The sequence below is a fragment of the Streptomyces sp. NBC_01288 genome (assembly GCF_035982055.1).
Taxonomy (GTDB): Bacteria; Actinomycetota; Actinomycetes; order Streptomycetales; family Streptomycetaceae; genus Streptomyces.
This window is the reverse complement of record NZ_CP108427.1, coordinates 4,525,001-4,581,611: the sequence shown is the minus strand read 5'-3', so window position 1 is coordinate 4,581,611 and position 56,611 is coordinate 4,525,001. Positions and strand designations below refer to the sequence as shown.

53 protein-coding genes (1 of these 53 only partly in view) are annotated in these 56,611 nt (G+C 70.2%); 33 read left to right on the top strand and 20 right to left on the bottom strand.

Translation table 11 applies throughout. From position 1 onward, the window contains the following. Positions 1–578: the start of a PH domain-containing protein gene (locus OG194_RS20290; protein WP_327402233.1), read on the bottom strand. It extends 775 nt beyond the left edge of the window; 578 of the gene's 1,353 nt are visible here — the first part of the coding sequence; the start codon lies at positions 576–578; the stop codon falls past the left edge of the window. Continuing rightward, the gene (locus tag OG194_RS20285) at positions 575–1,075 is read right to left on the bottom strand and encodes a PH domain-containing protein (RefSeq protein WP_327402232.1); all 501 of its coding nucleotides are present in this window, start codon (positions 1,073–1,075) and stop codon (positions 575–577) included. Before OG194_RS20285 ends, OG194_RS20290 begins: the two co-directional genes overlap by 4 nt. A 31-nt stretch (positions 1,076–1,106) precedes the next feature. Here OG194_RS20285 and OG194_RS20280 point away from each other — a divergent pair, with 31 nt between their 5' ends. Beyond that, positions 1,107–2,258 carry an NADH-quinone oxidoreductase subunit D gene (locus OG194_RS20280; RefSeq protein WP_317775326.1) on the top strand — a complete coding sequence of 384 codons (1,152 nt, stop codon included), beginning with the start codon at positions 1,107–1,109 and terminating at the stop codon, positions 2,256–2,258. A 33-nt stretch (positions 2,259–2,291) separates the two neighbouring features. Here the strand turns inward: OG194_RS20280 and OG194_RS20275 are convergent, their stop codons facing one another. After that, positions 2,292–3,308, bottom strand: coding sequence for an SAM-dependent methyltransferase (locus OG194_RS20275; RefSeq protein WP_327402231.1), 1,017 nt, complete (start codon positions 3,306–3,308; stop codon positions 2,292–2,294). Positions 3,309–3,426: 118 nt separating this feature from the next. Between OG194_RS20275 and OG194_RS20270 the strand changes: the two genes are divergently transcribed. Together OG194_RS20270 and OG194_RS20265 are read left to right on the top strand one after the other, a co-directional pair. Continuing rightward, a complete protein-coding gene (locus OG194_RS20270) occupies positions 3,427–4,632 on the top strand; it encodes a sensor histidine kinase (protein WP_327402230.1) in 1,206 nt (401 codons plus the stop codon). 98 nt (positions 4,633–4,730) lie between these two features. Beyond that, positions 4,731–5,402 (top strand): response regulator transcription factor, encoded by a 672-nt coding sequence (locus OG194_RS20265; protein ID WP_327402229.1) that lies wholly within the window; start codon positions 4,731–4,733, stop codon positions 5,400–5,402. 60 nt (positions 5,403–5,462) lie between these two features. On the opposite strand, the gene OG194_RS20260 is transcribed toward OG194_RS20265, so the two are convergent. Further along, on the bottom strand, positions 5,463–6,575 hold the full coding sequence (locus OG194_RS20260) for a DUF5937 family protein (RefSeq protein WP_327402228.1): 1,113 nt from the start codon (positions 6,573–6,575) through the stop codon (positions 5,463–5,465). A gap of 98 nt (positions 6,576–6,673) precedes the next feature. Between OG194_RS20260 and OG194_RS20255 the strand changes: the two genes are divergently transcribed. Then, positions 6,674–6,889 carry a hypothetical protein gene (locus OG194_RS20255; protein ID WP_327402227.1) on the top strand — a complete coding sequence of 72 codons (216 nt, stop codon included), beginning with the start codon at positions 6,674–6,676 and terminating at the stop codon, positions 6,887–6,889. A 402-nt stretch (positions 6,890–7,291) separates the two neighbouring features. On the opposite strand, the gene OG194_RS20250 is transcribed toward OG194_RS20255, so the two are convergent. Then, positions 7,292–8,509, bottom strand: a complete 1,218-nt coding sequence (locus OG194_RS20250) for a threonine aldolase family protein (RefSeq protein WP_327402226.1) — start codon at positions 8,507–8,509, stop codon at positions 7,292–7,294. A gap of 185 nt (positions 8,510–8,694) precedes the next feature. Between OG194_RS20250 and OG194_RS20245 the strand changes: the two genes are divergently transcribed. From OG194_RS20245 to OG194_RS20200, 10 genes are all read left to right on the top strand, one after another. Then, positions 8,695–9,615: a Rossmann-like and DUF2520 domain-containing protein gene (locus tag OG194_RS20245; protein ID WP_327402225.1), complete on the top strand. Its 921-nt coding sequence runs from the start codon at positions 8,695–8,697 to the stop codon at positions 9,613–9,615. Beyond that, positions 9,612–10,619: a pantoate--beta-alanine ligase gene (gene panC / locus OG194_RS20240; protein WP_327402224.1), complete on the top strand. Its 1,008-nt coding sequence runs from the start codon at positions 9,612–9,614 to the stop codon at positions 10,617–10,619. The genes OG194_RS20245 and panC overlap by 4 nt, the downstream gene beginning before the upstream one ends. Beyond that, entirely contained in the window at positions 10,616–12,355 is a 1,740-nt protein-coding gene (locus tag OG194_RS20235; RefSeq protein ID WP_327402223.1) for an L-aspartate oxidase, read from the top strand. The genes panC and OG194_RS20235 overlap by 4 nt, the downstream gene beginning before the upstream one ends. Positions 12,356–12,360: 5 nt before the next feature. Then, on the top strand, positions 12,361–13,338 hold the full coding sequence (gene nadC / locus OG194_RS20230; RefSeq protein ID WP_327402222.1) for a carboxylating nicotinate-nucleotide diphosphorylase: 978 nt from the start codon (positions 12,361–12,363) through the stop codon (positions 13,336–13,338). A 2-nt stretch (positions 13,339–13,340) separates the two neighbouring features. Then, entirely contained in the window at positions 13,341–14,138 is a 798-nt protein-coding gene (locus tag OG194_RS20225) for a type III pantothenate kinase (protein WP_200680630.1), read from the top strand. Between the two features lie 279 nt (positions 14,139–14,417). Beyond that, on the top strand, positions 14,418–15,035 hold the full coding sequence (locus OG194_RS20220; protein ID WP_327407143.1) for a hypothetical protein: 618 nt from the start codon (positions 14,418–14,420) through the stop codon (positions 15,033–15,035). A 48-nt stretch (positions 15,036–15,083) separates the two neighbouring features. After that, positions 15,084–15,263, top strand: coding sequence for a hypothetical protein (locus OG194_RS20215; RefSeq protein WP_033286119.1), 180 nt, complete (start codon positions 15,084–15,086; stop codon positions 15,261–15,263). A gap of 120 nt (positions 15,264–15,383) precedes the next feature. After that, positions 15,384–15,797, top strand: coding sequence for a BlaI/MecI/CopY family transcriptional regulator (locus OG194_RS20210; protein WP_327407142.1), 414 nt, complete (start codon positions 15,384–15,386; stop codon positions 15,795–15,797). Between the two features lie 9 nt (positions 15,798–15,806). Then, the gene (locus tag OG194_RS20205) at positions 15,807–16,340 is read left to right on the top strand and encodes an amino-acid N-acetyltransferase (protein WP_019064250.1); all 534 of its coding nucleotides are present in this window, start codon (positions 15,807–15,809) and stop codon (positions 16,338–16,340) included. Positions 16,341–16,564: 224 nt separating this feature from the next. Next, the gene (locus OG194_RS20200; protein WP_033286117.1) at positions 16,565–16,900 is read left to right on the top strand and encodes a histone-like nucleoid-structuring protein Lsr2; all 336 of its coding nucleotides are present in this window, start codon (positions 16,565–16,567) and stop codon (positions 16,898–16,900) included. Here the strand turns inward: OG194_RS20200 and OG194_RS20195 are convergent. Continuing rightward, on the bottom strand, positions 16,879–17,526 hold the full coding sequence (locus OG194_RS20195) for an SCO3374 family protein (RefSeq protein ID WP_327402221.1): 648 nt from the start codon (positions 17,524–17,526) through the stop codon (positions 16,879–16,881). The two genes, OG194_RS20200 and OG194_RS20195, sit on opposite strands and share 22 nt — an antisense overlap. Positions 17,527–17,968: 442 nt before the next feature. Here OG194_RS20195 and OG194_RS20190 point away from each other — a divergent pair, with 442 nt between their 5' ends. Continuing rightward, positions 17,969–20,497: an ATP-dependent Clp protease ATP-binding subunit gene (locus OG194_RS20190; protein WP_019064247.1), complete on the top strand. Its 2,529-nt coding sequence runs from the start codon at positions 17,969–17,971 to the stop codon at positions 20,495–20,497. Between the two features lie 78 nt (positions 20,498–20,575). Here OG194_RS20190 and OG194_RS20185 read toward each other — a convergent pair whose 3' ends face one another. Further along, on the bottom strand, positions 20,576–23,608 hold the full coding sequence (locus OG194_RS20185) for an NACHT domain-containing protein (protein WP_327402220.1): 3,033 nt from the start codon (positions 23,606–23,608) through the stop codon (positions 20,576–20,578). Between the two features lie 46 nt (positions 23,609–23,654). Next, entirely contained in the window at positions 23,655–24,260 is a 606-nt protein-coding gene (locus tag OG194_RS20180; RefSeq protein ID WP_327402219.1) for an HAD family acid phosphatase, read from the bottom strand. Positions 24,261–24,718: 458 nt separating this feature from the next. On the opposite strand from OG194_RS20180, the gene OG194_RS20175 reads away from it, so the two are divergent. Continuing rightward, a complete protein-coding gene (locus OG194_RS20175) occupies positions 24,719–25,300 on the top strand; it encodes a M23 family metallopeptidase (protein WP_327402218.1) in 582 nt (193 codons plus the stop codon). Positions 25,301–25,323: 23 nt separating this feature from the next. Here OG194_RS20175 and OG194_RS20170 read toward each other — a convergent pair whose 3' ends face one another. Continuing rightward, positions 25,324–25,920 carry a TetR/AcrR family transcriptional regulator gene (locus tag OG194_RS20170; RefSeq protein ID WP_327407141.1) on the bottom strand — a complete coding sequence of 199 codons (597 nt, stop codon included), beginning with the start codon at positions 25,918–25,920 and terminating at the stop codon, positions 25,324–25,326. A gap of 128 nt (positions 25,921–26,048) precedes the next feature. On the opposite strand from OG194_RS20170, the gene OG194_RS20165 reads away from it, so the two are divergent. The 4 genes from OG194_RS20165 (at position 26,049) to OG194_RS20150 (ending at position 29,839) form a co-directional block, all read left to right on the top strand. Continuing rightward, on the top strand, positions 26,049–27,650 hold the full coding sequence (locus OG194_RS20165) for an MDR family MFS transporter (protein ID WP_327402217.1): 1,602 nt from the start codon (positions 26,049–26,051) through the stop codon (positions 27,648–27,650). 409 nt (positions 27,651–28,059) lie between these two features. Continuing rightward, the gene (locus tag OG194_RS20160; protein ID WP_327407140.1) at positions 28,060–28,551 is read left to right on the top strand and encodes a helix-turn-helix transcriptional regulator; all 492 of its coding nucleotides are present in this window, start codon (positions 28,060–28,062) and stop codon (positions 28,549–28,551) included. Beyond that, positions 28,548–28,982: a VOC family protein gene (locus OG194_RS20155; RefSeq protein ID WP_327402216.1), complete on the top strand. Its 435-nt coding sequence runs from the start codon at positions 28,548–28,550 to the stop codon at positions 28,980–28,982. Before OG194_RS20160 ends, OG194_RS20155 begins: the two co-directional genes overlap by 4 nt. Next, the gene (locus OG194_RS20150; RefSeq protein WP_327402215.1) at positions 28,979–29,839 is read left to right on the top strand and encodes a class I SAM-dependent methyltransferase; all 861 of its coding nucleotides are present in this window, start codon (positions 28,979–28,981) and stop codon (positions 29,837–29,839) included. The genes OG194_RS20155 and OG194_RS20150 overlap by 4 nt, the downstream gene beginning before the upstream one ends. A gap of 87 nt (positions 29,840–29,926) precedes the next feature. Here the strand turns inward: OG194_RS20150 and cseC are convergent, their stop codons facing one another. From cseC to OG194_RS20125, 5 genes are all read right to left on the bottom strand, one after another. Beyond that, positions 29,927–31,270, bottom strand: coding sequence for a two-component system sensor histidine kinase CseC (cseC, locus tag OG194_RS20145; protein WP_327402214.1), 1,344 nt, complete (start codon positions 31,268–31,270; stop codon positions 29,927–29,929). A gap of 8 nt (positions 31,271–31,278) precedes the next feature. Continuing rightward, complete coding sequence (gene cseB / locus OG194_RS20140) at positions 31,279–31,986, bottom strand: two-component system response regulator CseB (RefSeq protein ID WP_327402213.1); 708 nt, start codon at positions 31,984–31,986, stop codon at positions 31,279–31,281. Between the two features lie 164 nt (positions 31,987–32,150). Then, entirely contained in the window at positions 32,151–32,840 is a 690-nt protein-coding gene (locus OG194_RS20135; RefSeq protein ID WP_442811599.1) for a hypothetical protein, read from the bottom strand. Continuing rightward, positions 32,828–33,367, bottom strand: a complete 540-nt coding sequence (locus OG194_RS20130) for a SigE family RNA polymerase sigma factor (protein WP_019064956.1) — start codon at positions 33,365–33,367, stop codon at positions 32,828–32,830. Before OG194_RS20130 ends, OG194_RS20135 begins: the two co-directional genes overlap by 13 nt. Before the next feature lie 341 nt (positions 33,368–33,708). Further along, the gene (locus tag OG194_RS20125) at positions 33,709–34,653 is read right to left on the bottom strand and encodes an A/G-specific adenine glycosylase (protein WP_327402212.1); all 945 of its coding nucleotides are present in this window, start codon (positions 34,651–34,653) and stop codon (positions 33,709–33,711) included. Between the two features lie 205 nt (positions 34,654–34,858). On the opposite strand from OG194_RS20125, the gene OG194_RS20120 reads away from it, so the two are divergent. After that, a complete protein-coding gene (locus OG194_RS20120) occupies positions 34,859–35,686 on the top strand; it encodes a hypothetical protein (RefSeq protein ID WP_327402211.1) in 828 nt (275 codons plus the stop codon). A 19-nt stretch (positions 35,687–35,705) separates the two neighbouring features. Here OG194_RS20120 and disA read toward each other — a convergent pair whose 3' ends face one another. Together disA and radA are read right to left on the bottom strand one after the other, a co-directional pair. Beyond that, the gene (disA, locus tag OG194_RS20115) at positions 35,706–36,764 is read right to left on the bottom strand and encodes a DNA integrity scanning diadenylate cyclase DisA (protein WP_327407138.1); all 1,059 of its coding nucleotides are present in this window, start codon (positions 36,762–36,764) and stop codon (positions 35,706–35,708) included. Between the two features lie 136 nt (positions 36,765–36,900). Then, positions 36,901–38,310, bottom strand: a complete 1,410-nt coding sequence (gene radA, locus OG194_RS20110; RefSeq protein ID WP_327402210.1) for a DNA repair protein RadA — start codon at positions 38,308–38,310, stop codon at positions 36,901–36,903. A gap of 198 nt (positions 38,311–38,508) precedes the next feature. Between radA and OG194_RS20105 the strand changes: the two genes are divergently transcribed. Continuing rightward, entirely contained in the window at positions 38,509–40,206 is a 1,698-nt protein-coding gene (locus OG194_RS20105; RefSeq protein WP_327402209.1) for a BACON domain-containing protein, read from the top strand. Positions 40,207–40,216: 10 nt separating this feature from the next. On the opposite strand, the gene OG194_RS20100 is transcribed toward OG194_RS20105, so the two are convergent. Further along, complete coding sequence (locus OG194_RS20100; protein ID WP_327402208.1) at positions 40,217–41,083, bottom strand: hypothetical protein; 867 nt, start codon at positions 41,081–41,083, stop codon at positions 40,217–40,219. An 83-nt stretch (positions 41,084–41,166) separates the two neighbouring features. Between OG194_RS20100 and OG194_RS20095 the strand changes: the two genes are divergently transcribed. The 4 genes from OG194_RS20095 to ilvD all read left to right on the top strand — a co-directional run bounded on the left by OG194_RS20095 (position 41,167) and on the right by ilvD (position 46,102). Next, a complete protein-coding gene (locus tag OG194_RS20095) occupies positions 41,167–42,120 on the top strand; it encodes a Ppx/GppA phosphatase family protein (protein ID WP_327402207.1) in 954 nt (317 codons plus the stop codon). Between the two features lie 578 nt (positions 42,121–42,698). Then, a complete protein-coding gene (locus OG194_RS20090) occupies positions 42,699–43,523 on the top strand; it encodes a sugar phosphate isomerase/epimerase family protein (RefSeq protein ID WP_327402206.1) in 825 nt (274 codons plus the stop codon). Continuing rightward, on the top strand, positions 43,520–44,125 hold the full coding sequence (locus OG194_RS20085; protein ID WP_327402205.1) for a TetR/AcrR family transcriptional regulator: 606 nt from the start codon (positions 43,520–43,522) through the stop codon (positions 44,123–44,125). The genes OG194_RS20090 and OG194_RS20085 overlap by 4 nt, the downstream gene beginning before the upstream one ends. Positions 44,126–44,248: 123 nt before the next feature. Continuing rightward, positions 44,249–46,102: a dihydroxy-acid dehydratase gene (gene ilvD / locus OG194_RS20080; RefSeq protein WP_327402204.1), complete on the top strand. Its 1,854-nt coding sequence runs from the start codon at positions 44,249–44,251 to the stop codon at positions 46,100–46,102. 94 nt (positions 46,103–46,196) lie between these two features. Here the strand turns inward: ilvD and OG194_RS20075 are convergent, their stop codons facing one another. After that, entirely contained in the window at positions 46,197–48,284 is a 2,088-nt protein-coding gene (locus OG194_RS20075; RefSeq protein ID WP_327402203.1) for a serine/threonine-protein kinase, read from the bottom strand. Positions 48,285–48,466: 182 nt separating this feature from the next. Here OG194_RS20075 and OG194_RS20070 point away from each other — a divergent pair, with 182 nt between their 5' ends. From OG194_RS20070 to OG194_RS20055, 4 genes are all read left to right on the top strand, one after another. Next, a complete protein-coding gene (locus OG194_RS20070; protein WP_327402202.1) occupies positions 48,467–48,778 on the top strand; it encodes an SH3 domain-containing protein in 312 nt (103 codons plus the stop codon). 28 nt (positions 48,779–48,806) lie between these two features. Then, on the top strand, positions 48,807–49,154 hold the full coding sequence (locus OG194_RS20065; RefSeq protein WP_442811597.1) for an SH3 domain-containing protein: 348 nt from the start codon (positions 48,807–48,809) through the stop codon (positions 49,152–49,154). Positions 49,155–49,200: 46 nt separating this feature from the next. Continuing rightward, positions 49,201–49,743 (top strand): EamA/RhaT family transporter, encoded by a 543-nt coding sequence (locus tag OG194_RS20060; protein ID WP_327402201.1) that lies wholly within the window; start codon positions 49,201–49,203, stop codon positions 49,741–49,743. 200 nt (positions 49,744–49,943) lie between these two features. After that, positions 49,944–50,726 carry a class I SAM-dependent methyltransferase gene (locus OG194_RS20055; RefSeq protein ID WP_327402200.1) on the top strand — a complete coding sequence of 261 codons (783 nt, stop codon included), beginning with the start codon at positions 49,944–49,946 and terminating at the stop codon, positions 50,724–50,726. 337 nt (positions 50,727–51,063) lie between these two features. Here the strand turns inward: OG194_RS20055 and OG194_RS20050 are convergent, their stop codons facing one another. Continuing rightward, positions 51,064–52,551: a SulP family inorganic anion transporter gene (locus OG194_RS20050; protein ID WP_327402199.1), complete on the bottom strand. Its 1,488-nt coding sequence runs from the start codon at positions 52,549–52,551 to the stop codon at positions 51,064–51,066. A gap of 303 nt (positions 52,552–52,854) precedes the next feature. On the opposite strand from OG194_RS20050, the gene OG194_RS20045 reads away from it, so the two are divergent. The 3 genes from OG194_RS20045 (at position 52,855) to proC (ending at position 55,366) form a co-directional block, all read left to right on the top strand. Beyond that, positions 52,855–53,676 carry an ABC transporter ATP-binding protein gene (locus OG194_RS20045; RefSeq protein ID WP_327402198.1) on the top strand — a complete coding sequence of 274 codons (822 nt, stop codon included), beginning with the start codon at positions 52,855–52,857 and terminating at the stop codon, positions 53,674–53,676. Beyond that, a complete protein-coding gene (locus OG194_RS20040) occupies positions 53,673–54,476 on the top strand; it encodes an ABC transporter permease (protein ID WP_327402197.1) in 804 nt (267 codons plus the stop codon). The genes OG194_RS20045 and OG194_RS20040 overlap by 4 nt, the downstream gene beginning before the upstream one ends. 80 nt (positions 54,477–54,556) lie before the next feature. After that, complete coding sequence (gene proC / locus OG194_RS20035) at positions 54,557–55,366, top strand: pyrroline-5-carboxylate reductase (protein ID WP_033287344.1); 810 nt, start codon at positions 54,557–54,559, stop codon at positions 55,364–55,366. A 46-nt stretch (positions 55,367–55,412) separates the two neighbouring features. Here proC and trpS read toward each other — a convergent pair whose 3' ends face one another. After that, on the bottom strand, positions 55,413–56,408 hold the full coding sequence (gene trpS / locus OG194_RS20030) for a tryptophan--tRNA ligase (protein WP_327402196.1): 996 nt from the start codon (positions 56,406–56,408) through the stop codon (positions 55,413–55,415). Between the last annotated feature and the right edge of the window lie 203 nt (positions 56,409–56,611).

The following is a 56,611-nucleotide window of genomic DNA, read 5'->3' as shown; positions in this document are numbered from 1 at the left end:
ACCCCGGCCGGCACGTGCAGCAGCTGCCGCGCGGGCGCCTCGCCGACCTCGTGCGCCGTCTCGGGCGCGAACCCGGCCGCCCGCGCGAGGAGTTCGGCCCGCAGCGCCCGCGCCTCGCCCTCGCCCAGGAAGGCGAGTTCGTCCTTCTTGTCGGTCCCCACGACGTCCAGCTTCAGCTTGGCGACGCCCGCCACGCGCGCGAGGAGAGGCTGCGTCACGTCGATCGCCTGGATGCGCTCCAGCCGGATGTGCGCGGTGCGCCGGAACAACAGGCCGGTACGGATGCGCAGTTCGGTGTCCGTCACCGCGAAGTGCGTGAACCACCAGGTCAGGAAGCCGTACAGGGCGGCGGCCGGGACGAACACCGCGAGCCCGATGAGCAGCGTGACCGTGGTCAGCCGGGTCAGCTGTTCCTGCGCCTGGTTGGGGTCGTGCACCGCCCACCCGATGATGACGGCGACCGGTGCCCACGCCCGGCGCAACGGCGTCACCGGATGCAACCGCCGCTCCACGAGCGGCACTTGCTCCCGGACGGCCTCGGTGCCGGGTACGTCCTTGTCGGCGCCCGGCGTCGTCACAGCCCCGCCGATCGGGCCTCGCCCAGCTCGGTGAGCCGGTCGCGCAGCCGCTCGGCCTCGGCCGGCACCAGCCCCGGGATGGTCGCGTCGGTCGCCGCGGCCGCCGTGTGCAACTGCACGCTGGCCAGCCCGAAGTGCCGCTCCACGGGCCCCGAGGTCACCTCCACGAGCTGCATCCGCCCGTACGGCACGATCGTCTCGTGGTGCCACAGCACACCCCGGCTGATCAGCAGGTCGTCGGCGCGCTCGGCGTACTTCCAGGAGCGCCAGTTGCGGCCCAGGAGTACCCAGCCCCACGCCATCAGGGCGAGCGGCAGCAGCGCGAACGCAGCCCAGCCGGAGCCGACGAACAGCCCCAGCGGCACACCCAGGGCCGCGGCCAGCAGCCCCAGCCACACCACCAGCAACAGCCGTCGCATCTTCAGCAGCCCCGGCGGCAGCCCGGTCCACACCGGCTCGCGCGCCGCGCCGTCCTGGGCGGCAGTCCCCGTTTCCATGCCGCAAGCGTACGTACGAGAGACTGTGTCCATGACTCCCACGACGGAGACCATGGTCGGGATCGGTGGCGCCGCGGAGAGCACCGACATGGTGCTCAACATCGGCCCCCAGCACCCCTCCACCCACGGTGTGCTGCGCCTGCGGCTCGTCCTGGACGGCGAGCGCATCCAGCACGCGGAGCCGGTGATCGGCTATATGCACCGCGGCGCCGAGAAGCTCTTCGAAGCGCGCGACTACCGCCAGATCATCATGCTCGCCAACCGCCACGACTGGCTGTCGGCCTTCTCGAACGAACTCGGCGTGGTCCTCGCGGTGGAGCGCATGCTCGGCATGGAGGTCCCCCCGCGCGCGGTCTGGACCCGCACGCTGCTCGCCGAGCTGAACCGGGTGCTCAACCACCTGATGTTCCTGGGGTCGTACCCCCTCGAACTCGGCGGCATCACCCCGGTGTTCTACGCGTTCCGGGAGCGCGAGGTGCTCCAGAACGTCATGGAGGAGGTCTCCGGCGGGCGCATGCACTACATGTTCAACCGTGTCGGCGGCCTCAAGGAGGACGTCCCGTTGGGCTGGACGGCACGCGCGCGTGAGGCCGTCGCCGCGGTGCGCTCCCGGATGGACCGCTTCGACGACCTGGTGCTCGGCAACGAGATCTTCCGGGGCCGCACGCGCGGGGTGGGCGAGCTGTCGGCGGAGGCCGTGCACGCGTACGGCGTGAGCGGGCCCATCGCGCGCGCCTCGGGCGTCGACTTCGACCTGCGGCGCGACGAGCCGTACCTCGCGTACGGCGAACTCCAGGACACCCTGAAGGTCGTCACGCGCCAGGAGGGCGACTGTCTCGCGCGCTTCGAGGTGCTCCTGGAGCAGACCCACAACGCGCTCGACCTCGCGGACGCCTGCCTCGACCGGCTCGCCGAACTGGAGCCCGGCCCGATCAACCAGCGGCTCCCGAAGGTCCTGAAGGCACCCGAGGGGCACACGTACGCGTGGACCGAGAACCCGCTCGGGATCAACGGCTACTACCTCGTCAGCAAGGGCGAGAAGACCCCGTACCGGCTGAAGCTGCGCTCGGCGTCGTACAACAACATCCAGGCGCTCGCCGTACTGCTGCCGGGGACGCTGGTGGCGGACATGGTGGCGATCCTGGGGTCGTTGTTCTTCGTGGTCGGGGACATCGACAAGTAGCTGCGCATAGGGCCAAGTGGGGCGCGCAGGTGGTCAGTTGGGCAGCGGGTCCGGAATTCCAACCGACTGCACGAGCCAGCCGAAGTCGCCGAGGCCGCACGGAGCGGTGAGTTCGGCGGCTTCTCCGGCGCTCGCGAGCGCTCGGACGTAGGCCGTCGGGTCGGTGGAGGCCAGCGTGAGCGGGGGGCGTGCGCCTGTGACGCCGAGGGCGTGCAGGGCGGCGCGTTGGGTGAGCAGGCGTGCGCCGGGGAGCGCGCCTGTTGAAGCGGCGGCCGTCGCGCAGGCGTCCAGGGCCACGTGCGCCGTGATGTCGCACGAGCCGTCCGGTACGGGTGCCGTCTCGCGGCCCTCGCGGAAGCCGGTGAGCGTGCCGAACGGGGGGCGGGTGTCCCGGGTGTGCGCGTAGTCGACGGCGATCGCCAGACCCCGGTCGACGGTGGCGACGGCGGACGCCCAGGCCGTGTCCCTGGGGAGGCCGATCTCGGCGCGCAGCCCCTCCTCTGGCGCCTGCGGCCACCACCGGGCGAGCCACTCGGCCTCCGCGCCGGAGAGGGGCTCCCCGAGCCGCTCGGTGCCGTCCTCCCGTACGAGCACGAGCCGCGGTACGCCGACGGGGTCCACCTCGGCCACCTCCACGGGGACGTTGTCCAGCCACTCGTTGGCGAACAGCAGCCCGTTGATCCCCTTCGGGGGCTCGGTCAGCCACTCGACGCGGGGATCGAGTCCTTCGGGGTGGTCGATGATCTCGACGGCGTACGCACGCACGCGTGCGGCCACTTCGGCGGGCAGCGCGGCGAGCACGCCGGTCACCAGTTCACCGCGGCCCGCGGCCAGGTCCACGAAGTCCAGCGCGGCCGGCTTGTCGAGGGCCTCGTCCACCCGGCACAGCAGCCGCGCCACGGCGCCCGCGAAGAGCGCCGACGCGTGCACGGACGTACGGAAGTGTCCGGCGGGCCCCTCGGGCCTGCGGTAGAAGCCCTCGGGCCCGTACAGGGCCTCCTCGGCCGCTGTCCGCCAGCCGCGCCACCGGCCCGTGGTGTCTTCCGTCACGTGGTCAGACTAAGTGCAGAGGACAACGGGGCCTCCACCTTGGGGAGTACGCGGGACGTATACGGATCGATCCTCCGGTTGACCCCGGCACACTGCACGCATCCCTACGCTGGGTTACGTGCAGCGCCTCTACGACTTCCTCCGCAGACACCCGACATGGGTCGACACCTTCTGGGCTGTCTTCCTGCTGGGGCTGAGCGGCGTGAGCATCGCGAGTACCAGCTACGCGTCGGGCCGGCACGGGACGGCCGCCGGGGCGATCGGGGCGTCCGCCGTGATGTGTGTGGCGATCGCGCTGCGCCGCCGCTGGCCGGAGAAGATGCTCGTCCTGGCCGGCGCGACGGGCCTCGCGCAACTGGTCCTCGACGTCGAGCCCGTGGTGGCCGACTTCGCCATGCTGGTGATCGTCTACACGGTCGCCGCGGTCGGTGCCCGCTGGGCCTCCCGCTTCGCCCTGGCCGCCGGTCTGTCCGCGGCGACCCTGGCGCAGATCCGCTGGCCGCAGGAGCACACCAGTTCCGCCGGGCTGGTCGCGCTGGCGATCTTCCAGACGGTGCCGTTCGCGCTGGCCTGGGTGCTCGGCGACTCGATGCGCACGCGGCGCGCGTACTTCGCGCAGCTGGAGGAGCGCGCCGCGCGGCTGGAGAAGGAGCGCGAGGCGCAGGCGAAGGTCGCGGTCGCCGCCGAGCGCGCCCGCATCGCACGCGAGCTGCACGACGTGGTCGCGCACAACGTGTCGGTCATGGTGGTCCAGGCCGACGGCGCCGCCTATGTCCTCGACTCCGCGCCGGACCAGGCGAAGAAGGCCCTGGAGACGATCTCCTCCACCGGCCGCCAGGCCCTCGCCGAGATGCGCCGTCTACTGGGCGTGCTGCGCACCGGCGAGCACAAGGAGGCCGGCGAGTACGTCCCGCAGCCGGACGTCGAGCAGATCGACGACCTGGTCGAGCAGTGCCGTACGTCCGGACTGCCCGTCGACTTCAAGGTCGAGGGCACCCCGCGCCCGCTGCCCAGTGGCGTCGAGCTGACGGCGTACCGGATCGTCCAGGAGGCGCTCACCAACACCCGCAAGCACGGCGGCCCGAACACGGGCGCCAGCGTGCGGCTGGTCTACTTCGACGACGGACTCGGGCTGCTCGTCGAGGACGACGGCAAGGGCGCCCCGCACGAGCTGTACGAGGAGGGCGGCGCGGACGGCCAGGGGCATGGTCTGATCGGTATGCGTGAGCGGGTGGGCATGGTCGGGGGCACGCTCGACGCGGGACCGCGACCGGGCGGCGGCTTCCGTATCAGCGCGCTGCTGCCGCTGAAACCCGCGCACTGACCTGTCGTACGCCGCGCAGTGACACCTGTAACGAATTGTTGAACGACCTGTTGAACCACTTGTTGAACGATCCTGTTGACGGAACGGAAGAGGACCCGATGGCGATCCGCGTGATGCTCGTCGACGACCAGGTGCTGCTGCGCACCGGGTTCCGGATGGTGCTCGCCGCCCAGCCGGACATGGAGGTCGTCGCCGAGGCGGGCGACGGCGTCGAGGCCCTTCAGGTGCTTGCCGCGACCGCGGTCGACGTGGTGCTGATGGACGTCCGTATGCCGAAGCTGGACGGGGTGGAGACCACCCGCCGCATCTGCCAGGGCGAGAACCCGCCGAAGGTGTTGATCCTGACCACCTTCGACCTCGACGAGTACGCCTTCTCCGGGCTGAAGGCCGGCGCCTCCGGATTCATGCTCAAGGACGTGCCGCCCGGCGAACTCCTCACCGCGATCCGCTCCGTGCACAGCGGTGACGCCGTGGTGGCGCCCTCGACGACCCGGCGCCTCCTGGACCGCTTCGCCCCGATGCTGCCCGCCACCGGCAAGGAGCCCCGGCACAAGGAGCTGGAGCGCCTCACCGAGCGCGAGCGCGAGGTCATGATCCTCGTCGCCCAGGGCCTGTCCAACGGCGAGATCGCGGCCCGTCTGGTGCTGTCCGAGGCGACCGTGAAGACCCATGTGGGCCGCATCCTGACCAAACTCGGCCTGCGGGACCGGGTGCAGGTGGTCGTCCTGGCCTACGAGACGGGGCTGGTACGGGCGGGCGGCCACGGCTGACGCCCGAGGAGACCGCCGACGGTCTACGGCGACACGGGGCCGCTGTCCGGCCGGTGCCGCCTACCTGAGGATGCCCTCCAGGAAGTCGCTGCCCAGGCGGGCCACCATCGTGACGTCCAGCTGGTGCAGGACGTAACGGCCGCGGCGGCGGGTGGTGATCAGGCCGGCCTTCTTCAGGACGCCGAGGTGGCGGGATATCTCGGGGGCGGTCATGCCGTGCACCTGGGTCAGCTCGCTGGTGGTGAACGCGCTGCGGGCCAGGCTGCGGCACAGGCGCATGCGGACCGGGTGGGACAGGGCGGTCATCCGCAGGGTCAGCTGCTCCAGGGAGGTCGGTGAGGCGATCTTGGGGGTGTTGTGCACGGGGTAGTGCACGACGGGCTGCCAGCCGTACCGGTACAGGACCGTCAGGTGCGGCCAGCCCAGGGCCGTGGGGACCAGGAGGAGGCCGCCTGCCTGGGTCGCCGTACGGCCGGTGCCGAGCTTGTCGATCGTGATGCGGGTGGCGCTCTCGTCGAGGGTCACCGCCGTGGACATCGACGTCAGCGCCTCCGCCAGGCCCTTGCGGTGCAGGAGGTCCGTCTTGTGGCGGGCGTCGGCCACGAGTTGGTGGTGCGTCCGGGACCAGGTCTCCGCGAAGAACGCCTCGTCGCAGTCCTCCAGGAACTGCCGCAGCCAGGCCCTGGTCCGCGGCGGGTCGGCCAACAGCCGCTCGGTGAACGCCAGTTGATGCGGCCCGCGCGCGGCGGCCTGCTCCAGGGCGCGCCGCCTGATGCCGGCGTCGGTGAGCGGGCCCGGTCCGCCCGTGCTGTAGGAGATCGCGCAGGTGGTGAACTCCATCGCCGCGTCGACGAACTGCTCGTCCGTCAGCTTGTCCAGCAGGTCCAGCTCCTCGGCGAGCGTGGCCCCGGGGAGCGTGCTCCGTCCAGGGATGCCCGCGTACGGCAGGAACAGGTCGGAGAACGTCGACCGCCACAGGAAGTCCGCCTCGCACATCCGGTCGGCCAGATGCGGATCGAGCCGCGCGGTGACGCCGGTGACCCAGCCCTGGAGGCCGGGGTGGTGCCCCGGCTCGGACATCGCGTGCAGCGCCATGCACAGCTCGCCCAGGGGCGAGGGCGCGAAGGCGATCCGCTCCGGCCGCAGCCCGGTGATGTCGATGTGCACGCTCATGTCCTCAATCGTGCACCCCGCCACTGACAACGCCCCCTCGTTTGACGGCGCCCGTCAATCGACGCGGCAGCCACGGGGGAGCGGCGCAGCCTGGACACATGAGCATCACCCAGCAGTACGTCCTCGACACCCACCGCGCCCAACGCCTCGGCGAGACCCCGCCGCCCCCACCCGGCACCCACGACTGGCGGACCGCCCGAGAGCTGCGCGGCTACTGGCAGTTCCGCGCGGTCGTCGCGGAACTTCCGGCTCAAGGTCGGCTACGGCGGGCTCTGGGGCGGTGGCCGCGCCCGTGGGCGCGTTCAGCTTGGTGAGGGCACGCGCGCGTGCAGACCACGGTGCCGGGTCCATGAGACGCCACGTGCAACGCGTGACGACCCGCGCGCGTGCCGCCGCAGACGATCCGCCGTGCCCGCGTTCCGCCGGCTGGCATCAGCGTCGGTGTTCCGGCTGCCTTCGGTCCGCGCGCGTAGTCGGCCACCGGCACCGGAGCTTGCGTGCAGCCCTGCTGACGGCCGGTTCCGCGGTCCGCATGCCGGCGGCTTTCTCGTGCTCCGCCCGCCTTCATGGCCGTCCGCCCCTGCGTGCCGCTGGGTGACAACGCGCGCGTGCCGCCGCAGACGATCCGCCCGTGCCCGCGGTTCGCCGGCTGACAGCCCTCGACCGCCACGTACGCATTCCGCTGCCGGCCCGACCCGACTCGGTCCCGCCGCTTTCTAGCCGGCCGTCTCCTCCTTCAGCCGGACCACGAAGCCCGCGACCGCCGCCTTCACGTTGTCGGCCGTCCACTCCAGGGCGGCGGCGCGGACGTAGACCTCGGTGACCGCCAGGCCCGGGCCCTTCGCGTCCCAGGGATTGGAGAAGAGGGCGGTCTTGGTCTCCTCGGCCTGGCGGATCGCGGCCTCCGTGACGGTGTCGAGGTCGTACGGTAGCCAGACCTGGAACTCGTTCGTGTGCGGCTGCTCGGGGTGGACGCGTATCCAGGGCACCCCGGCCGCCGCGAACCCCTCGCGCAGCGCCTCGGCGACCACGCGCGCGTGGGCCACGTACGAAGGCAGCCGGGGCAGCTCCCGGTCCAGGCCCGCGAGGGCGGTCAGCACGGTGGGGAACTGCTGGAAGACCATGCCCCCGTAGCGGTGCCGCCAGGTCTTCGCCTCGTCGATGAGGGTCTTCGGGCCGACGAGCGCGGCACCGCCGAGGGCGTCGAGGGACTTGTAGAACGACACGTAGACGCTGTCGGCGAGGTCGGCGATCTCGCCGAGCGGGCGGCCGAAGTGGGTGGCGGACTCCCAGAGGCGGGCGCCGTCGAAGTGGACCACCGCGTCGCGTTCGCGGGCGGCCTCGACGACGGCGGAGAGTTCCTCCCAGGAGGGCAGGACCAAACCGGCGTCCCGGAGGGGCAGTTCGAGCATCAGCGTCCCGAAGGGCTCCGGGAAGTCGCGCACCTCGTCGGCGGTCGGCTGTCGGGGCTCGCTCGTCACATGGACCGGGCGGAGCCCGCTGACCTGGCTGAACGCGTTCCGTTCGTGTACTTCGGGGTGGGCGAGCGGGTGCAGGGCGACGGTCGGGTTGCCGGTACGGCCGGCCCAGCAGCGCAGGGCGACCTGCTGCGCCATCGTGCCGGTGGGGAAGAAGGCCGCTGCCTCCTTGCCGAGCAGTTCGGCGACCCGCTTCTCCAGGGTCTCGACGATGCCGCCGCCGTACATGTCCGACGTCTCGTCCAGGTCGTACAGCTCGGCCGCCTCCTGGAGGAACGCGAGCCGCTCGCGGAGCGGGTCCAGGAAACCGAGGCGCGCGAGTGTGCGCTCCGCGTTCCGGTTCGCGCTGAGGCGCCGTTTGCGGCGCGCCAGGACGCGTTCCTCGTCGGTCGTCGGCTCCGCCTCCTGTTCGCCCTGCTCCGCCTGCTCTTCGCCCTGTTCCGCCGTATCGCTCATGCCCCGGATCATGCCTGGCGCGGGTCCGCGGGAGCACCCGGATTTCCACAGGCTTTCCCGTGCGGCAGGGCTGTGCGACAACCCACAGCCTGTGGACAACCGGACGCCTCTCGAACCGATCGCGTTAACATGACGAGAAATCGTCCGGTACCCGGAGCGGACTGGAACGGGAAGGCCGCCGTCGCGTGAGTACATTCCAACAGCCAGAGCCCAAGGACCGCCCCGCGCGGCTCGCCGTCGGTGTCGTCGGCGCCGGCCGGGTGGGCCCCGCGCTGGCCGCCTCGCTCCAGCTGGCCGGGCACCGCCCGGTGGCCGTCTCCGGAGTGTCCGACGCGTCCAGGCGCCGGGCCGCGCTGATGCTCCCGGACGCGCCGGTCGTCACGCCCGCGCAGGTGCTGGAGTGCTCCGACCTGGTGCTGCTGACCGTCCCGGACGACGCCCTGCCCGGCCTCGTGGAGGGCCTCGCCGACACCGGGGCCGTACGCCCCGGGCAGCTGCTCGTGCACACCTCCGGGCGGTACGGCGCGAAGGTCCTGGACCCCGCTCTGCGGGTGGGCGCGCTGCCGCTGGCCCTGCACCCCGCGATGACGTTCACGGGCACTCCTGTGGACGTCCAGCGGCTCGCCGGGTGCTCCTTCGGGGTCACCGCGCCCGAGGAGCTGCGCCTGGCCGCCGAGGCCCTGGTGATCGAGATGGGCGGCGAGCCCGAGTGGATCGCCGAGGAGAGCCGCCCGCTCTACCACGCGGCCCTCGCGCTGGGCGCCAACCACCTGGTGACCCTGGTCGCCGAGTCCATGGAGCTGTTGCGCACGGCCGGTGTCGAAGCCCCCGACCGGATGCTCGGCCCGCTGCTGGGCGCCGCCCTGGACAACGCCCTGCGCTCCGGCGACGCGGCGCTCACCGGCCCCGTCGCGCGCGGGGACGCGGGCACCGTCGCCGCGCACGTCACCGAGTTGCGCAAGCACGCTCCGCAGACCGTCGCGGGCTATCTGGCGATGGCCCGCGCGACCGCCGACCGGGCCCTGGCCCACGGGCTGCTGAAGCCGGAGCTCGCCGAGGACCTCCTCGGGGTGCTCGCCAACGGCACCGAGGGAGATGCCGGATGACCACCACCTTGCTGCGCACCGCCGACGAACTCCACGCACGCACGCGTACGGGCCGTCGCGTCGTCGTCATGACGATGGGCGCCCTGCACGAGGGCCACGCCACGCTCGTCCGCACGGCCCGCGAGATCGCCGGACCGGACGGCGAGGTCGTGGTCACCGTCTTCGTGAACCCGCTGCAGTTCGGCAAGGGCGAGGACCTCGACCGCTACCCGCGCACCCTGGACGCCGACCTCAAGATCGCCGAACAGGCGGGCGCCGACGTCGTGTTCGCGCCCTCCGTGGACGAGGTCTACCCCGGCGGCGAACCCCAGGTGCGCATCTCCGCGGGCCCCATGGGCGAACGCCTGGAGGGCGCGGTCCGCCCCGGCCACTTCGACGGCATGCTCACCGTCGTCGCCAAGCTGCTGCACCTCACCCGCCCCGACGCCGCCCTGTTCGGCCAGAAGGACGCCCAGCAGCTCGCCCTGATCCGTCGCATGGTGCGCGACCTGAACTTCGGCATGGACATCGTGGGCGTGCCGACCGTGCGCGAGGCCGACGGCCTGGCCCTGTCCAGCCGCAACCGCTATCTGTCCCCCCGGGAGCGGCGTACCGCACTCGCCCTCTCCCAGGCCCTGTTCGCGGGCCGCGACCGGCACGCTGCCCAGGAGGCGCTCCGCGCGCGGGCCCGTGAGGTGCCCGCCACGCACGCGCGTGCCGAGGCGCTCAGTGCCATCGGCGAGTCCCGCGCGGCGGCCGACGCGCACGCCGTCGCCAAGGCGGCCCCCGGCCCCGGAAACCCGGCGTCCGTCCGGGCGGCCGCCCGCCTGGTCCTCGACAGCGCCGCCCGCCTGGACCCGCCGCTCGCCCTGGACTACCTCGCCCTGGTCGACCCGTCCGACTTCACGGACGTCGAAGAGGACTTCACCGGGGAGGCCGTCCTCGCCGTCGCCGCCCGGGTCGGGACGACCCGGCTGATCGACAACATCCCACTCGCTTTCGGAACCCTCGGAGCCGCCTCGTGACCAGCACAGGCATACGACTGCACGCACCCGCCCCGGGTTGGTCCATCGACGCCGACGTCGTGGTCGTCGGCTCCGGAGTGGCCGGCCTGACCGCGGCCCTGCGCTGCGAGGCGGCCGGGCTGCGGACGGTCGTCGTCACCAAGGCCCGCCTCGACGACGGCTCCACCCGCTGGGCCCAGGGCGGCATCGCCGCGGCCCTCGGGGAGGGCGACACCCCCGAACAGCACCTGGACGACACCCTGGTGGCCGGTGCGGGCCTGTGCGACGAGGAGGCCGTACGGATCCTCGTCACCGAGGGCCCGGACGCCGTACGACGACTCATCGAGACCGGCGCCCACTTCGACGAGTCCTCCGAAGGAGGACTGGAGCTGGCCCGCGAGGGCGGCCACCACCGGCGCCGGATCGCGCACGCGGGCGGTGACGCGACCGGCGCGGAGGTCTCCAGGGCGCTCGTCGAGGCCGTACACGCGCGTGGGCTGCGGACGATCGAGAACGCGCTGGTGCTGGACCTCCTGACGGATGCCGAGGGGCGTACGGCGGGCGTCACCCTGCACGTCATGGGCGAGGGCCAGCACGACGGTGTGGGCGCCGTGCACGCACCCGCCGTGGTCCTCGCGACCGGCGGCATGGGGCAGGTCTTCTCGGCCACCACCAACCCGTCAGTGTCGACCGGCGACGGGGTCGCACTCGCCCTCCGCGCGGGTGCCGAGGTCTCCGACCTGGAGTTCGTGCAGTTCCACCCGACCGTGCTGTTCCTCGGCGCCGACGCGGAGGGCCAGCAGCCCCTCGTCTCCGAGGCGGTGCGCGGCGAGGGCGCCCACCTGGTCGACGCCGACGGCGTGCGCTTCATGGTGGGCCAGCACGAACTCGCCGAGCTGGCGCCCCGGGACATCGTCGCCAAGGGCATCATGCGGCGCATGCAGGAGCAGGACGCCGAGCACATGTTCCTGGATGCCCGGCACTTCGGCGCCGACATGTGGGAGCACCGTTTCCCGACGATCCTCGCCGCCTGCCGCAGCCACGGCATCGACCCGGTCACCGAGCCCGTCCCGGTAGCCCCGGCCGCCCACTACGCCTCCGGGGGCGTCCGCACCGACTCACGGGGCCGTACGACCGTCCCCGGCCTGTACGCGTGCGGCGAGGTCGCCTGCACCGGCGTGCACGGCGCGAACCGGCTCGCCTCCAACTCCCTTCTCGAAGGCCTCGTCTACGCCGAGCGGATCGTCGCGGACATCACCGGGAACCAGGCCGACATCACCGGGAGCGAGGCCGAGAACGCCCTCCACGCGCGTGTGCCCGAGCCGGTTCCGCACCCCCAGAAGCCCGCGCATCCGTTGCTCGCCCCGGAGGCCCGCTTCGCGATCCAGCGGATCATGACCGAGGGCGCGGGCGTCCTGCGCTCCGCGGACTCCCTCGCCAAGGCCGCCGGACAGCTCCAGCGACTGCACACCGACGCCCGTGACGCCCTCGACGAGAACGGCAAGACCGCCGAGCCCGGCGTCGACACCTGGGAGGCCACCAACCTCCTGTGCGTGGCCCGCGTCCTGGTCACCGCCGCCGAGCGGCGCGAGGAGACCCGGGGCTGCCACTGGCGCGAGGACCACGCCGAGCGCGACGACACCGCCTGGCACCGCCACATCGTCGTACGGCTGAATCCCGACCGCACGCTGGCCGTACACACCACGGACACCGCAGACTTCCCCCCGACCCGGCAGCACCGTCCCCAGGAGCAGTGACAGAAGTGAGCACCCACGACCTTCCCCTCGCCGACAGCGGCGGTTGCGGCGACGGCTGTGCCTGCGGCGCGGGCGCCGAAGTGGAGTACATGGAGTGCGGCCTCGACCCCGCGCTCGCCGAACTCCTCGCCGACGCCGGACTCGACCCCCTGGAGGTCGAGGACATCGCCAACGTCGCCATCCAGGAGGACCTGGCAGGCGGCGTCGACGTGACGACGATCGCGACCATCCCAGAAGAGGCCGTCGCCACTGCCGACTTCACCGCGCGCGAGGCCGGCGTCGTGGCGGGCCTGAGGGTCGCCGAAGCGGTGGTCTCCGTGGTCTGCACCGACGAGTTCGAGGTCGAGCGGCATGTCGAGGACGGCGACCGCGTGGAGGCCGGGCAGAAGCTCCTGTCGGTCACCACGCGCACGCGTGACCTGTTGACCGCCGAGCGCAGCGCGCTCAACATCCTGTGCCGCCTCTCCGGCATCGCGACCGCCACGCGCGCGTGGGCCGACGCCCTGGAGGGCACGAAGGCGAAGGTCCGCGACACCCGTAAGACGACGCCGGGACTGCGCTCCCTGGAGAAGTACGCGGTCCGGAGCGGCGGTGGCGTCAACCACCGCATGTCCCTCTCGGACGCGGCCCTCGTCAAGGACAACCACGTGGTCGCCGCGGGCGGCGTCGCGCAGGCCTTCAAGGCCGTACGGGAGGCTTTCCCGGACGTGCCGATCGAGGTCGAGGTCGACACGCTGCACCAGCTCCGCGACGTCCTGGACGCCGGCGCGGACCTGATCCTGCTGGACAACTTCACGCCCGGGGAGTGCGCGGAGGCCGTCGGCATCGTGGACGGCCGCGCCGCCCTGGAGGCCTCGGGCAGGCTCACCCTGGACAACGCCAAGGCGTACGCCGATACCGGAGTGGACTACCTCGCCGTAGGCGCCCTGACCCACTCCGCGCCCATCCTGGACATCGGCCTCGACCTCCGTGAGGCGCAGTAGTCATGCTCCTCACGATCGACGTGGGCAACACGCACACCGTCCTCGGCCTGTTCGACGGCGAGGAGATCATCGAGCACTGGCGCATCTCCACGGACGCGCGGCGCACCGCCGACGAACTCGCCGTACTCCTCCAGGGCCTCATGGGCATGCACCCGCTCCTCGGAGAGGAGCTGGGCGACGGCATCGACGGCATCGCGATCTGCGCCACCGTCCCGTCCGTCCTGCACGAACTGCGCGAGGTCACCCGCCGCTACTACGGCGACGTGCCCGCCGTCCTCGTCGAACCGGGCGTCAAGACGGGCGTCCCGATCCTCACCGACAACCCCAAGGAGGTCGGCGCGGACCGCATCATCAACGCGGTTGCCGCGGTCGAGCTCTACGGCGGCCCGGCGATCGTCGTCGACTTCGGCACGGCGACCACGTTCGACGCGGTCTCCGCGCGCGGGGAGTACATCGGCGGTGTCATCGCCCCCGGTATCGAGATCTCGGTCGAGGCCCTCGGCGTCAAGGGCGCCCAACTCCGCAAGATCGAGGTGGCCCGGCCGCGCAGCGTGATCGGCAAGAACACCGTCGAGGCGATGCAGTCGGGCATCGTCTACGGCTTCGCCGGCCAGGTCGACGGCGTCGTCACCCGCATGGCCAAGGAACTGGCCGACGACCCCGAGGACGTCACCGTCATCGCGACCGGCGGCCTGGCCCCGATGGTCCTGGGCGAAGCCTCGGTGATCGACGAGCACGAGCCCTGGCTGACGCTGATCGGCCTGCGACTGGTCTACGAGAGGAACGTCTCGCGGATGTGACCGGCGCAGGGGTGCGGGACGAGGCCGCCGGGCGGCGCCCCGCACCCGCCCGTGCCGCTCAGACGCGCCAACAAGGAGCCCCGCCGCCTCCGCCCCCAGCAGGACGCCGTCGCGCACGACGGAGCCGTAGTACCGGGTCGCAGTGCGCCTGTCCCGCGCGCGGGAGAGCCACTGCGGCCCCGGGCGAAAACCCCGCGCCACACCCGCCCCCTATGTCGAATTTGTCTGATTAGCGCGTATCGTCGGCGCATGCCCACGCCATACGGATCCCGCGGCGGCATGGCGTTCGGTGCGGAGGAGCTGCGTGTGCTCCGTCGCGCTCTCGCCCTCGCCCTCCAGCCCAGAACCGCCTCGGCCGAGGACGTCCAGGACTGTCTCCGGCTCGCCGAATCGCTCGACGAGGCGGTACGCGAGGGGGTTCGGCTGCGCGCCTTCCTGGTCGCCGACCTCGCCCGGTACCGCGCCGCCCTGCCCGGCACCACCGCCGGCTACCTCACCCTCCTGGAGGAGGCGCTCGGCGCCGGGTACCGCCCGGACGTCGACGACCTCTCCGCGCTGAGAGCGCTGCGCGGGAACCCCTCCGCCGCCGTTCTCCTGGACCGCTGCCTCACCCTCGCCGAACAGGACGTACGCGCGCGCCTGGCCCGCCGTACGACCGCCAGGGCCGTCGCCCCGACCGTCCCCGCCTCGCGCACCCGCCTCCTGGCGCTCCCCGGAGGCCTCTCCGGGGAGGGCGCCAAGGAACCCGTGCGCAAGCCCGTGGAGCGGCCGGCGCCGACGCCCTCGCCCGCGGCGCCGAAACCGTCCCGGCCCATCCCCACCCCCGGCGAGGTCTTCCCCCGGCGCAAACCGGCACCGCCTCCCGCGAACCCGTCGGAGCAACTCGCCGCCGGCTGAACCGACCCCGCCCCGTCCTCCTCGGGACCCGTGGCTACTCTGGAGGGCATGGACTATGTCTCCGCGCTCGTGCCCCCGGTCGTCATGGCCGTGTTCTTCATCGGACTGATCCGGGTCATCGTGAAGACCCAGGGCGGGGCCATGAAGGCCAAGGAGGACGCGGCCGTCGACGCCGCCATCGCGCGCGCGGAGAGCGCCCGTCAGGCCTCTTCGGCCGCCGACGCCTGAACCTTCCGTTTTCCGCGGCGCCTTCAAGGGCGTACGACTCCCGCACGCGCACGCGTGCTTTCCGAGTCGTACGCCCTTTTTGTTCCTTTTCCACTATGGTTCTGAGCTGTGCCTCGCCCATTGGGAGAACTCGAAGACTCGGTCATGACGCGGGTGTGGAAGTGGAACCGCCCGGTGACCGTTCGAGAAGTCCTGGAAGACCTTCAGCGGGAACGGTCCATCGCGTACACCACGGTGATGACCGTTTTGGACAATCTCCATCAGAAGGGCTGGGTGCGTCGTGAGGCGGAAGGCCGGGCCTATCGATATGAGGCGGTCTCCACACGAGCCGCCTACTCCGCCGCCCTGATGAACGACGCCTGGTCCCAGAGCGACAACCCCGCGGCCGCTCTCGTCGCCTTCTTCGGGATGATGAGCGACGAACAGCGCGAGGCCCTCCGCAGCGCCGTACGCATCGTTCAGGGACCGGAAACACCCGCACCGGCGGATGGCGTCCAGAACCCCGGCTCCGCGCCCTCGGGCGGCGGGCGATAGCGTCCGCTCATGTCAGCAGAGCACCCCGAAGTCACCGCGAAAGCCATCACCGTCCGGCGGGCCAGGACCGGCGATGTCGAGGCGGTGCGCCGACTCCTTGACGCCTACGTCCGCGGTCGCATCCTGCTCGACAAAGCGACGGTGACTCTTTACGAGGACATCCAGGAGTTCTGGGTCGCCGAACGGGACGACAACGCCGAGGTCGTCGGCTGTGGGGCACTGCATGTCATGTGGGAAGACCTCGCGGAAGTCCGCACTCTCGCGGTGAAGCCCGGCTTGAAGGGTGCCGGTGTGGGCCATCAGTTGCTGGAGAAGTTGCTGCACACGGCTCGCTGGCTAGGCGTTCGTCGCGTTTTCTGTCTCACCTTCGAAGTGGACTTCTTCTCGAAGCACGGCTTCGTGGAGATCGGTGAGACACCAGTTGACACCGATGTCTACGCGGAGCTGTTGCGTTCCTATGACGAGGGCGTGGCGGAGTTCCTCGGTCTCGAACGAGTGAAACCGAACACCTTGGGCAACAGCCGGATGCTTCTGCATCTGTGATCGCGGCCCCCAATTCGGCCGGGTCGCCCTGCCCAGGTTCCCTATGTCCGAAACGCGCATCTTTCTGGGCGAGGGAGGTCACTCGGTCTCTCCCAGGGGTTTGTGTTTTTCCAGCAAAAGCGGTTTGCTTTCCGACGTACTGCAGTACTGCATATAACAGGGGACGGCGAAACGGCGGACGCCGTAGACCCCAGACCCGCAAGTAATCGATGAAAGGAAATCCGGTGGCACAGAAGGTTCAGGTCCTTCTTGTCGATGACCTCGACGGCGGCGAGGCGGACGAGACGGTGACGTTCGCGCTGGACGGCAAGACGTACGAGATCGATCTCACCACCGCGAATGCGGACAAGCTCCGTGGACTTCTCGACGCTTACGTGAAGGGCGGGCGTCGTACCGGTGGCCGTGCTTCGGGCGGTCGTGGAAAGGCACGCGCCGCAACCGGTGGCAGCCAGGACACCGCGCAGATTCGCGCGTGGGCCAAGGAGAACGGCCACGACGTGAACGACCGCGGCCGTGTTCCGGCGGCCATTCGCGAGGCCTACGAGAAGGCCAACGGCTGAGCGCACGAGCGCCGCAGCCGTACCCGGTGGCACTGTGTGGCCACCGTGTCCACAAGTCGTACGAGATCAGGGGCATGACCGACGCCCCCCACGGCCGGCATTGTCGGCAGCGAGGCCTCGACCTCGCACCCCGGCTCGGGGGGTCGCAGCCACACGGCGGCCCCCTGCAAGGGACGCGGACTGCCCGCGGAGAGCGGTTGCGCCTTCGCGATCCCCGAGCCCGGCAGCGCTGCCCCTGCGGGCCTCTCCCCGGGGAACGACGGCGCCTCCATGTGCCCGTCCGCGCCCAGCGCCACCAGATCCAGCGTCGGCGCCAGCGCCCCCCACTCCAGCCAGTCCAGCAGCCCCGGAAGTTCCTCCGCGCTGCCCGCGGCCACCAGCAGCCGCATCCGGTCGCCCCGTACGGCCACCGGAGAGTCCGGGCCCAGCCGCCACAGCGCCGCGGCGCCGGCCTCGACCGGCACGTCCAGGACGTCGAAACGCAGGCCCGTGACGAGCCGTAGCGGCTCTCCGGGCACCGTGCGCCACCCCAGTTCGTTCTCGTACCAGTTCCGCTGTCGGTCGTCCGGATCGAGCGGGCGGCGGGGGAGCGGGACCGTGCTGAGCGGGGGGACTGTGCGAACCATGCCAAGAGCAACCGCCGAAGCGGGCCGAGAGTTACGCTGGGTGGTCCAACGAGTGCGCTGGGTACGGGAAACAGGGGCGTTCGGGGGTGCGGCGCGGCGCAAGGTTGTTCGCCCGTAGCGGAGGGAACCGGTGCGAACGGCATGGAGTGTCAGTCCGTACGGGTAAGACAATCCCTAGTGGGAGGGGGCGACACGCAGAAAAGGGCGTCTCACGTTCGCCATCGGCGTACTCATGGTGAGGGTAACTGCCTGGCCTGCGGGAACATCGTCTCGCACCATCAGGTTGGAGCAGATGTCGGCGTTCGGGTTCAGGAGGCAGTGTTGGTTCTCGGTCCGGTGTCGGCAGTTGGAATGAGCGGTCCCCGCTTGCGGGACTAAGCTGCGGAAGGACAGGGAGGGGAGCGTCCCCTTACTGCCTGACCGCTCTGAGGAGCGATTAACGATGTTCGAGAGGTTCACCGACCGCGCGCGGCGGGTTGTCGTCCTGGCTCAGGAAGAAGCCCGGATGCTCAACCACAACTACATCGGCACCGAGCACATCCTCCTGGGCCTGATCCACGAGGGTGAGGGTGTCGCCGCAAAGGCCCTGGAGAGCCTCGGCATTTCGCTTGAGGCGGTCCGCCAGCAGGTGGAGGAGATCATCGGACAGGGCCAGCAGGCGCCGTCCGGTCACATCCCCTTCACTCCCCGAGCCAAGAAGGTCCTGGAGCTCTCGCTCCGCGAGGCCCTTCAGCTGGGCCACAACTACATCGGCACGGAGCACATCCTGCTCGGCCTGATCCGCGAGGGCGAGGGCGTCGCCGCCCAGGTCCTGGTCAAGCTGGGCGCTGATCTCAACCGTGTGCGGCAGCAGGTGATCCAGCTGCTCTCCGGTTACCAGGGCAAGGAGACCGCCACCGCCGGCGGCCCTGCGGAGGGCACCCCCTCGACGTCCCTGGTCCTCGACCAGTTCGGCCGGAACCTCACCCAGGCAGCTCGTGAGTCCAAGCTCGACCCGGTCATCGGGCGCGAGAAGGAGATCGAGCGGGTCATGCAGGTGCTGTCCCGCCGCACCAAGAACAACCCGGTCCTGATCGGTGAGCCCGGCGTCGGCAAGACCGCCGTCGTCGAGGGCCTCGCCCAGGCCATCGTCAAGGGCGAGGTGCCCGAGACCCTCAAGGACAAGCACCTCTACACCCTGGACCTCGGCGCGCTGGTCGCCGGCTCCCGCTACCGCGGTGACTTCGAGGAGCGCCTGAAGAAGGTCCTCAAGGAGATCCGCACCCGCGGCGACATCATCCTGTTCATCGACGAGCTGCACACGCTGGTCGGTGCGGGTGCCGCCGAGGGCGCCATCGACGCCGCTTCGATCCTGAAGCCGATGCTGGCCCGCGGTGAGCTCCAGACCATCGGTGCGACGACGCTGGACGAGTACCGCAAGCACCTGGAGAAGGACGCGGCCCTTGAGCGCCGCTTCCAGCCCATCCAGGTCGCGGAGCCGTCCCTGCCGCACACCATCGAGATCCTCAAGGGTCTGCGCGACCGCTACGAGGCGCACCACCGTGTCTCCATCACGGACGAGGCGCTGGTGCAGGCCGCCACGCTGGCCGACCGGTACATCTCGGACCGCTTCCTGCCGGACAAGGCGATCGACCTGATCGACGAGGCCGGTTCCCGGATGCGCATCCGCCGGATGACCGCGCCGCCGGACCTGCGCGAGTTCGACGAGAAGATCGCCGGCGTCCGCCGCGACAAGGAGTCCGCGATCGACTCGCAGGACTTCGAGAAGGCCGCCTCCCTCCGCGACAAGGAGAAGCAGCTCCTGGCCGCCAAGGCCAAGCGGGAGAAGGAGTGGAAGGCCGGCGACATGGACGTCGTCGCCGAGGTCGACGGCGAGCTGATCGCCGAGGTCCTCGCGACCGCGACCGGCATCCCGGTCTTCAAGCTCACGGAAGAGGAGTCCTCCCGGCTCCTCCGCATGGAGGACGAGCTCCACAAGCGGGTCATCGGCCAGAAGGACGCCGTCAAGGCGCTCTCTAAGGCGATCCGTCGTACGCGTGCGGGCCTCAAGGACCCGAAGCGTCCCGGTGGTTCGTTCATCTTCGCCGGCCCGTCCGGTGTCGGTAAGACCGAGCTGTCCAAGGCCCTCGCCGAGTTCCTCTTCGGTGACGAGGACGCGCTGATCTCCCTCGACATGTCGGAGTTCAGCGAGAAGCACACGGTGTCGCGGCTCTTCGGTTCGCCCCCCGGATACGTGGGCTACGAAGAGGGCGGCCAGCTCACGGAGAAGGTCCGTCGCAAGCCGTTCTCGGTCGTCCTCTTCGACGAGGTCGAGAAGGCCCACCCGGACATCTTCAACAGCCTTCTCCAGATCCTGGAGGACGGTCGCCTGACCGACTCCCAGGGCCGGGTCGTGGACTTCAAGAACACGGTCATCATCATGACGACCAACCTTGGAACCCGTGACATCTCGAAGGGCTTCAACCTGGGCTTCGCGGCCACGGGCGACACGAAGTCCAACTACGAGCGCATGAAGAACAAGGTCTCGGACGAGCTCAAGCAGCACTTCCGCCCCGAGTTCCTCAACCGTGTCGACGACGTCGTCGTCTTCCCGCAGCTCACCCAGGAGGACATCCTCAAGATCGTCGACCTCATGGTCGGCAAGGTGGACGAGCGCCTCAAGGACCGGGACATGGGCATCGAGCTCTCCTCGGCCGCGAAGGAGCTCCTCTCCAAGAAGGGTTACGACCCGGTGCTGGGCGCGCGTCCGCTGCGGCGCACGATCCAGCGCGAGATCGAGGACACGCTCTCGGAGAAGATCCTCTTCGGCGAGCTGCGTCCCGGTCACATCGTGGTCGTGGATGTCGAGGGCGAGGGCGACGCGAAGACCTTCACCTTCCGGGGTGAGGAGAAGTCGGCGCTTCCCGATGTGCCGCCGATCGAGGACGCCGCCGCTGGTGGCGCGGGTCCGAATTTGAGCAAGGAGGCGTAAGGCTCAGCGGTTTGGGTTTTACGGCTGGGGAAGGGGCCGGTGCCTTTTGGGGCACCGGCCCCTTTCGCCTGTTCAGGGTCAGAGGAGGCGGTCTTGGGTGACTTCGGCGGTGGGGAAAATCTCGGCGTAAGCGTCGAGGGGGAAACTACTGAAGCGCATGTTGAGGGTCACCGTACGCAGGCCCGGCAAGCGCGCGGTGAGGATGCGAAGCTCGTCCCGTTCGTTGCCCTGGGGGCAAAACCGGAGGGATTCGACGGAGGGCAGTTCCGGTATGGCATCCATGGAGTAGCCGGCGAAGCTTCCGTTCAGGATGAGGGTCCGTAGAGCGGGCAGGCGCTTCACTTCCTGCCAGTCGCTCGCACTCAGGGGACCCGGTCCGTCGAGGTCGAGCGTGGTGAGGGCCGACCACTGGTCCAGGCCGCGCATGCCGATGGAGGTCAGAGTGTCATGGCCCAGGTACAGGTAGTCCAAGGGTGCGCTCGTTGGAAGGTGGTCGGGGAGGCGACCGTCGGGGAGCCACTGGTCCAGGGCAAGCCGAGTGAGCCTCCGCAGGCTGTGGAGGCCCAAGGGGTGGGTGACGTCGTTGAACTCCAGGTCGATGAGGGGGAGTTCGTGCAAGGCGCCGAAATCGTCGATGCTGTGGCAATCCTGCAGCCACAACTTGCTCAGGTTTCGGAATGCCGCCAATTCGTCCAGGGTGGACAAGGAATGGTTGCGCTCAAGCCCCAGGACGTTGACCGCCTCCGGATTGCGGACGGTATCAACGATCTTGGCCAGGCTGTGCGAACCTGCGACCGCCAGGCCGTGCCAAGGCTGCATCAGCCGCAGTGCGTCCAGTTGTTCGGCCGATGCGCAGCGTAGGAAGAGATTGTCCCGAGGTGCATGGTCGAGCACTTCGACCGCGTACTCCGTGGTGTCGAATCTGTCCCATGTGCCCGCGAGCTGACGCCGTACGTCGAGGGACGGATGGTCGCGGAAGCGTCGCAGTACGGCCAGGGCACCGTCAGGCTCCTCAACACCCAGGAGAGAGGCGGTGACTGTTACATTCCTGGCCTCCTCGTCCGTGAACTCCTCCGGACCCGGCAACAGCTCCAGGACCAGCGGCCCGGCTTTTGCCAGCATGCGTGCGTCCTCCGCCGAACGCGGTGGAATCAAGGCCGCCGCACGACCCTCGGCCGCCGCCCGCACCTCCGGATCCAACGTCGGCGCATGCTCCAGGCAAGCCAGCGCAAGCAGTGTGAGTCGGGGCTGCTCCCGGGCGAGCAACTGCCGTAGGAGTACGACCCGTTCGCGCGGGCGGGCGTGGGCCACCGCCATGCGGATCACGTCCTCCCATTGGGCGTCGTCCGCGTGGCCGGCTAGGACGTCGAGGTGGCCTTCCTCCACGGCGTACCGGGCGCCCAGATAGTCCTGGAAGGTGCGGTGGACGAAGTCCACGATCCCGGCTGCGGGTTGGCGGAGCAGACCGCTGCGCAGCAGCAGGGACCGCAGTACGGTCGCGGCGTCTCCGGTTGCCGAGACCGAGGGCAGGCACCGCTCCACAATCCCCTCGGCGGCCTCGGTGTCCATCTCCGTCCGGCCGCTCAACACCAGTGCGTACGCCAGCCGTTGCAGCAGCTCCAGCTGTATCTCCTCGCTCATCTCCACTTCGTCCACCTCGCCCATGCCCCGCTCCCGGTCCCGCCGAGCCAGCAGCATCGTCAGGGCCGCGTCGTACAACTCCTTGCGGCCCGTGGGGAGGTAGCCCCGGCGTTCGCGGTGCAGGGCGCAGATCAGGCCGCACATAAGGGGGTTCGTGGCGAGCCGTGCCAAGTCCCGTTTCGTGCGCAGGGAATCCAGGAGTGGGCCCTCGTACTCCGGGGCCTGGGCCGCCGTGTGCCAGCGCTCGACGAAGGTCTTCACCTCGGGGCGGCGCATCGGGGTCAGGGTCAGTTCGCGGAAGCCCTCGGAGGCCAGCCAGTCGGGGCGTACGGCGGTGGGGCGGGAGGTGAGGAGCCAGCGGTTGCCCGGGAAGGCGCCGATCAAGGACAGGAGCCAGTCGCGGGTGCGATGGCGGTCGGCCGACGGGATCTCGTCCAGGCCGTCGATCAGGATCAGGGCGCGGCCGGCGGTCAGGACGCGTTCCGTCCAGCCCTCGGGTGGGGTGTGGGGGCAGCCGGTGGAGGACAGGAAGGCTGCGGGGGACGGGAGTTGGCCGGCCCGGATGAGGGTGCGCAGGGGGAGGACGTACGGGATGCGGTCGCCGTCCCGCGCCGCCGTCACCGCCAGCCACTGCACCAGCGTCGTCTTGCCGGAACCCGCGTCGCCGCGCAGCAGGACGCGGTCGTGGGTCGACAGGGCTTCCTCGGCGGGGAGTTGGAGGTCGTAGCCGCCGGGGTGTCCCTCGGACAGGGCGTGTTCCGCCGTCGCCGTTGCCTCCAGGCTCAGGTACGCCACCTCCAGGGGCCAGCGGTCCGGGGAGTCGCGGAGGTCGATGCCGTAGATGGTGATGTGGTTGTGGCGCTCGGCGACGTACGGAAGGTAGCGGCGTTCGAAGGTGCGGTCCTGGGAACCGGGGCGGGGGCTGCGTGCTATCAACTCGTCGATGCGGGCGATCAGTTCGGCCTGGGTGCGGGTCTGTTCGACGAGGGTGCGGGCTACGAACGTGGAGCGGCGGGTGAAGAACTCCAGGATCTGGAGGCAGGCCCACTCGGTGGCGTTGCCGAGGAAGCAGCGGGCGTCGGTGGAGAGTCCGGCGGGGGCGGGGGCGCCGTACTCCAACTGCCGTGCCAGTTCCCGGTGTCCGAGTCGTACGGCCTGGACGTCGTCCATGTCCAGGTCGCCCAGGGCGAGCAGGCGGCGGGCCAACGCGTCGGCCACGGCGGTCTGTTCGTCGGGTGGGAAGGGGGCCTCGCCGGGGGAGTCCACCGCCCGCGCGACCAGGTGGGCGGCGAGCTTGTGGACGTCCTTCTCCGTCAGGGTGCGCTTCTCGCCCTTGAAGGAGACGAGGGAGGAGAGGCGGATCGGTCTGTCGACCAGGCCCGCGCCGGGGGCGTCGGGCACGAACAGCTTCTTCAGCAGCGGTGTGATCAGGCCTGAGGCCAGCTTCCCACCGAGTACCGCGGGCTCCATCCGCCGCCCACCCCCGTCGTCGCGCGAACGGACGGAGCCTAACGGTTTACGACAACTGGCCGTCGTAGTCCGGGAGTTTGAAGGTCTTCTCGGCGTGGCCGCCCGACAGGTCGGTGGCGCTGTTGCCGATGTTCGCGATGATCGTGTAGCCCTTGTTCTCGATCGCGGTGCGCTGGGCCGTCTTGTAGTCGGCGACGTCCTTGAAGAGGTCGAAGAGGCCGCGTACGTAGAGGCCGTCGACGTCGTAGCCGTCGTGTTCGAGGTTGTACTCGGTCGGCAGGTAGATGATGCCGGGGCGGGCCGTGACGAAGAACAGGGAGACGCCGTGTTCCTGGGCGTACTGGGCGACCGCGAGGACCGGCTTGTTGGCCGGCTGCGGCCAGCTGAAGCCGAAGTCCGTCTCCAGGGTGGTGTTGTCGATGTCGAAGACGATCGCCTGCTTCTCGCCCGGCTTCGTGGCCGCGATGCGCTGCTTCAGGTAGGGCAGGGCCTGGTTCATCACCGTCTGGCAGTCGGCCTGCCAGGTGGCGTAGTCCACCGTGGCGGTGCTTGTCGTCGTCGCGGCCTCCGCGGGGACCGTCAGTGTCGCGAGGGCGGCCGCGGTCACGGTGACTGTGGCGGTACGGCGGGCCCAGGGACGTCGTCTCGTCATGGGGGTGGGGGTTCCTCTCACGTCTGTGCGCTGCCGGTCGGTGCAGAAGGCATGGTCGCGGGCGAGGGTGGCGTGAGGGGAACCGTAAGGTTACTGAACGGTAGGTGTATAGAGGTCTGCGCCACAATTCAGCGGTCGGTGATCGTCCCCGCCGGTGACAAGCCGCACAGGCGATTCGGGCCCTACTAGGGGAGGTAGTCGTACGCCTCAATCGGTGCAAAAAGGACTTTTTTCTTCGGATCCATGGAACCGAATGACCGATTTCGCCCTCCAGAGGGCTGAATCGGGATACTTGGGTGCTCTGTCAAGAAGTCTGAAGTTTTGTGGTGAAGTACTAGGTTCCGTCGTAGAAGAGGGGTTTGGGGGTCCGCGGGGTCCGGGGTTACCAATGAACGTGCCATCCGGCGGCCGTATGTGTGCCGGGTGGTTTTTCTGTCCCCGTCCCCCGTGAGGTTTCGATGTTCCAGCGCGCCACGTCCCGTTCTTCCCGTACGTCTTCGCTCCGTACCCGTATGGCCGTCATGGCCGTCGGACTGGGGGCCACCGCCGTGCTGGGCACCGGGGTCGCGAGCGCTGCCTCCTCGGCCGTCGCGCCCAAGGCCGTCAGCGCGAAGGTCGCCGCCTCCTGGGTCGACCCGGTGAAGAAGTACACGCTGTCCGCGAGCTTCGCCCAGGCCGGCAGCATGTGGCAGTCCACCCACAGCGGGCAGGACTTCGCCGTGGCCAGCGGTACCAACGTCGTCGCCGCGCACGGCGGGACCGTCGTCAAGGCCGGCGGCAACGGCGCCGGTGACGGTGCCGCGTACGGCAACGCCATCGTCATCAAGCACGGCAACGGCACGTACTCCCAGTACGCCCACCTCTCGCGCATCGACGTGAAGGTCGGCCAGGTCGTCAGCACCGGGCAGCACATCGCCCGGTCCGGCAGCACCGGCAACTCCAGCGGTCCCCACCTGCACTTCGAGATCCGTACGACCGCCAACTACGGCTCGGCGATAGACCCGGTCGCGTTCCTGCGCGGCAAGGGTGTCTCCGTCTAGGAGCGCCTGGGGATCTACGCCCCTTACGGCTGCTTCGTGCCCGCGTGGGCCTGCGTGATCATGTCGGTGGCGACCTCCAGGACGGCCTTGCGCTTGTCCTCGGGGTCGCCTTCGAGGTCCTGCACGGCGAACATCCCGGCGTGCAGCGTGAAGATCGCGCTGAGCGAACGGACCTGGTCGACCAGGCTCGCCTCGGGGTCGATCACGATCTCCCGGAGGCCGCGCATGCGCTCCTTGAAGCGCTCGCCGATGCGCAGGTCCCGTACCGTCGCCTGGTTCTCCTGCATGAAGCGGAACAGGGGGGTCGCGCCGTCGAGCGCGTCGCCGTAGCGCCGTACGATCTCCTGCTTGGTCTCCAGGGTGTGGGGCTGGCCGCGGCCCCACTCGATCAGGTCTTCGATCGGCTTCGTCAGATCCTCGAAGATGCCGACGAGGATCTCTTCCTTGGTCTTGAAGTGGTAGTAGAGCGCCGCCTTCGTGACGTCCAGGTGCTCGGCGATCTCGCGCAGCGAGGTCTTCTCGTAGCCCTGCTCGGCGAAGAGTTCGAGCGCCACGTCCTGGATGCGCTGGCGGGTGTCTCCGCGACGCTGCCGCTTGGTGCCGTCCATGGTGCCGCCCATTCGTCTCATGCTCCAGCAAACTTACTTGACGCCCGGCTAGTTACGGGTCTACTTTCCCTGAGTGTAGTCAACTAGCCGGGCGGCAAGTAAGTAGCCGGACGGTAGCGGTGTCAAGGGGAGTGGGAAAGATGGCGGACACACAGACGGTCGAGGTCGGGCCAGGGGCGCCCGGGCCAGAGGTGGACGGCAAACAGCCGAAGAGCGTGCGGGTCGTCCTGCTCGCGCTGATGATCACGATGATGCTCGCGATGCTCGACAACATGATCGTGGGTACGGCCATGCCGACGATCGTCGGTGAGCTGGGCGGGCTGGAGCACCTGTCGTGGGTCGTGACCGCGTACACGCTCGCCACGGCCAGCTCGACGCCCCTGTGGGGCAAGCTCGGTGACATGTACGGGCGCAAGGGCGCCTTCATGACGTCGATCGTGATCTTCCTGGCCGGTTCCGCGCTGAGCGGTATGGCGCAGGACATGGGGCAGTTGATCGGTTTCCGGGCCATTCAGGGGCTCGGTGCCGGTGGTCTGATGGTCGGCGTCATGGCGATCATCGGCGACCTCATCCCGCCGCGTGAGCGGGGCAAGTACCAGGGCATGATGGCCGGCGTCATGGCGCTCGCGATGATCGGCGGACCGCTGGTCGGCGGCACCATCACCGACAACTGGGGCTGGCGCTGGTCCTTCTACATCAACCTCCCGCTCGGGGTCATCGCGCTGGCCGCGATCAGTGCGGTGCTGCACCTCCCGAAGAAGCGGTCGCAGGCGCGGATCGACTACCTGGGTGCCGGGCTGCTGACCGTGGGCATCACCTCGATCGTGCTCGTCACCACGTGGGGCGGTTCGCAGTACGACTGGACGTCCGCGCGGATCATGGAACTGATCGGGCTCGGTGTGGCCGCGCTCGTCGGGTTCGTGTTCTGGCAGACCAAGGCGGCCGAGCCGGTCGTACCGCTGCACATCTTCCGCAGCCGGAACTTCACGCTGATGGCGATCATCGGGTTCATCACCGGGTTCGTGATGTTCGGTGCGACGCTGTTCCTGCCGCTGTACCAGCAGTCCGTGCAGGGCGCGTCCGCTACGAACTCCGGCCTGCTGCTTCTGCCGATGCTCGGCGCGATGCTCGTGACCTCGATGGTCGCGGGGCGAGTGACCACCAACACCGGTAAATACAAGGTGTTTCCGGTCGTCGGCAGCGTGCTGATGGTCGTCGGGCTGTATCTGCTGTCGACCATGGACACCGATACGACCCGGTTCATGTCCGGTGTGTTCATGGCCGTCGTCGGGCTCGGCATGGGCTGCCTGATGCAGATCACCATGCTGGTCGCGCAGAACAGTGTGCAGATGAAGGACATGGGCGTCGCGTCCTCCACCAGCACCCTGTCCCGGACGCTCGGGTCGTCGTTCGGTGTCGCCATCATGGGCGCGCTGTTCAACAACCGGGTGCAGGACGTCATGACCGAGCGGGCGGGTGCGCTGGGGTCCAAGGTGACCGAGCAGTCCGCGACGCTCAACGCGGCGAGTCTGGCGAAGCTGCCGGCGGTGGCTCGGGAGGCGTATCAGCACGCGGTGTCTGCCGGTATCCACTCCGCGTTCCTGCTGGGGTCGGTGGTGGCTGTGGTCGCGCTGGTGGCCGCGGTGTTCGTGAAGGAGGTTCCGCTGAAGGGGGCGGGGCCGGCTGCGCCTAAGCCTGGCGAGGATGCGGTGGCGCCGGCGTCGATCGTCGAGGCCGTGTGATTCGCCGACAGTGAGCTGGAGGTCCCCCGGTTGGTGTCCGCCCCGGGGGGCCTTCTTTTTTGTGCGGGCACGCGTGCGTGCGTTGGCTGCGGGTGCTTCGTGTGTCTGCGGCGCCGTTGCCGGGGGCTCCGCCCCCGGACCCCCGTCGGCCCTGAAGGGGCCTCGTCCTCAAACGCCGGACGGGCTGATTAGTGCCGGCCTGAGTTGAGGGGTGCCGGACGGGCTGGATGGCGTCGGCCTGAGTTGAGGGATACGGGACGGGCTGGATGGCGCTGACCTGAGTTGAGGGGTGCCGGACAGGTTGGATGGCGCCGGCCTGAGTCGAGGGGTGCCGGATCCCGGAGCCGCCGGATTCAGCGGCTCGGTGTCGATGTCAGTGCCGCGTGCCACCATCGGTCGCATGGACAAAATGCGGCAGTTGCGTCTTGCCAAGGACGCCATGGATCGTGACTGGGCCGAGCCGGAGCTCGACCTGGGAGCGGTGGCCGCGCATGCCGGGTATTCGCGGTACCACTTCATCCGGGCCTTCAAGGAGGCCTACGGCGAGACGCCCGGGCAGTATCTGACGCATCGGCGGATCGAGCGGGCCGAGGAGATGCTCCGTAGCGCCGATCTCTCGGTGACGGAGATCTGCAATCTGGTCGGGTTCAGCAGCCTCGGTACGTTCTCGGCGCGGTTCAAGGCGCGGACCGGGCTGACGCCCAGTGAGTACCGAGCCAAGCATGTGGGGCGTGGGGCCGCGCTCATCCCCGGGTGCTACGCGATGCTCTGGGCCGGCGGTTTCCCCAGCGCAACTTTGAAGAAGCGTCGCGACGTCCGCCCTGCCTACGGTGATGGGCAGGAAGCCGGCTCGACATCGACCTCGGCATCAACCTCGTCCGACAGGAGTGCGGAGTCATGATCCAAGGCTTGGGCATCGCCACCGTATGGACCTTCGACCAGCAGCGCACGAAGGCCTTCTTCACCGAGAAACTCGACTTCGAGATCCGCGACGACATCTCGATGGGCGACATGCGGTGGGTCACCGTGGGCGCCAAGAACCAGCCCGGCCTCGCGCTCACGCTGATGAGCCTGGACGGTCCGGGCCTCGACCCCGAGTCCGCCGAGGCGCTGAAGAAGCTGATCAGCAAGGGGGTGCTGGGTGCCGGGGCGTTCACCACCGATGACTGCCGCGGTGATCACGCGACCTTCAAGGCGCGCGGGGTCGAGTTCCTCCAGGAGCCGACCGAGCGGCCGTACGGCATCGAGGCGATCTTCCGCGACGACAGCGGCAACTGGTACTCGCTGACCGAGCGCAGCGCCGAACTGGACTTCTCGAAGGACTTCGGATGACCCGGGAGCAGTCGGTGGCTGAGGTCGAGCCGGACCACACCGCCGTGCGGGTCGCCCTGTGGCGGGCCCTGCACGTCCAGGCCGATCCGCCGCCGCACGTCATCGAGGACGAGGTCGGGCTGCGGCTCGCGGACCCCGGGGACGACTGGCGCGAGCGTCCCGACATGGACGTCGAGGCCACACGCCGTATCCGTGCGTCGATCGTGGCCCGGGCCCGCTTCGTCGAGGACGTGGTGGAGGAGCAGGCCGGGAGGGGTGTGGAGCAGTACGTCATCCTCGGCGCCGGTCTCGACACCTTCGCCCAGCGGCGGCCCGAACTCGGCGCGAAACTCCGGGTGTTCGAGGTCGAGCAGCCCGGCACGCAGGCCTGGAAGCGGCGCCGGCTGACGGAACTGGGGTACGACGTCCCGGACTGGCTGCGGTTCGTGCCGGTCGACTTCGAGGGGGACTGGTGGGGTCAACTGGCCGCCGCCGGTCTCGACATCGGGCAGCCCGCCGTCGTGGCCGCGACCGGCGTGACCATGTACCTCACCCTGGACGCGATCACCACCATGTTCCGCCGGGTCGCCGGTCTCGCCCCGGGCTCCACCCTGGTCACCACGTTCCTACGACCCGTGGACGACGTGGAGCCGGAGCAGCGCGCGCAGTTGGAGGTGGCGGTGCGGGGAGCACGGGCCGCCGAGACACCGTTCCTGAGCTTCTTCACCCCGGAACAGATGCTGGAGCTGGGGCGGGAGTGCGGGTTCCGGGAGGTACGGCATGTGCCCGCCGCGGAGCTTGCGGAGCGGTATTTCGGGGGCCGGGTGGAGGGGGCCGCGCCGTCTCGGGGGGAGGAGGTGATGGTGGGGAGTACGTGAGGAACCTCGATCTGCTCTCGTCCCCGATCCGCTCCCGTCCCGACGGTCCCACGCCCTCACTCCAGCACACCGGTCAGCCGCCGGAGGCTACGGCAACATCGGATAACTCCCCGTACTCGTAGGCGCATGCTCCGGCAGCCACAGCACCGCCACCGCGCCCTCCGCCGGGATGTGGTCCGGTGCGCCCGCCGGCCGTACGTTGCGGAAGGTCAGGCGGGCGCCGAGGATGCGGGCCTGGCCGGCGGCGATGGTCAGGCCCAGGCCGTGGCCGTGGCCCGCGCGGTCCTTGCTGCCGGTGCGGAAACGGCTCGGGCCCTCCGCGAGGAGTTCCTCGGGGAAGCCGGGGCCGTGGTCGCGGACCCGGATGACCCGGCCCTCCACCGAGACCTCGATCGGTGGTTTGCCGTGGCGGGCCGCGTTGGCGAGGAGGTTGAACAGGACGCGTTCCAGGCGGCGCGGGTCCGTCGTCACCTCCGACTCGTGCACGACGTGCACCACCGCGTCCGGGTCCTTCGCGAGCACCCGGCGGCTCACGAAGTCGCCCAGCATGAGGTCCTGCAACTCGGCCCGCTCGGACGCCCCGTCGAGCCGGGCGACCTCCAGCACGTCCTCGACCAGCGTGCGCATCGCCTTCGCCCGGTCAAGGACCAGTTCCGTCGGGCGGCCGGGGGGCAGGAGTTCGGCCGCGGTCAGCAAGCCTGTCACCGGGGTGCGCAGTTCGTGTGCGATGTCCGCGGTGACTCGGCGTTCGGCCTCCAGCCGTTGTTGCAGCGCGTCCGTCATCGCGTCCACCGCGCGCGCGAGGTCGTCGGTCTCGTCCCGTACGACCCCGCCGATCGCGTCCCGCACCCGTACGTCCGTCTCGCCCTTGGCGACCTGGTTCGCCGCGGCCGCCGCCTTGCGCAGCCGGCGCGAGAGCTGGCCGCCGATCAGGACACCGAGCGCGCTGCCGCCGAGCACGGCCGCGATCGAGCCGATCACCAGGGCCTGGTCGAGATCCTTGAGGATGTCCGTGCTGCGATCGGTGAACCCGGTGTGCAGGGACATGACGTGACCGTCCTTGAGCGGTACGGCCGCCCAGATGTCCGGCACCCCGTGCGGCCGGTCGGTGACGTACGTCGCCCGGCGGCCCTCCTCGACCTTCACACGCAGCGCCGACGGCAGACGCGGGTCGTCGATCTTGATGCTGGGGAAGTTCGGCCTCCCGGACAGCTCGTAGTTGCGCTGTGCGATCTGGACGCGCTCGTCCGCGAGGTCGCGCGCGTTGTCCAGCATCGAGACCCGCGCCGCGTTGTGCACGACCAGGCTGAGCGCGATCGCGACCAGCGTGCCGACCAGCGCGATGGCCGCGCTGAGCTTCCATCTCAGTCCGGTACGGATGCCCGCTCTGTCCATGAACGACGGGACCCTGCGCCGTGAATTCCCCCGCATACCCCTGCTCAGGCCTTCAACTTGTAGCCGAAGCCGCGGACCGTCTCGATCCGGTCCTGGCCGATCTTCGTCCGCAGCCGCTGCACATGGACGTCCACGACCCGGGTGTCACCACCCCAGCCGTAGTCCCACACCCGCTCCAGCAGCTTGTCGCGGGACAGCACCGTGCCCGGCGCCGACGAGAACTCCAGCAGCAGCCGCATCTCGGTCGGCGTCAGCGCCACCGGCTGCCCGGCCCGGCGCACCTCCATGCCCTCGGTGTCGATCTCCAGATCCCCGAAGGTCAGCACCCCGCCGCCGACCGGGGCCGCGTCCGCGTCCGTCGTACGGTCGCTGCCGCTCGCGTGTCCGAAGCGGCGGAGCACCGCGCGGATGCGGGCTACCAGGACGGCGCCGTCGAAGGGTTTGGTGACGTAGTCGTCGGCCCCTGCTTCCAGGCCCAGCACCACGTCGATCGAGTCCGCGCGCGCCGACAGCATGATCACCGGGACCGTCGAGTCGTCCCGGATACGGCGGCACAGGCTCACCCCGTCCAGGCCCGGGACCATCACGTCCAGCAGCGCGATGTCGGGGCGGTCCGCCCGGAACGCCTCCAGGCCCGACAGCCCGTCGGGCATGGCGGTGACCACGAAGCCGTCCCGCTCCAGGGCGAGTTGGGTGGCCTCGCGGATGACGTCGTCGTCCTCGACGAACAGGACGTGGGTCTGGTCTGCCATCCCGGTGCTCTCAGTCCTCGTGTGGGTCGTTCTCAAGCATGGGACGCCTGGGACGGCGTCCGCGTTCACTGAAGCATCGGATCGGGGCGGCCGATCGGTTCACCTGCGACCGGTTCGGTTCCGAAAGAGTCGAGTCGGTTCCGATGACGTCCGTTCCGATCCGTTCAGTTCTTGCTCGGAGTGGGCGACGCGTCGCCCCCGACCGCGTTGCTGTACTCGTTGTGGGTGCTGTACTCCTGGACGAAACGGCCCGAGGTCCAGCGGTACGTGATCACGTTCTCCCCGGAGGGACTCGACACCGGGTCGCCCTTCTCGTACACCTGCTTGGTGACGACCAGATCGCCGCGGTCTATCTCCGCGTAGACCGGGGGTTCCTCGGCCTTGAACACATTCTCGTACGTCCCGCCCTTGTCGCGATACACGTACGAGCCGATCCCCACCGCATCGCCGCAGGTCATCACGTTGACGACGACGTCGTTCGCGGTGCCGCCGGTCAGCACGCCGTACGACACGTCGACCGCGTACTCGTCGGCCACGCACGGCTTCAGCTCGTGCTTGACCGCCGCCGAGACCTTCGGGTCGTCCATGACGAGCTTGACCGCGTCCACGTGGTCGTCGACGGTCGCGGAGGGCGAAGGGGACTTGGCCTCCGCCACGCCCGCCACCGAGTCGGAGTGCGCCGGGCCCTCGTCACGGGCGCCCGTGCCGCCGGTGGCGCAACCGGACACCAGAAGGGCGAGGGCGGCGAGCACGGCCAGCGCCGCGAACGCCGCCTCGAAGCTCCCGCGCACCCTGCCGGGCCCGGGGACGCTGCTCGGCCCGGGCCCAGGGGTGTCGTCGCTCAGGCCGCGCAACGCTCCCGCTCCTCACGCTCCAGCGCGCGTGCGTCCAGGTCGCGGGCCTCCAGCTCCTCCCGGAGCCGGGCGAGCGCCCGGTGCAGCGTGCTCTTGACCGTACCGGCCGACATGCCCAGGGCGGCGGCCGTCTCTTCGGTGGACATCTGCTCCCAGTGTCGCAGGACGACCACACTGCGCTGCTTCGGAGCAAGAACTTTCATGATGTCCATAAGAAGCGCCCGGTCCGCGTGCTGCTCGGTCGCGTCGTCGACGCTCGCGTCCGGCAGCTGCTCGGTGGGAACCTCTTCGAGCTTGCGGGCCCGCCACCACTCGGTCCGGGTGTTGATCATGACGCGGCGCAGGTAAGCGTCCGCGAGGCGCTTGTCCTCGATGGTCTCCCAGCGGCCGTACGTCCGTACCAGCGCCGTCTGGAGCAGGTCCTGGGCGTCGACCGGGTCCGGCACCAGCCGGCGGGCGCTGCGCAGCAGCGCGTCCTGTCGGGTGCGGACGTACTCCTCGAATTCGAGCACCTCGCCCTGCGCCATGATCAACCGCCTCCATCCCCGTTTCCGACCCGCCTGCTGCCGGTTGTCCTCTGCTGCTGTCCCGCCGGTCTGCGGTACACAAATGAAGTTACGGAGGGGTTGTCACGGCACTGTGCGGAGCAGCCTGCGGAGAGCGCTCGGCTGTCCGTCGGTTGTGTAACGGAAGTAGGTCCGGGGTAAGGGGGGTGGGTTGTTGGGGCGGTTATGGGATGTTTTGCCTGGCGGGGTGGGCGTGCGGGAGTGTTGCAGGAGCTTGGTGTGGGCTGTGGGGCGGGTCGGGGTGGGGGCTCTGTCTGTGAAGTGACCGTGCGTCAGGTCGTGACGGGCTGTGTCCGGTTGTTTCAGGCTCGGGTCGTGGGGAGTCGGTACATGCCGTCCGGGAGGGGCTCGACGAGGCCGTCGGACACCAGGCCGTCCAGTGCCCTCGCTCGCTGCACCGGCTCGTGCCACACGCGGTCGAGTTCGGACTGGGGGACTGGGGTGTGCGCTTCGCGCAGTACGGCCAGGAGCTTGCCGCGGACCTGGCGGTCCGTGCCCGCGTACGTCTGGCCCTTGCGGGCCGGGCCCTCGTGTTCCGGCTTGCCGGCGAGGTTCCAGGCGCACTGGGCGGAGATGGGGCAGCGGTGGCACGTCTCGTTCTTCGCGGTGCAGACGAGTGCGCCGAGTTCCATGGACGCGGCGGCCCAGCGGGCCGCTGTGTCGTCGTCCTGGGGGAGGAGGGCGCGGGCCAGCTTGCGTTCGGCGGCGGTCGTGGCGTTCGGGGGGTACTGGGTGCCCGTGACCGCGCGCGCGAAGACCCGGCGGACGTTCGTGTCCAGGACGGCGTGGCGCTGGCCGTAGGCGAAGGACGCGACCGCGGCCGCCGTGTACTCGCCGATGCCGGGGAGTGCGAGGAGCTGGGCGTGGTCGGTGGGGACGTCGCCGCCGTGGCGTTCCGTTATGGCGGTGGCGGCGCCGTGCAGGCGCAGCGCGCGGCGGGGGTAGCCGAGGCGGCCCCAGGCGCGGACGGCTTCGCCGGGGGCGTCCTGGGCGAGGTCGGCGGGGCGGGGCCAGCGGGCGAGCCACTGTTCGTAGACCGGGAGGACGCGGTTGACCGGGGTCTGCTGGAGCATGAACTCGCTGACCATCACGCCCCAGGGGCCGGCGTCGGGGTGGCGCCAGGGGAGGTCGCGGGCGTTGTCCTCGAACCAGTCGATGACGGGGGAGTGGAGGTGGGCGCCTCGGTTCTCTCCTCCGTCCGGCGTGGTGGCGGATGTGGTGTGCGGGGGTTTCGTGGGCGCAGTCATGGCGTTTCCGATCCTGCCACGGCCGGTGGGGGGTCGGGGCTGCGCCGTACCGCCACGACCCGCTCCCCGTTCGTCGGCGGCCGCGGGCGCGTGGTCCATCCCGGGCCATTCCAGGCGGGGTTGCCGGAATGATGATCCGGAAAAGTTGGGGCTGGGGCGGCGGGTGGGGCGAGGTAACTCGCCGATCTCTCGTACAGTTTGCGCCGTGGGATCACTGCGCAATCCGGTCGGGCCGCTTCCCTCCTCCATCTATTGGCGACGGAGGGTCCTCATGGTGTCCGTGGTCGCCTTGTTGGCGCTGCTGATCACCTGGATCGTCAACTCCGGTGGCGGGGGCGGCAAGAACGGTGCCGATGGGGCGAAGAACGGAAAGACTCCCGCTCCTACGATCACTGCCGGGCCGTCGGGATCCGGTCCCGCCATCAGTCAACACCCGGGCGGGCGCGATGACTCGGGCGGCGGAAGCGGTGGAAGCTCCGGCAGCGGTAGTGGGGACGGGTCCGGCTCCGGTGGGTCGAGTGCCGGGTCGAGTGCCGGGTCCGGTGGCAGTGACGGTGGTGGCAGTGGGGCCGGTGGTGGGTCCAACGGCGGTAGCAGTACGGGGACTACGGTGCCTGCCGACTCGACGCTTCCCAACTGCACTGCCGGCGCTGTGCAGTTGAGTCTGCGGAGTCTGCACAACTCGTACTCGCCGGATCAGACGCCGACGTTCGTGCTCACCGCCAAGAACTCCTCCGGCAGTGACTGCAAGGTCGATCTCGGGCCCAAGAGTGCCGTGTTGACCATTACGGAGGCCGGGGGCAGCGCTGATTTCTGGTCCTCGGCCGACTGCCCGAAGAGCGCCGGGAGTGTCTACTACCGGGTGTCCGCCGGGAGCAACGTCACGTACACCCTGAAGTGGGACCGCAAGCCGAGCGCGCCCGAGTGTGCCACTCCGGCCGCTGGTTCGGCCGGGGCCGGGACCTATCTGGTGGAGGCGCAGGCCTCCGGGTTCGCCAAGGCGCAGACCTCGTTCGTACTGGCCAGCGACTAGTCGGGTCTACGCGGTTGGGTTATACGTAGCGTTCCAGGATTGACGATTCCGCCAGGCGGGAGAGGCCCTCTCGGACGCTGCGGGCCCTTGCCTCGCCTACGCCGTCCACTGTCTGGAGGTCGTCGACGCTTGCCGCCAGGAGTTTCTGAAGGCCTCCGAAGTGCTCCACCAGGCGGTCGATGATCGCGCCGGGGAGGCGCGGGACCTTGGCCAGGAGGCGGAAGCCTCGGGGGGACACCGCCGAGTCGAGGGCCTCGGGGGAGCCGGTGTAGCCCAACGCGCGGGCCACGGTGGGGAGTTCGAGGAGCTCCGCGTGAGAGAGGGCGTCCAGTTCGGCCAGGGCTTCGTTCACCGTGCGGGAGCGTTTGGCCGTGGGCTCGGGGACGTAGTCGCGTACGACCAGTTCGCGTTCCGGTTCCACGCCCGCGATCAACTCCTCCAGCTGGAGGGAGAGCAGGCGGCCGTCCGTGCCGAGCTCCACGACGTATTCGGCGATCTCGGTCGCGATCAGGCGGACCATTTCCAGGCGTTGGACCACGGTTGACACGTCTCGGACCGTCACCAGGTCCTCGATCTCCAGGGCCGACAGCGTTCCCGCCACCTCGTCCAGGCGGAGTTTGTAGCGCTCCAGGGTGGCGAGGGCTTGGTTGGCGCGGGACAGGATCGCCGCCGAGTCCTCCAGTACGCGGCGTTGGCCGTCCACGTAGAGGGCGATCAGGCGCATGGACTGGGAGACGGAGACCACCGGGAAGGAGACCTGTTTGCTCACTCGGTCCGCCGTGCGGTGACGGGTGCCCGTCTCCTCGGTGGGGATGTTGGGGTCGGGGACCAGCTGGACGCCCGCTCGAAGGATCTTGGAGAGGTCCGAGGAGACGACGATGCCGCCGTCCAGCTTGCAGAGTTCTCGTAGGCGCGTGGCCGTGAACTCCACGTCCAGGATGAAACCGCCTGTGCACATCGCTTCTACGGTCTTGTCGGAACCGAGCACGATGAGGCCGCCCGTGTTGCCGCGGAGGATTCTCTCCAGGCCGTCGCGCAGGGCCGTGCCAGGGGCCGCGGCGCTCAGTGAGGCGCGCATCAGGCCATCGCCGCCGGACTTTCCGGGAGCTGACGCCCGGTCGTTGGCTGCCACTGCACTCCTCCGGTCGCAGGTTTTTCCGGTGCTCCCGTTTCGCGTACCTGGTTCGTACGGACAGGCGAGACCAGGGCAAAGTCTACCGGCGGTCCTCGGCGTCCCGTGGGGCCTCTCGCTTACGGGACCTTGGAAGGACCCGGAGAGCGTCTCCTATGTCGGCTACTTCGATGACCTTCATGCCTGCCGGGATCTTGCCCGGGTCGCTCGGAACGAGGGCGTGGGTGAAGCCTAGGCGGTGTGCTTCGGAGAGTCTGCGCTGGACGCCCGTGACCCTTCTGACCTCGCCCGCGAGGCCTACTTCGCCGATCGCCACCAGGTTCTTGGGGAGGGGGGTGTCGCTTGCGGCGGAGGCCAGGGCGAGCGCGATGGCCAGATCTGCCGCTGGTTCGGAGAGTTTCACTCCGCCCACCGTCGCGGAGTAGATGTCCCGCTTGCCCAGGGCGCTGATCCTGCCGCGCTGTTCCAGGACCGCGAGCATCATCGAGACCCGGGATGTCTCCAGGCCGGAAGTGGTGCGGCGGGGGGAGGGGATCTGGGAGTCGACCGTGAGGGCCTGGACCTCGGCCACCAAGGGGCGGCGGCCCTCCAGGGTGACGGTCAGGCAGGTGCCCGGGACCGGCTCCGCGCGGCGGGTCAGGAACAGGCCGCTCGGGTCGGCCAGGCCCGTGATGCCCTCGTCGTGCAGCTCGAAGCAGCCGACCTCGTCCGTCGTGCCGTAGCGGTTCTTGACGCCCCGTACGAGGCGCAGGCGGGCGTGGCGGTCGCCCTCGAAGGAGAGCACCACGTCGACCAGGTGCTCCAGGAGGCGGGGGCCCGCGATCGCCCCGTCCTTGGTGACGTGGCCCACGAGGAGGGTGGACATGCCGCGCTCCTTGGAGGCGCGGATCAGGGCGCCGGCCACCTCGCGGACCTGGGCCATGCCGCCGGGGGCACCGTCGATCTCCGGGGAGGCCACCGTCTGGACGGAGTCCAGGATCAGGAGGGAGGGCTTCACCGCGTCCAAGTGGCCCAGGATCGTGGCCAGATCGGTCTCGGCGGCGAGGTAGAGGTGGTCGTCGATCGCCTTGATGCGGTCGGCGCGCATCCGGACCTGGCTCGCCGACTCCTCGCCGGTGACATAGAGCGTGCGGTGCTCTTCGCTCGCCGCCTTGGCCGCCACGTCCAGGAGGAGGGTCGACTTGCCGACTCCGGGCTCGCCCGCGACGAGGACGACCGCTCCGGGGACCAGACCGCCGCCGAGCACCCGGTCCAGCTCGGGCACGCCGGTCGAGCGGGCGGTGGCCTGACGGGCGTCGACCTGGCCGATGGGCACCGCTGATGTGGTGACGCGGCCGGGTGTCGTCGTACGGACCGCGGGCGCGCCGTACTCCTCGACCGTGCCCCATGCCTGGCACTCGGAGCAGCGGCCCAGCCACTTGGCCGTCTGCCAACCGCACTCGGTGCAGCGGTAGGACGGTCGGTCCTTGGTGGTCTTCGTACGGGCAGCCATGCGTGAACCGTAACCGCCGCCACTGACAACGCGGTCGGCGGTCGGGTCGCGCCTCTTCGGTATCCGGCCACCACCCGTCAGGAACGAGCCATGCGGGTAAGGGCGCCTGTCCCCTTTTGAGGGATCGTTTCACCCGTACGGATTAAATGTACTCAAGGGGGCGGAAGGGGGCATCGCCCGCCGCCTACGGTCGCACGGGTGATGAGCAGCAGTCCGGAGACCTCGACCCGCACCACCGGCGCACACCGGGCGCATCGGGAGGCGCGTGACCGCGCTGCGGCGCGCACGCTGGCGCAGCGCCCGCCCGCGCGCTACGAGCCGTATCTGGACGGCCTGTTCACCTACTGCCTCTCCGTGCTGTGCGACCACGACGCGGCGACCGCCGCCCTGGGGGACGTGCTGGCGCTGGCCGAACGCAGGGGCGCGCGGGTGCCGGAGACGGCCGGTGACCGTCGGGCCTGGCTGTACGCGCTGGCCCGCTGGGCCTGCCTGCGCAAGCTCGCCGAGGCCAAGCAGAAACGTCAGGGCACGCACGCGGTGGGCCGTGGCGAGGTGGAGGAGCCGCCCCTCTCCGAGGAGGTGCGCGAGCAGCGGCGGCGTGAACTCGCCCTGCTCGCCTGGCCGGAGGCCGCCGGGACCACCCCGGAGCAGCGCGAGGCGCTCGAACTCGCCGTGCGGCACCGGCTCGCCGCCCACGAGGTCGCCGCCGTACTCGGCATGGACCTCGCCGGCGCACGGGAGTTGCTGGCGGCCGCGGCCTGCGAGGTGGAACGCACGCGTGCCGCCCTCGCCGTCGTCGAGACCGGGAGCTGCCCGAGCGTCGCCCGACTCACCGGTGACCATCAACTGGTGCTCAGCAGCGCCCTGCGTCGCGAACTCGTCCGGCACGTCGATGACTGCCCGCACTGCCGTCGTACCGCCGAGCGCGCGGTGCCCGGCAGTTGGCCCGGCGCGAGTGTCACGCCCGCCGAACTGCCCGTCCTGGAGGCACCCCGCGCGGACCTGCATGTCGCGATGGCGCACCTCCCACGCGCGCGTGGCGCCGCCGCACCGCGCTTCGACCGGCGCGGTTTCCCGATGGACCCGAAGGACCGCGCCGCCCGAAGGGACCGCCTACGCGCGCGTGCCGTCACGACGACCGTCGTCGCCACCGTCATCGCGGCACCCGTTCTCGCCCTGTGGGCCGCTTACCGGGGCACGCCGACGGGCGAGGGTGCCGAGGGCCGGGCCGTCACTGCGAGCGAGCAGCAGGGACCGGGCAGCCTGGAGGGCGAGGTCGCGAGCGGCGGCTACGAGAACACAGGGAACGCCAGTACCAGCCCACGGCCCGGCAAGAACGGCAAGAACGATGTCTCCGTAGAGGTCATCAGCGTCACCGGCGCCGGCCAGAAGGGCGCCGGCCACCTCGCCGTCTCGGCCGCCAACAGCAGCGACACCACCCTCATCACCCTCACCGCGTCCGGCTCGGCCCCGGTCCGCTGGTCCGCGACCACCGCCGCGCCCTGGCTCTACCTCAGCCAGTCCTCGGGAACCCTCGCCCCGGGCGAATCGTTGACGATCAAGGTGTACGTCGACCATCTGCGCGAGCCCTCCGGCCACTGGACCGCGCGCGTGGCCGTCTCACCGGCCGGAGCCATCGTGTCGATCGAGGGCTACGGCACCGCGCCCGCCCCGACCGACCCCGGCAACCCCACGCACCCCACCGACCCCGGCGACCCGCCCTCGTCGAGCCCGGACCCGACGCCCACGAGCACGGCACCGACCGACCCCACGCCGAGCGACCCGCCGCCCTCGTCCGCCGACCCGACCCCGACCCCGACCGCGACGGACTCGTCCTCCGCCGACCCGGGGGGCTCGACGCCGCCGCCCGACGACGGCGACCCGAGTTCGTCCTAGTCGCGGTCCCTCAGGCGACCGGGTCCGCGGGATGCGGTGCCAGCAGCGGGAGTTGCGAGGCCAGACGCTGCTCGCACAGCTCGACCAGACGGTCGTAGCCGGCCTTGCCCATCAGCTCGGTCAGCTCCGGGCCGTAGGACACATAGACCGGGTCGCCCGCGCCGTGCGCCGAGGTCGCCGACGTGCACCACCAGTGCAGGTCGTGGCCGCCGGAACCCCAGCCCCTGCGGTCGTACTCGCCGATCGACACCTGGAGTACGCGCGTGTCGTCCGGGCGGTCGATCCACTCGTACGTCCGCCGCACCGGCAGCTGCCAGCAGACGTCCGGCTTGGTCTCCAGGGGCTCGCGGCCCTCCTTGACGGCCAGGATGTGCAGCGAGCAGCCCGCGCCGCCGGCGAAGCCGGGGCGGTTCTGGAAGATGCACGAGCCCTGGTAGGGGCGGGTCTGGCGGTCGCCGTCCTCGTCCTTGGAGATCCAGCCGTTCGCCACGCCCTCGTCGTGGTGCTGCCAGATGTCGGGCGTGAGCCTCGCCACATGCCCGGCGACCCGTTTCTCGTCGTCCTTGTCCGAGAAGTGCGCGCCCAGGGTGCAGCATCCGTCGTCCGCGCGGCCTGCCTGGATGCCCTGGCAGCCGCTTCCGAAGATGCAGTTCCAGCGAGAGGTCAGCCATGTCAGATCGCAGCGGAACAGCTGCTCCTCGTCCGCCGGATCCGGGAACTCCACCCACGCGCGCGCGAAGTCGAGCCCCTTCTCGTCGCCTTTCAGGGCCTTCTTCGACATCTGCGACGGCTTCGGGGGCTTGGCCGACGTCACCGGCGAAGAATCGCCGGGTGATTTGGCCGCCTTGTCGGTCTTCGCCTTTTTCGTCTTTGGCACGCGTCCAGGGTAAGTCGCCCGAGGCGGCCCCAGACACCGCTCCGGGGACTGAGATAGGTGCAGGTGGCAGTAGCGTTCCGTATATGAGACTCGGTGTCCTCGACGTGGGATCGAACACGGTGCATCTGCTGGTGGTGGACGCACACCCGGGCGCGCGCCCGCTGCCCGCGCACTCGCACAAGGTGGAGCTCCGCCTTGCCCAACTCCTCGACGAGGACGGGGCGATCGGCCCCGACGGGATCGACAAACTCGTCGGCGTCGTCCAGGAGGCGCTCCAGGCAGCCGAGGACAAGGGCGTCGAGGAACTCCTCCCGTTCGCCACCTCCGCCGTCCGCGAGGCCAGCAACGCGGACGACGTCCTCGCGCGCGTGCAGACCGAGACCGGCGTCGAACTCCAGGTCCTCACCGGCGCCGAGGAGGCCCGGCTCACCTTCCTCGCCGTCCGCCGCTGGTTCGGCTGGTCAGCGGGCAAGCTGCTCGTCCTCGACATCGGCGGCGGCTCCCTGGAGATCGGGTACGGCATCGACGAGGAGCCCGACGCGGCCGTCTCGCTGCCCCTCGGCGCGGGCCGCCTCACCGCCGGCTGGCTCCCCGGCGACCCGCCGGAACCGGACGCGATAAGGGCCCTGCGCCGCCATGTGCGCGCCCAGATCGCCCGCACGGTGGGGGAGTTCAGCCGTTTCGGCGCCCCCGACCACGTCGTCGCCACGTCGAAGACCTTCAAGCAGCTCGCCCGCCTGGCGGGCGCCGCCCGCTCCGCCGACGGCCTCTACGTCCAGCGCGAGCTCAAGCGCGAGTCCCTGGAGGCGTGGGTCCCCCGCCTCGCCGGCATGACCACCGCCCAGCGCGCCGTCCTCCCCGGCGTCTCCGAGGGCCGCGCCGAACAGCTCCTGGCGGGCGCGATGGTCGCGGAGGGCGCGATGGATCTGTTCGGTGTGGAGACGCTGGAGGTCTGTCCTTGGGCGCTGCGCGAGGGTGTGATCCTGCGGCGGCTTGATCAGATGGCGTCACGGTTGGATCAGATGCCGTCGGCGTAGGCGCGGGGGTGTGGTGCACGCGTGCGTGAGCGGTGGCGGTGGCGCGTATGGGTGTTTGTCGGGGCATGCGTGCGTGGCCGTAGTGGGGGCGCGAGTGTGTAGTTGGGGTGCACGCGCGCGTGGTTACTCGCGCCGGTGCTTGAACGACACGCACCACTGACATCGGCACCGGCCGACCATCCAACTCCGACCGACTGATCGCCCAGCCCGTCCAGCACCCGCCGACTCCGGCCCGCATTGATCAGCCCGTCCGGCGTTTGAGGACGAGGCCCCTTCAGGGCCGACGGGGGTCCGGGGGCGGTGCCCTCGGCAACGGCGCCGCAGACACACGAGGCACCCGCAGACAGACGAAGCACCCGCAGACAATCGAACGCCCGCGGACGCACAAAGAAGGCCCCCCGGGGCGGACGCCGGCCGAGCCGTACTGAACGCCCGCACGGTACGGGACGTATCGAACCCGCATGAAGTATCGCCACAACGCGGCCCCGCGCCGGAGATGGCCGGTTGCCGCCTCCCGCACAGCGCGGCCACAGCAACCGGCTCCCTCGCGCAAAGCGCCGCCCCGTAGTCTGTCCTCCGTGGCAGAACCAGTCGTGCGCATCCCGGATGCGAAGGTCGCGCTGTCCACGGCGTCCGTGTATCCGGAGTCGACGGCGACGGCCTTCGAGATCGCCGCACGCCTCGGCTACGACGGCGTCGAGGTCATGGTGTGGACCGACCCGGTCAGCCAGGACATCGACGCGCTGCGCCGGCTCAGCGACCACCATCAGGTCCCGATCCTCGCCGTGCACGCGCCCTGCCTGCTCATCACGCAGCGGGTGTGGTCCACCGACCCGTGGATCAAGCTCCAGCGCGCCCAGGCGGCCGCCGAGAAGCTCGGCGCGAGCACGGTCGTGGTGCATCCGCCGTTCCGCTGGCAGCGCCAGTACGCGCGGGACTTCGTCAGCGGGATCTGGCGGATGGCGAACGAGACGGATGTGCGGTTCGCCGTAGAGAACATGTACCCGTGGCGCTACCGCGACCGCGAGATGCTCGCCTACGCCCCCGACTGGGACGTCACGCGCGAGGACTACCGGCACTTCACGATCGACCTCAGCCACACCGCGACCGCCCGCACCGACGCGACCGAGATGATCGGGCGCATGGGCGACCGTCTCGGCCATGTCCACCTCGCGGACGGCAACGGCTCCAACAAGGACGAGCACCTCGTCCCCGGCCGCGGCACCCAGCCCTGCGCCGAGCTGCTGGAACGGCTCGCGACGACCGGTTTCGACGGCCATGTCGTCATCGAGGTCAACACCCGGCGCGCCATGTCCAGCGCCGAACGCGAGGCCGATCTCGCCGAGGCGCTCGCCTTCACGCGGCTGCATCTGGCCTCGGCCGTGAAGGTGCCCCGGCGGTGACCGACGCCACCGCCAAGCGCCGGGGCCGGCCCCCTCGTACGGAGTCCGCCGACACCCGCGACCGCATCCTGGCCGCGGCCCGCGAGGAGTTCTCCGAGCGGGGGTACGAGAAGACGTCCGTGCGGGGGATCGCGAAGGCCGCCGGGGTCGACTCGGCGCTCGTGCACCACTACTTCGGTACGAAGGAGCAGGTTTTCGAGGCGGCGATCGAGGTCGCCTTCGCCCCGGCGACGAACGCGCCGGCGGCGGTGGCCGACGGGCCGCTGGACGGTGTCGGCGAGCGGCTGACCCGCTTCATCCTCGGCGTCTGGGAGAACCCCGCCACCCGTAAGCCCCTGCTGGCGGTCGTCCGTTCCGCCGTCAACAACGAAGCCGCCGCGGCCGTCTTCCGGCGGCTCGTGGTCGCCCAGGTGCTGGGCCGGGTCGCCGCCCAGCTCGACCTCCCGGACGCCGAACTGCGCGCCGAGCTGGCGGCGGCGCAGTTGGTGGGTACGGCGATGCTTCGGTACGTGATCAAGGTGGAGCCGCTCGCCTCGGCGGACGTGGAGCGGATCATCGCGCGGGTGGCGCCGGTGGTGCAGGGGCATCTGACGGGGCCGTAGCCCTGTCTTCAGTCCTGTCTTCGTGGTGAGACCTTCGTCCCGCGATGCGGACACCGTGTCCGCCCCCTGGATGACCGGCGTACGCTCGTTAGCAGCCCTATCTGTCTGAAGGAGCGATCGACGATGCCCGAGCTGAGGTCCCGTACAGTCACCCACGGCCGCAACATGGCGGGCGCACGCGCCCTTATGCGCGCCTCCGGTGTACCCGGTGCGGACATCGGCCGGAAGCCGATCATCGCGGTGGCGAACAGCTTCACGGAGTTCGTGCCCGGCCACACCCACCTCCAGCCCGTCGGCCGGATCGTCAGCGAGGCGATCACCGCGGCCGGCGGCATCCCGCGCGAGTTCAACACCATCGCGGTGGACGACGGCATCGCGATGGGCCACGGCGGCATGCTCTACAGCCTGCCCTCCCGTGACCTGATCGCGGACTCGGTCGAGTACATGGTCGAGGCGCACTGCGCCGACGCCCTGATCTGCATCTCCAACTGCGACAAGATCACGCCCGGCATGCTCATGGCGGCACTCCGTCTGAACATCCCGACGGTCTTCGTCTCCGGCGGTCCCATGGAGGCCGGACGCGCCACCCTCCAGGACGGCACGGTCCGCACGCTGGACCTGATCGACGCGATGGTCGACGCCGCGAACGAGAGCATCTCCGACGCGGACGTCCTCAACATCGAGGAGAACGCCTGTCCGACCTGCGGCTCCTGTTCCGGCATGTTCACCGCCAACTCGATGAACTGCCTGACGGAGGCGATCGGCCTCTCCCTCCCCGGCAACGGCTCGGTCCTCGCGACCCACACGGCCCGCAAGGGCCTGTACCAGGACGCGGCCCGCACGGTGATGGACATCACCCGCCGCTACTACGAGCAGGACGACGAGACGGTCCTGCCGCGCAACGTCGCCACCTTCGCGGCCTTCGAGAACGCCATGGCCCTCGACATCGCGATGGGCGGCTCCACCAACACGATCCTGCACCTGCTGGCCGCGGCGCAGGAGGGTGGCATCCAGTTCGGCCTGGACGAGATCAACGCCGTCTCGCGCCGGGTGCCGTGCCTCGCGAAGGTCGCCCCGAACGTCGCGAAGAACCGCACGTACTACATGGAGGACGTGCACCGCGCGGGCGGCATCCCCGCCCTCATGGGCGAGTTGCACCGTGCGGGCCTGCTGAACGAGGACGTGCACTCCGTCCACAGCCCGTCCCTCGCGGACTGGCTCAAGACGTGGGACGTGCGCGGCGGTTCGCCCTCTCCGGAGGCCGTGGAACTGTGGCACGCGGCGCCCGGCTGCGTCCGCTCCTCCGAAGCCTTCTCCCAGTCCGAGCGCTGGGAGGCTCTCGACGAGGACGCGGCCGAGGGCTGCATCCGCTCCGCCGAGCACGCCTACTCCAAGGACGGCGGCCTCGCGGTCCTCAAGGGCAACCTGGCGGTCGACGGCTGCGTCGTGAAGACGGCGGGCGTCGACGAGTCCATCTGGACGTTCGAGGGCCCGGCGGTCGTCTGCGAGTCGCAGGAAGAAGCCGTCGAGAAGATCCTCAACAAACAGGTGACGCACGGCGATGTCGTCGTCATCCGCTACGAGGGCCCCAAGGGCGGCCCCGGCATGCAGGAGATGCTCTACCCGACGTCCTTCCTCAAGGGCCGAGGCCTCGGCAAGACCTGCGCCCTGATCACCGACGGCCGCTTCTCCGGCGGCACTTCGGGCCTGTCCATCGGCCACGCGTCCCCCGAGGCGGCGTCCGGCGGCACGATCGCCCTCGTCGAGAACGGCGACCGCATCCGCATCGACATCCCGAACCGCTCCATCGAACTCCTCGTCGACGATGCCGAGTTGGCCCGCCGCGAGGCCGCGCTGGACGGGCAGTACGCCCCGAAGCAGCGCGAGCGCAAGGTGTCGGCGGCGCTGCGCGCGTACGCGGCGATGGCGACCAGCGCGGACCGGGGAGCGGTGCGGGACGTCAGCAAGCTGGGCTGAGGTTGGTTCGCAACTCCTGTAGTACCGCAGCTCGTTGGGCCCCGGGCCGTCCCCCTTCGCGGGACGGCCCTTCGGCTTGCCGGGCTTACGTCCGCTACCAGGCGCCCGGGGTACGGGAGTTGACGGCGAAGACCGTGCCGTCGGGGGCGGCGGCGTAGACGTGGTTGTTCGCTACGACGGGTTCGGGCAGCGTGGCGACCACCTGCCCGGAGTTCGCGCCGAGTCGAGCGGCCGTCTGCCCGACGAGTTGCCCTGTGTCGGCGTCGACCGCCAGGAGGCGTCCGTCCGGGGCGGTGACGTACACGTGCCGGTCGTCGACGACCGGTACGGAGCCGCGGCTCACGGAGGTCTCAAGGTGCCACAGCCGCTTGTGGGTGTCCGTGTCGACGGCCTCCAGCGAACCCCCGGTGGCCAGTACGTACACGACGTTCCCGCGCATGGCGGCCACGGCGTCCTGGCGCGGGACGGGCAGCGCCACCCGGCTCGACGTCCTGGTCCCGGGGGAGTAGCGGACGATGGCCTTCGTGTTGCCTGAACTCCAGTCGGTGGAGAGGAAGAACACCGATCCGCGGTGGACACCGACGGGCCTCAGTATTCCCTGTACCTGTGCCTTCCACCGCACGTCACCCGTGTCCGGATCGACCGCGGTGACCTGCGTGTTCGACCCGTCGTCGGACGGTCTCGTCGCGTATGCGAGCGGGCTCCCGGCGATCGGGACGAAGGAGGAGACACCAGGGATCGGGCGACTCCACTTCGTCTTGCCCGACGCGGCGTCGACGCCCGAGACCGTGCCGTTCGCACGGGTGAGCAGGGCCATGCCGCCGACGTAACTCACGGAGTCGCTCGGCGGCGTGTTCCGCTGCCAGACCGTAGCCCCCGAGGACGGGTCGAGCGCCTCAAGACGCCGGCTCCCGCCGATGTTCGGATGTACGAGCCCGCCGGCGACGACCGGTGCGCCACCGGGTCTCTCCTCGGCGACGGAATGCCGCCACAGCAGGGTGCCGTCGGCCGGTGCGAGAGCGTAGACGACTCCTGACTGAGCACACAGCAACTCGCCCGCGCCGTAGGCACATTGGGGAACACCCCCGGCCTTCGCCGCGGGCTTCACTGCCCAGGCCTTGAACGCGTCCGGCGAGGTCCGCGCGCCGGTGGTGCTCTTCGGTGCGGGGTCCGCGTCTCCGGCCAGTTGGACCGAGGCGAGGACACCACAGGCGACCAGCAGCGCGGTCCCGGCCGCCAGAATCGCCAACCGGCGCCGCCGGGGCTTGGGTTCGGGCTTCTCCACCTGGTCGGGCTTCGGCATCGGCGCACCACCGGTCCGCTGCTCCGGTATGAACGCCTGCGTGTCGTACGAGGCCGCCACGGACCGCAGCTCCCGCATCAACTCGTCGGGCGTGGGCCGCTCCTCGGGCTCCTTGGCGAGGCAACGCAGCACGAGCGGCGCCAGGTTGTCCGGCACCTCGGCCAAGTCCGGCTCGTCGTGCACGACTTGGTACGCCACGACATACGGGCTGTCCGAGTCGAACGGCCCACGCCCCGTCGCCGCATGCACCATCAGGGACCCGAGCGCGAAGATGTCCGCGGCGGGCCCGACCTCTCTGGGCCGCCGGAACTGCTCGGGGGCCATGAAGGGCGGCGTCCCGATCAACTTGCCGGTCTCGGTGCGTAGTTCGCTGTCCTTTGGCCGAGAAATACCGAAGTCGATGACCTTCGGCCCGTCCTCGGCGAGCAGCACATTGCTCGGCTTGAGATCTCTGTGCACGACGCCGACCCGATGGATGTCGCGGAGCGCCTCGGCCAGTCCGGCCATCAGCTGGCGCAACTGGGCCGGAGCCATGGGCCCGTTCCGCTTCACATGCTCGGACAGGGTCGGCCCGGGAATGAACAGCGTCGCCATCCAAGGTCGTCGAGCCTCGGGGTCGGCATCGACCACCGGTGCGGTGAAGGCACCGCTCACCCGCCGGGCGGCGGCCACTTCCTGCTTGAACCGCCCCCTGAACTCGGGGTCCTGGGCGAACTCCGCGTGGACGACCTTCACGGCGACCTTCATCCCGGAGGTGCTCTGCGCCAGATGCACCACGCCCATGCCGCCGGAGCCCAGGCAGGACTCCAGGCGGTAGTGACCGGCGTACTCGGGAAGTTCCGCTTCCGCGCCCGCTCCGGTGTTGCGCTGTGGCGCCATGGAACCACCCCCGTGCTGATCGTCCGCGCGCACGACGCACGGAGCCTAGTCCATGACACGTACGGGACAGAGGCGACTTGCCCGCCTCCCGGTGTGAGTTGCGCACATGTGTTTCATGGCGTGTTTTAAGGGAATCAACGGGACCCCATGGCAGTCATGGGGTGCAACGGGGGAGGTTTTCCATGTCTGTTGACCGCGCTCAAGAGGCCGAGGGCAGCAAGGCCGAGGCTGTCGCGACGGCAGCGGCCGTGCACTACTACACGACCGCCGACGTCCGCCTCAACATCCGCAGCGGCCCGGGAACGAGCTACAGCATCGTCGGCAGCCTGCCCGGGGGCTCCCGGGTTCCGATCTACTGCCAGACGCCGGGCACGACGGTCACCGGCACCTACGGCACGTCGAACATCTGGGACAACATCAGCAGCGGCGAGTTCATCTCGGACGCCTACGTGAGCACCGGCAGCGACGGCTACGTGGCCTCCCGCTGCTCCTGAACCCACGTCACCGACCCAAAGGACACGCATGTCATCCCGTAGACGCAGATCCGTCCTACTCGCCGGTGCGGCCGGAGCCCTGCTCATGGTGATGGGCTCACCGGCTCAGGCCAACGCGGCAGCGGCCGTGCACTACTACCCGATCGCGCCCGGTATCAGCGTCAACGTTCGCAGCGGACCCGGCACCGGCTACACCATCGTCCGCGTGCTGGCCGCCGGCTCGCAGGTCCCGATCTACTGCCAGACGCCGGGCACGACGGTGTCCGGCTACTACGGCACGTCGAGCATCTGGGACAACATCGACGACGGCGAGTACATCTCGGACACCTACGTGAACACCGGCAGCGACGGCTACTTCCGCCCGCGCTGCTCCTGAGCCCCCAACGGGAGCCCGCGCCCACCCCCGGAGCCATAATCGTCCCGTGAACGACGAGACGACCGGCACCCAGGACACCCCCGCGGGCTCCCCAGGCGAAGGCACGGCCACGGCTACGGCCACAGCCGCAGGCCCCCGCCCCGAACCCCTCCGCTTCTTCGGTACCACCTGGGTGAACCACGACAACGGCTACACCGCGCGCCGCGTCGCCACGGCCGCCGGCTCCCTCGCCGCCGCGGCCGCCGCCTGCCTGATCCTCCGCTTCGCCTACCAGGGCATCCAGATCGCGAACGTCGGCAGCTTCGTCACCCTCCTCCTCATCGTGATGTTCGCGATCTGTAGCGCCCTCGCCTTCGGCCACACCTGGGAAACCTTCAAAAAACGCCCCGACCCCGACCGTCAGGCCTCCCTCCGAGGCCTCCTGGCCATCGGCTTCGTCGGCTCCCTCCTCGCCTACTTCGCGCGCTCCCTGGTGGAGGCCCCCGGCGAGAGACTCCACCGCCAGGAGTACGAGACCGCACTGACCCAGTACGAGAAGCGCACGTCGCGCCGCACCCGCAACCCGTCGAAGAAGCGTCGGGGCGCCTGAGGCAGGGGCAAGGGGCCCGGGGCAGGCGGCAGGCTTCAGGCACGGGCAGGTCTCCGGGCACACGGAACTCTCCAGCTGAGCGAGAGCCGGTCCTACGACAGCGCGCGACTCCGCGCGACTCCGCGGTCACGGCGGTTCCCCATTTCATTTCTCACCAAAAACCACCTGCACCCTGCACCCACCCGGGTAACCATGGCCGTATGACCACCTCCGCAAATCCCCCCTCACCCGCCGCCCGAGCCCGGTCCTTCGACGCCGCCGCAGGCCAGTACGCCGAGAACCGCCCCTCCTACCCGCCCGCCCTCTTCGATGCCATCGAGGAACTCGCCGGCCACCCCCTCACCGGCGCCCGCGTGGCGGACGTCGGCGCGGGCACCGGCATCGCGACCGCCTTGCTGCACGCCCGCGGCGCCGAGGTGATCGCGATCGAACCCGGCGACGGCATGGCGGCCCAGTTCCGCCGGACCCTCCCCGACGTCCCGATCGTCCGAGGCAACGGCAACGCCCTCCCCCTCACCGACCACTCCGTCGACTTCCTCACCTACGCCCAGGCCTGGCACTGGACCGACCCCACCCGCTCGGTCCCGGAAGCGCTCCGCGTGCTGCGCCCCGGCGGCGCACTCGCCCTGTGGTGGAACACCGGCGCACGCGACGTGCCGTGGATCGCCGAGCAGTCGGAACGCATCCGGATCCACTTCGGCATCGACCGCGTCGTGGAGCAGAACGGCAGCGGAGTGCGTGCCGCGCTGGCCGACCCCACCGGCCGCCTCGACTTCGCCCACCGCAGGGTCCGCTGGAGCCGCCTCGTCCCGATCGACACGCACCTGGCCAACATCGGCAGCCACTCGGCCTTCCTGGTCCACGAAAAGGCAAGCACAGAAGCCTTCCTGACTGAGGAACGGGACCACCTACGCACCGTCTTCCCGGACGAACTGGTGGAGGAGACCTACGTCGTGGAACTCGTCGTAGCCCTCACCCCATGACCCCCTGAAACCCACCCCGCCACGCATCCGGCAGCCCACCGAGTCACCCTGCGAGCTCTGATGCCCTAGGGGCGCGGGGCTGCACCGGTACCCGGCTCCGCCGCGCACCCGCACTCCCCAACCCCGCCCACTCCGATCCCCTCAGGGGCGCGGGGCTGTACCGATACCCGGCTCCGCCGCGCACCCGCACTCCCCAACCCGCCCACCTCAATCCCCTCAGGGGCGCGGGGAACTGCGCACCCAGCCCCCACTCACCCGCACCCCGCACACAACCGAAGCCACCCACCCCCAACCCGGCCCCACCACTCCCCGCCCCGCCAGCCACGAACTCCCCAACTCACCCTCCCCTCAAAGCCGTTACCCCCTCACCCCGCCCTTGCCCCTGCCTCGGTGCCGGCCCCCGCCCCATCTCCCGCCCGACGACCCACCCCTCCAACGCCGCCGCACACGCATGATCCACATGCCGCAACCCACCCAACTCCAGCCGCACCACCCGATCACCCGGCAACGCCTCCAACAGCTTCGGCAACCGCAGAAACGTCGCATGCCCCAGCACCCGTACGACGATCCCCGCGTCCCCGAGGTCCTCCGTCACCACCTGCACATGACTGACGTCCCACGCCGTCTTCGCCACGGCCAACGCCAGCCCGACCAACACCCCCTCGAACAGATTCCCCACCACGATCGCCACCGCGGTCACCCCGAGCACGACCACCTCACCCCGATGCCCGCGCCAGAGCCCCCGTACCTGCCGCACCGGCACAAGCCGGCACCCGGCATGCACGAGCAACCCCGCCAGCGCCGCCACCGGAACCAGCCCCAACACCCCGGGCAGCAGAGCCGTGAACACCAGCAACCACCCACCGTGCAGCACTCGCGAGGCCTTCGTCCGAGCCCTCGCCCGAACTCCCCCGGAGGGGGTACCCCCACCCGCACTCCGCACGATCCCCGCGGTCATCGGCAACGCCCCGAGCACCCCGCACACCGCGTTCCCCACCCCCTGCGCGATCAACTCCCGGTCGTAGTCCGTCCGCTGCCCCCGATGTAGCCGGTCCACCGCCGCCGCGCTGAACAACGACTCCGCCGACGCGATCAGCGCGAACGCCACGACCGTCCCGATCACCCCCACTTCCGTGAGCCGCCCGAAATCCCCCCACTCCGGCACCCGCACGGCACCGACCAGCCCCCGCACCTCCACCCGCCGCACCGCCAGGTCGAACCCCCCGGTCACCGCCGCGGCCAACCCCACCGCCACCAACGGCGCCGGAACCAGCCGAGCCCCCCACCTCCACCGAGGCCACAGCAGCAATACGGCAATGGTGGCACCCCCCACTGACAACGCCACCGGATCCACCACCCCCGGCAGCGACACCAGCCCGGCGAGCTTCCCCACCCCGCCCGCCGGCGCGGCGACATCACCGAGCGCGTACACCTGCCCGGCGACCAGCACGAGCCCGATCCCGGCGAGCATCCCGTGCACCACGGCGGAAGACACGGCCCGGAACCACCGCCCCAGCCGCAGCACCCCGAGCCCCAACTGCACGACCCCGGCCGCGAACACGAGCACCCCGAGCGCCTCGACGCCGTACGCCCGCACGGCCTCGTACACGAGCACGGTCAGCCCGACGGCCGGACCGCTCACCTGCAAGGTGCTACCAGGCAACGCCCCGACCACGAGCCCACCGACCATCCCGGTCACCAACCCCGACTCGGCCGGCACCCCGGAGGCGATCGCCACGCCCACACACAGCGGCAGCGCTAGAAGAAAGACAACGAAAGAAGCGGACAGATCGGCCTTGCTCACACCGCAGCGCACGACACGCATGACAACGGCACCTCCGAAGACAGGACAGAACCGGACGGGAGATGCGCGGGCGCCGCACCGGGGGAGGGTACGGCGAACTGAAATCCATTGTCGGGAAAGGGAGTTGGCCCCGCACCCGATTCGTGTTGCCACCCGCTGAACGCGGAGGCATCCATACCGGAGCACCCCACTCCGATCACGCCACCACGCGCCTGCGCCGTCGTACGCACCTGCGCCGCCCCGCATGCCTGCGCCGCCCCGCACACCCACCGGACGACACCAACCCGCTTGACGGCCCCGTCCCGCGAGAGCATTATTCATCACATGATGAATTACCTCCCCGGCCCGTCCGCGTCACCGGACGCCTCACCCGGCACGGACCCCGACCCCGCCGTCCAAGCCGAATCCCTCACCGTCGCCCGCGGCCCCCGCACAGTCCTCCGCGCCCTCGACTTCGCCGTCCCGCGCGGCCAGATCACCGGACTGCTCGGCCCCTCCGGCTGTGGCAAGTCGACGCTCATGCGCTCGATCGTCGGCACCCAGGCCAAGGTCACCGGCACCCTGAACGTCCTCGGCCGCCCCGCCGGACACCCCACCCTCCGCACCCGCATCGGTTACGTCACCCAAGCCCCCTCCGTCTACGACGACTTGACGGTCCGTCAGAATCTGGGCTACTTCGCCGCGGTCCTCGACCCCGGCCGAGCCGCCGCCACCCGCCGCCACGACGACGTCACCCGCGCGATCACGGACGTGGACCTCACCACCCACGCCGACTCCCTCGCCGGCAACCTCTCCGGCGGCCAACGCAGCCGCGTCTCCCTGGCCGTGGCGCTCCTCGGCACCCCGGAACTCCTCGTCCTCGACGAACCCACCGTCGGCCTGGACCCCGTCCTGCGCCGCGACCTCTGGGCCCTCTTCCACAACATCGCCGCCTCCCGCGGCGCGACCCTCCTCATCTCCTCCCACGTCATGGACGAGGCCGAGCGCTGCCACCGCCTCCTCCTGATGCGCGAGGGCGAGATCCTCGCCGACGAGACCCCGGACGCCCTCCGCACCAGCACCGGCTCCGACACGGTCGAAGCCGCCTTCCTGCACCTGGTCGACGAGGCCGTAGCCACCGCCCGCCAGAAGGAGACGACCCGATGAGCACGAACACGGCCACGAACACGGCCGCCACGACGACCGGCACCCCCGCACCAACCAGCGCCCTCAGTGCATCCCGCACCGCCGCCACCGCCGCCCGGGTCCTGCGCCAGCTCCGCCACGACCCGCGCACGATCGCGCTGCTGATCCTCATCCCGTGCGTGATGCTCGTCCTGCTGCGCTACGTCTTCGACGGCAGCCCGCGCACCTTCGACAGCATCGGCGCCTCACTCCTCGGCATCTTCCCTCTCATCACGATGTTCCTGGTCACGTCCATCGCCACCCTGCGCGAACGCACCTCCGGCACCCTCGAACGCCTCCTCGCCATGCCCCTCGGCAAGGGCGACCTGATCGCCGGCTACGCCCTCGCCTTCGGCATCCTCGCGATCATCCAGTCCGCCCTGGCGACGGGCCTCGCCGTCTGGTTCCTGGGCCTCGACGTCACCGGCAGCCCCTGGCTCCTCCTCCTGGTCGCCCTCCTCGACGCCCTCCTCGGCACCGCCCTCGGCCTCTTCGTCTCGGCCTTCGCGGCCTCCGAATTCCAGGCCGTCCAGTTCATGCCGGCGGTGATCTTCCCCCAACTCCTCCTCTGCGGCCTCTTCACCCCCCGCTCCGCCATGCACCCCGCCCTGGAGGCCATCTCCGACGTCCTCCCCATGTCGTACGCCGTCGACGGCATGAACGAGGTTCTCAAGCACACCGACATGACCGCCACCTTCGTACGCGACGCCCTGATCGTGGCCGGCTGCGCACTGCTGGTGCTGTGCCTGGGCGCGGCCACCCTGAGAAGGCGTACGGCATAGAGGAGTGAGGAGCACGGAGGTCCTGTTCCGCCAGCCGGACAGCCACCACCCCTTCCCACGGCTGGTGCGAGGATGGGCCCATGAGCCAGAAAGTCGCAGTCCTCGGCACCGGCAAGATCGGTGAGGCCCTGCTCAGCGGAATGATCCGAGCGGGCTGGGCCCCGGCCGACCTGCTGGTCACCGCCCGCCGCCCCGAGCGCGCCGAAGAACTCCGCACCCGCCACGGAGTCACCCCGGTCACCAACCCGGAGGCCGCGAAGACCGCCGACACCCTGATCCTCACGGTCAAGCCGCAGGACATGGGCACCCTCCTCGACGAACTCGCCCCGCACCTCCCCGCCGACCGCCTGATCATCAGCGGCGCGGCGGGCATCCCCACCTCCTTCTTCGAGGAGCGCCTGGCCGCAGGCACCCCCGTCGTCCGTGTCATGACGAACACCCCCGCCCTCGTCGACGAGGCCATGTCCGTCATCTCCGCCGGCAGCCACGCCACCGAGGCCCATCTCGCGTACGCCGACGAGATCTTCGGCGCCGTGGGCAAGACGCTCCGCGTCCCCGAGTCCCAGCAGGACGCTTGCACCGCCCTCTCCGGCTCCGGCCCGGCGTACTTCTTCTACCTGGTCGAAGCCATGACGGACGCCGGCATCCTGCTCGGCCTGCCGCGCGACAAGGCCCACGACCTCATCGTCCAGTCCGCGATCGGCGCCGCCGTCATGCTCCGCGACAGCGGCGAGCACCCGGTGAAGCTCCGCGAGAACGTCACCTCGCCCGCCGGCACGACGATCAACGCCATCCGCGAACTGGAGAACCACGGCGTACGCGCCGCACTCATCGCCGCCCTGGAAGCCGCCCGCGACCGCAGCCGCGAACTGGCCTCCGGAAACAGCTAGTCAGCCAGACAGATGGCTGGCTATCCGGTCAGCCGACGCCGGTCCGCTACGCAGGCAGAAGCCCGATGGCCCGATACGCGCTGTCGACCATCGGCTTCGCCATCTCTCTCGCCTTCTCCGCCCCATCCCGCAACACCCCTTCCACATAAGCGGGATCCGCGCACAACTCCTTGTGCCTCTCCTGCACGGGCCTGAGCAACTCGACCACGGCCTCCGCCGTGTCCTTCTTCAAAGTTCCGTACGACTCATATACACCGCTCAGGTCCTCGGGGTTCCCACCACCGCAAGCGGCCAGGATCTCCAGCAGATTGGCCACCCCCGGCCGCGCCTCCCGGTCGTAGACGACCTCCGCCGCACTGTCGGTCACGGCCCGCATGACCTTCTTCCGTACGACCTCCGGCTCGTCCAGCAGATAGACGATGCCCGGCCCGGAGTCGTCCGACTTCCCCATCTTCGAAGTCGGCTCCTGCAGGTTCATCACCCGAGCCGCCACCCCCGGCCGAGTCGCCCGAGGGACGACAAACGTGTGCCCGTAGCGCTGGTTGAACCGCACCGCCAGATCCCGGGTCAGCTCCACATGCTGCGTCTGGTCGTCCCCGACCGGCACCTCGTCCGTCCCGTACGCCAGGATGTCCGCCGCCATCAGCACGGGATACGTCAGCAACGACAGCCGCACACTCCCGCCCCGCTCCCGCTCGCGCGCGGCCTTCTCCTTGTACTGGACCATCCGCCGCATCTCACCGTCGGTGGCCACACACTCCATGACGTACGACAGCCGCGCGTGCTCGTCCACATGACTCTGTACGAACACGGTGCACAGCTCGGGATCCAGCCCCGCCGCCAGCAACAGCGTCGCCGCCTGCCGACTGAGCCTGCGCACCCGCGCCGGATCGTGGTCCACGGTCAGCGCGTGCAGATCGACCACACAGAACAGCGCGTCGCTCTGCCGCTGATCCACATCGACCCACCGCCGGATGGCGCCCAGGTAGTTCCCCAGCGTCAGATGCCCGGTCGGCTTGACCCCACTGAAGACCCGCGTCATCTCTCCACCTCCTGATAGAGACCGCCGCACCCGGCCGGCCGGCCCTCTGGAGGGAGAAACGCGAACGGCCGCCGATGCGGCGGCCGTTGAGTACATACGTGTGTACGGCCGCCGTCAGGCGGCCCACCACTGCTGGGTGCACGTATGCGTAGTCACGTCACACAGCGTACGCCTCCGCAGTGCTCTCCGGAGCGGAGTTGACA

What these genes read in the sequence shown, in the direction of transcription:
- OG194_RS20285 (WP_327402232.1), bottom strand. Translation starts at nt 1,075, where the DNA reads ATGGAAACGGGGACTGCCGCCCAGGACGGCGCGGCGCGCGAGCCGGTG.
- OG194_RS20280 (WP_317775326.1), top strand. Translation starts at nt 1,107, where the DNA reads ATGACTCCCACGACGGAGACCATGGTCGGGATCGGTGGCGCCGCGGAG.
- OG194_RS20265 (WP_327402229.1), top strand. Translation starts at nt 4,731, where the DNA reads ATGGCGATCCGCGTGATGCTCGTCGACGACCAGGTGCTGCTGCGCACC.
- OG194_RS20260 (WP_327402228.1), bottom strand. Translation starts at nt 6,575, where the DNA reads ATGAGCGTGCACATCGACATCACCGGGCTGCGGCCGGAGCGGATCGCC.
- OG194_RS20255 (WP_327402227.1), top strand. Translation starts at nt 6,674, where the DNA reads ATGAGCATCACCCAGCAGTACGTCCTCGACACCCACCGCGCCCAACGC.
- OG194_RS20250 (WP_327402226.1), bottom strand. Translation starts at nt 8,509, where the DNA reads ATGAGCGATACGGCGGAACAGGGCGAAGAGCAGGCGGAGCAGGGCGAA.
- panC (WP_327402224.1), top strand. Translation starts at nt 9,612, where the DNA reads ATGACCACCACCTTGCTGCGCACCGCCGACGAACTCCACGCACGCACG.
- OG194_RS20225 (WP_200680630.1), top strand. Translation starts at nt 13,341, where the DNA reads ATGCTCCTCACGATCGACGTGGGCAACACGCACACCGTCCTCGGCCTG.
- OG194_RS20220 (WP_327407143.1), top strand. Translation starts at nt 14,418, where the DNA reads ATGGCGTTCGGTGCGGAGGAGCTGCGTGTGCTCCGTCGCGCTCTCGCC.
- OG194_RS20215 (WP_033286119.1), top strand. Translation starts at nt 15,084, where the DNA reads ATGGACTATGTCTCCGCGCTCGTGCCCCCGGTCGTCATGGCCGTGTTC.
- OG194_RS20205 (WP_019064250.1), top strand. Translation starts at nt 15,807, where the DNA reads ATGTCAGCAGAGCACCCCGAAGTCACCGCGAAAGCCATCACCGTCCGG.
- OG194_RS20195 (WP_327402221.1), bottom strand. Translation starts at nt 17,526, where the DNA reads ATGGTTCGCACAGTCCCCCCGCTCAGCACGGTCCCGCTCCCCCGCCGC.
- OG194_RS20190 (WP_019064247.1), top strand. Translation starts at nt 17,969, where the DNA reads ATGTTCGAGAGGTTCACCGACCGCGCGCGGCGGGTTGTCGTCCTGGCT.
- OG194_RS20185 (WP_327402220.1), bottom strand. Translation starts at nt 23,608, where the DNA reads ATGGAGCCCGCGGTACTCGGTGGGAAGCTGGCCTCAGGCCTGATCACA.
- OG194_RS20180 (WP_327402219.1), bottom strand. Translation starts at nt 24,260, where the DNA reads ATGACGAGACGACGTCCCTGGGCCCGCCGTACCGCCACAGTCACCGTG.
- OG194_RS20175 (WP_327402218.1), top strand. Translation starts at nt 24,719, where the DNA reads ATGTTCCAGCGCGCCACGTCCCGTTCTTCCCGTACGTCTTCGCTCCGT.
- OG194_RS20170 (WP_327407141.1), bottom strand. Translation starts at nt 25,920, where the DNA reads ATGGGCGGCACCATGGACGGCACCAAGCGGCAGCGTCGCGGAGACACC.
- OG194_RS20165 (WP_327402217.1), top strand. Translation starts at nt 26,049, where the DNA reads ATGGCGGACACACAGACGGTCGAGGTCGGGCCAGGGGCGCCCGGGCCA.
- OG194_RS20160 (WP_327407140.1), top strand. Translation starts at nt 28,060, where the DNA reads ATGCGGCAGTTGCGTCTTGCCAAGGACGCCATGGATCGTGACTGGGCC.
- OG194_RS20155 (WP_327402216.1), top strand. Translation starts at nt 28,548, where the DNA reads ATGATCCAAGGCTTGGGCATCGCCACCGTATGGACCTTCGACCAGCAG.
- OG194_RS20150 (WP_327402215.1), top strand. Translation starts at nt 28,979, where the DNA reads ATGACCCGGGAGCAGTCGGTGGCTGAGGTCGAGCCGGACCACACCGCC.
- cseC (WP_327402214.1), bottom strand. Translation starts at nt 31,270, where the DNA reads ATGCGGGGGAATTCACGGCGCAGGGTCCCGTCGTTCATGGACAGAGCG.
- cseB (WP_327402213.1), bottom strand. Translation starts at nt 31,986, where the DNA reads ATGGCAGACCAGACCCACGTCCTGTTCGTCGAGGACGACGACGTCATC.
- OG194_RS20130 (WP_019064956.1), bottom strand. Translation starts at nt 33,367, where the DNA reads ATGGCGCAGGGCGAGGTGCTCGAATTCGAGGAGTACGTCCGCACCCGA.
- OG194_RS20125 (WP_327402212.1), bottom strand. Translation starts at nt 34,653, where the DNA reads ATGACTGCGCCCACGAAACCCCCGCACACCACATCCGCCACCACGCCG.
- disA (WP_327407138.1), bottom strand. Translation starts at nt 36,764, where the DNA reads ATGCGCGCCTCACTGAGCGCCGCGGCCCCTGGCACGGCCCTGCGCGAC.
- radA (WP_327402210.1), bottom strand. Translation starts at nt 38,310, where the DNA reads ATGGCTGCCCGTACGAAGACCACCAAGGACCGACCGTCCTACCGCTGC.
- OG194_RS20095 (WP_327402207.1), top strand. Translation starts at nt 41,167, where the DNA reads ATGAGACTCGGTGTCCTCGACGTGGGATCGAACACGGTGCATCTGCTG.
- ilvD (WP_327402204.1), top strand. Translation starts at nt 44,249, where the DNA reads ATGCCCGAGCTGAGGTCCCGTACAGTCACCCACGGCCGCAACATGGCG.
- OG194_RS20075 (WP_327402203.1), bottom strand. Translation starts at nt 48,284, where the DNA reads ATGGCGCCACAGCGCAACACCGGAGCGGGCGCGGAAGCGGAACTTCCC.
- OG194_RS20070 (WP_327402202.1), top strand. Translation starts at nt 48,467, where the DNA reads ATGTCTGTTGACCGCGCTCAAGAGGCCGAGGGCAGCAAGGCCGAGGCT.
- OG194_RS20065 (WP_442811597.1), top strand. Translation starts at nt 48,807, where the DNA reads ATGTCATCCCGTAGACGCAGATCCGTCCTACTCGCCGGTGCGGCCGGA.
- OG194_RS20055 (WP_327402200.1), top strand. Translation starts at nt 49,944, where the DNA reads ATGACCACCTCCGCAAATCCCCCCTCACCCGCCGCCCGAGCCCGGTCC.
- OG194_RS20050 (WP_327402199.1), bottom strand. Translation starts at nt 52,551, where the DNA reads ATGCGTGTCGTGCGCTGCGGTGTGAGCAAGGCCGATCTGTCCGCTTCT.
- OG194_RS20045 (WP_327402198.1), top strand. Translation starts at nt 52,855, where the DNA reads ATGATGAATTACCTCCCCGGCCCGTCCGCGTCACCGGACGCCTCACCC.
- OG194_RS20040 (WP_327402197.1), top strand. Translation starts at nt 53,673, where the DNA reads ATGAGCACGAACACGGCCACGAACACGGCCGCCACGACGACCGGCACC.
- proC (WP_033287344.1), top strand. Translation starts at nt 54,557, where the DNA reads ATGAGCCAGAAAGTCGCAGTCCTCGGCACCGGCAAGATCGGTGAGGCC.
- trpS (WP_327402196.1), bottom strand. Translation starts at nt 56,408, where the DNA reads ATGACGCGGGTCTTCAGTGGGGTCAAGCCGACCGGGCATCTGACGCTG.